Annotated in this window: 54 protein-coding genes, 10 tRNA genes and 1 pseudogene (1 of these 65 running past the window's edge); 9 read left to right on the top strand and 56 right to left on the bottom strand. The window is 46.9% G+C overall.

All coding sequences use genetic code 11. The features are described 5' to 3' along the window. Window positions 1–578 (bottom strand): annotated as a pseudogene (locus tag AN618_RS03415) (heavy metal translocating P-type ATPase) (its annotated part extends 1,285 nt beyond the left edge of the window); the annotation flags it as partial. A 244-nt stretch (window positions 579–822) separates the two neighbouring features. On the opposite strand from AN618_RS03415, the gene AN618_RS03410 reads away from it, so the two are divergent. The 3 genes from AN618_RS03410 (at window position 823) to AN618_RS03400 (ending at window position 3,784) form a co-directional block, all read left to right on the top strand. Continuing rightward, entirely contained in the window at window positions 823–1,758 is a 936-nt protein-coding gene (locus AN618_RS03410) for a prenyltransferase (protein WP_066352106.1), read from the top strand. Between the two features lie 112 nt (window positions 1,759–1,870). Then, window positions 1,871–2,692: an FMN-binding protein gene (locus tag AN618_RS03405; protein ID WP_066352101.1), complete on the top strand. Its 822-nt coding sequence runs from the start codon at window positions 1,871–1,873 to the stop codon at window positions 2,690–2,692. A 96-nt stretch (window positions 2,693–2,788) separates the two neighbouring features. Next, on the top strand, window positions 2,789–3,784 hold the full coding sequence (locus tag AN618_RS03400) for a polyprenyl synthetase family protein (protein ID WP_245628374.1): 996 nt from the start codon (window positions 2,789–2,791) through the stop codon (window positions 3,782–3,784). On the opposite strand, the gene AN618_RS03395 is transcribed toward AN618_RS03400, so the two are convergent. The 8 genes from AN618_RS03395 to AN618_RS03360 form a co-directional block, all read right to left on the bottom strand. Continuing rightward, window positions 3,752–5,506 (bottom strand): FAD-dependent oxidoreductase, encoded by a 1,755-nt coding sequence (locus AN618_RS03395; RefSeq protein ID WP_066352096.1) that lies wholly within the window; start codon window positions 5,504–5,506, stop codon window positions 3,752–3,754. The genes AN618_RS03400 and AN618_RS03395 overlap by 33 nt on opposite strands. 156 nt (window positions 5,507–5,662) lie before the next feature. Next, window positions 5,663–6,403 (bottom strand): ABC transporter permease, encoded by a 741-nt coding sequence (locus AN618_RS03390; protein WP_066352094.1) that lies wholly within the window; start codon window positions 6,401–6,403, stop codon window positions 5,663–5,665. Then, window positions 6,400–7,152, bottom strand: coding sequence for an ABC transporter ATP-binding protein (locus AN618_RS03385; protein ID WP_066352091.1), 753 nt, complete (start codon window positions 7,150–7,152; stop codon window positions 6,400–6,402). The genes AN618_RS03390 and AN618_RS03385 overlap by 4 nt, the downstream gene beginning before the upstream one ends. Before the next feature lie 19 nt (window positions 7,153–7,171). Further along, a complete protein-coding gene (locus tag AN618_RS03380) occupies window positions 7,172–8,095 on the bottom strand; it encodes an ABC transporter substrate-binding protein (RefSeq protein WP_245628372.1) in 924 nt (307 codons plus the stop codon). A 61-nt stretch (window positions 8,096–8,156) separates the two neighbouring features. Continuing rightward, window positions 8,157–8,744: a UbiX family flavin prenyltransferase gene (locus AN618_RS03375; protein WP_066352087.1), complete on the bottom strand. Its 588-nt coding sequence runs from the start codon at window positions 8,742–8,744 to the stop codon at window positions 8,157–8,159. A gap of 9 nt (window positions 8,745–8,753) precedes the next feature. Further along, entirely contained in the window at window positions 8,754–9,647 is an 894-nt protein-coding gene (locus tag AN618_RS03370; protein ID WP_066352081.1) for a UbiA-like polyprenyltransferase, read from the bottom strand. Beyond that, window positions 9,637–11,070: a menaquinone biosynthesis decarboxylase gene (locus AN618_RS03365; RefSeq protein ID WP_066352073.1), complete on the bottom strand. Its 1,434-nt coding sequence runs from the start codon at window positions 11,068–11,070 to the stop codon at window positions 9,637–9,639. The genes AN618_RS03370 and AN618_RS03365 overlap by 11 nt, the downstream gene beginning before the upstream one ends. A gap of 387 nt (window positions 11,071–11,457) precedes the next feature. Continuing rightward, the gene (locus AN618_RS03360) at window positions 11,458–12,891 is read right to left on the bottom strand and encodes an RtcB family protein (RefSeq protein WP_083515024.1); all 1,434 of its coding nucleotides are present in this window, start codon (window positions 12,889–12,891) and stop codon (window positions 11,458–11,460) included. Between the two features lie 198 nt (window positions 12,892–13,089). Between AN618_RS03360 and splB the strand changes: the two genes are divergently transcribed. After that, complete coding sequence (gene splB, locus AN618_RS03355) at window positions 13,090–14,115, top strand: spore photoproduct lyase (protein ID WP_066352071.1); 1,026 nt, start codon at window positions 13,090–13,092, stop codon at window positions 14,113–14,115. Here splB and AN618_RS03350 read toward each other — a convergent pair. The 12 genes from AN618_RS03350 to AN618_RS03295 form a co-directional block, all read right to left on the bottom strand. After that, complete coding sequence (locus AN618_RS03350; RefSeq protein WP_222926282.1) at window positions 14,093–14,389, bottom strand: CPF_0552 family protein; 297 nt, start codon at window positions 14,387–14,389, stop codon at window positions 14,093–14,095. The two genes, splB and AN618_RS03350, sit on opposite strands and share 23 nt — an antisense overlap. 62 nt (window positions 14,390–14,451) lie before the next feature. Beyond that, window positions 14,452–15,255 (bottom strand): carbon-nitrogen family hydrolase, encoded by an 804-nt coding sequence (locus AN618_RS03345; protein ID WP_066352066.1) that lies wholly within the window; start codon window positions 15,253–15,255, stop codon window positions 14,452–14,454. Window positions 15,256–15,268: 13 nt separating this feature from the next. Then, window positions 15,269–15,691 (bottom strand): DUF3842 family protein, encoded by a 423-nt coding sequence (locus AN618_RS03340; RefSeq protein ID WP_066352063.1) that lies wholly within the window; start codon window positions 15,689–15,691, stop codon window positions 15,269–15,271. After that, entirely contained in the window at window positions 15,688–15,888 is a 201-nt protein-coding gene (locus tag AN618_RS03335) for a CooT family nickel-binding protein (RefSeq protein WP_066352060.1), read from the bottom strand. Before AN618_RS03335 ends, AN618_RS03340 begins: the two co-directional genes overlap by 4 nt. Window positions 15,889–15,900: 12 nt before the next feature. Then, on the bottom strand, window positions 15,901–16,137 hold the full coding sequence (locus AN618_RS03330) for a DUF8180 domain-containing protein (RefSeq protein ID WP_066352056.1): 237 nt from the start codon (window positions 16,135–16,137) through the stop codon (window positions 15,901–15,903). Window positions 16,138–16,201: 64 nt separating this feature from the next. Next, window positions 16,202–16,477, bottom strand: a complete 276-nt coding sequence (locus AN618_RS03325; RefSeq protein ID WP_066352053.1) for a PDGLE domain-containing protein — start codon at window positions 16,475–16,477, stop codon at window positions 16,202–16,204. Continuing rightward, complete coding sequence (locus AN618_RS03320; RefSeq protein WP_066352050.1) at window positions 16,474–17,130, bottom strand: energy-coupling factor ABC transporter permease; 657 nt, start codon at window positions 17,128–17,130, stop codon at window positions 16,474–16,476. Before AN618_RS03320 ends, AN618_RS03325 begins: the two co-directional genes overlap by 4 nt. A 164-nt stretch (window positions 17,131–17,294) precedes the next feature. Next, on the bottom strand, window positions 17,295–18,131 hold the full coding sequence (locus AN618_RS03315; RefSeq protein WP_066352047.1) for an ATP-binding cassette domain-containing protein: 837 nt from the start codon (window positions 18,129–18,131) through the stop codon (window positions 17,295–17,297). Then, entirely contained in the window at window positions 18,116–18,877 is a 762-nt protein-coding gene (cbiQ, locus tag AN618_RS03310; protein ID WP_187694870.1) for a cobalt ECF transporter T component CbiQ, read from the bottom strand. Before cbiQ ends, AN618_RS03315 begins: the two co-directional genes overlap by 16 nt. Before the next feature lie 146 nt (window positions 18,878–19,023). Next, the gene (locus tag AN618_RS03305) at window positions 19,024–19,596 is read right to left on the bottom strand and encodes a uroporphyrinogen decarboxylase family protein (protein ID WP_281176800.1); all 573 of its coding nucleotides are present in this window, start codon (window positions 19,594–19,596) and stop codon (window positions 19,024–19,026) included. 82 nt (window positions 19,597–19,678) lie between these two features. Further along, window positions 19,679–20,299, bottom strand: a complete 621-nt coding sequence (locus tag AN618_RS03300) for a superoxide dismutase (protein ID WP_083515021.1) — start codon at window positions 20,297–20,299, stop codon at window positions 19,679–19,681. A gap of 152 nt (window positions 20,300–20,451) precedes the next feature. Further along, window positions 20,452–21,930 carry a peptidoglycan-binding domain-containing protein gene (locus tag AN618_RS03295; RefSeq protein WP_066352041.1) on the bottom strand — a complete coding sequence of 493 codons (1,479 nt, stop codon included), beginning with the start codon at window positions 21,928–21,930 and terminating at the stop codon, window positions 20,452–20,454. 320 nt (window positions 21,931–22,250) lie between these two features. On the opposite strand from AN618_RS03295, the gene AN618_RS03290 reads away from it, so the two are divergent. Continuing rightward, the gene (locus AN618_RS03290; protein WP_066352036.1) at window positions 22,251–23,009 is read left to right on the top strand and encodes an ATP-binding protein; all 759 of its coding nucleotides are present in this window, start codon (window positions 22,251–22,253) and stop codon (window positions 23,007–23,009) included. Between the two features lie 117 nt (window positions 23,010–23,126). After that, window positions 23,127–23,669 carry a hypothetical protein gene (locus AN618_RS03285; RefSeq protein ID WP_066352034.1) on the top strand — a complete coding sequence of 181 codons (543 nt, stop codon included), beginning with the start codon at window positions 23,127–23,129 and terminating at the stop codon, window positions 23,667–23,669. Window positions 23,670–23,697: 28 nt separating this feature from the next. On the opposite strand, the gene ligA is transcribed toward AN618_RS03285, so the two are convergent. The 22 genes from ligA to AN618_RS03175 form a co-directional block, all read right to left on the bottom strand. Further along, a complete protein-coding gene (gene ligA / locus AN618_RS03280) occupies window positions 23,698–25,716 on the bottom strand; it encodes an NAD-dependent DNA ligase LigA (RefSeq protein WP_083515020.1) in 2,019 nt (672 codons plus the stop codon). 40 nt (window positions 25,717–25,756) lie between these two features. Next, entirely contained in the window at window positions 25,757–27,943 is a 2,187-nt protein-coding gene (gene pcrA / locus AN618_RS03275) for a DNA helicase PcrA (protein WP_066352028.1), read from the bottom strand. Between the two features lie 36 nt (window positions 27,944–27,979). Further along, window positions 27,980–28,288, bottom strand: a complete 309-nt coding sequence (locus AN618_RS03270) for a YerC/YecD family TrpR-related protein (RefSeq protein WP_073254424.1) — start codon at window positions 28,286–28,288, stop codon at window positions 27,980–27,982. Between the two features lie 22 nt (window positions 28,289–28,310). Next, entirely contained in the window at window positions 28,311–29,705 is a 1,395-nt protein-coding gene (gene pepV, locus AN618_RS03265; RefSeq protein ID WP_066352024.1) for a dipeptidase PepV, read from the bottom strand. A 44-nt stretch (window positions 29,706–29,749) separates the two neighbouring features. Beyond that, entirely contained in the window at window positions 29,750–30,244 is a 495-nt protein-coding gene (locus tag AN618_RS03260; protein WP_073254889.1) for a phosphatase PAP2 family protein, read from the bottom strand. Window positions 30,245–30,317: 73 nt separating this feature from the next. Next, a complete protein-coding gene (locus AN618_RS03255) occupies window positions 30,318–30,731 on the bottom strand; it encodes an adenine nucleotide alpha hydrolase family protein (protein ID WP_066352021.1) in 414 nt (137 codons plus the stop codon). An 83-nt stretch (window positions 30,732–30,814) separates the two neighbouring features. Then, complete coding sequence (lon, locus tag AN618_RS03250; RefSeq protein ID WP_066352184.1) at window positions 30,815–33,202, bottom strand: endopeptidase La; 2,388 nt, start codon at window positions 33,200–33,202, stop codon at window positions 30,815–30,817. A gap of 70 nt (window positions 33,203–33,272) precedes the next feature. Then, the gene (gene lonB, locus AN618_RS03245; protein WP_066352020.1) at window positions 33,273–34,940 is read right to left on the bottom strand and encodes an ATP-dependent protease LonB; all 1,668 of its coding nucleotides are present in this window, start codon (window positions 34,938–34,940) and stop codon (window positions 33,273–33,275) included. A 106-nt stretch (window positions 34,941–35,046) separates the two neighbouring features. Then, window positions 35,047–36,312, bottom strand: a complete 1,266-nt coding sequence (clpX, locus tag AN618_RS03240; RefSeq protein WP_066352018.1) for an ATP-dependent Clp protease ATP-binding subunit ClpX — start codon at window positions 36,310–36,312, stop codon at window positions 35,047–35,049. A gap of 4 nt (window positions 36,313–36,316) precedes the next feature. Beyond that, window positions 36,317–36,919 carry an ATP-dependent Clp endopeptidase proteolytic subunit ClpP gene (gene clpP, locus AN618_RS03235; protein ID WP_066352017.1) on the bottom strand — a complete coding sequence of 201 codons (603 nt, stop codon included), beginning with the start codon at window positions 36,917–36,919 and terminating at the stop codon, window positions 36,317–36,319. Between the two features lie 17 nt (window positions 36,920–36,936). Next, the gene (gene tig / locus AN618_RS03230) at window positions 36,937–38,277 is read right to left on the bottom strand and encodes a trigger factor (protein WP_066352015.1); all 1,341 of its coding nucleotides are present in this window, start codon (window positions 38,275–38,277) and stop codon (window positions 36,937–36,939) included. Between the two features lie 115 nt (window positions 38,278–38,392). Then, a tRNA-Leu gene (locus AN618_RS03225) sits at window positions 38,393–38,476 on the bottom strand. Window position 38,477: 1 nt separating this feature from the next. Next, a tRNA-Lys gene (locus AN618_RS03220) sits at window positions 38,478–38,553 on the bottom strand. Window positions 38,554–38,558: 5 nt separating this feature from the next. Continuing rightward, window positions 38,559–38,632 (bottom strand) — tRNA-Gln (locus tag AN618_RS03215). A gap of 14 nt (window positions 38,633–38,646) precedes the next feature. Next, window positions 38,647–38,723 (bottom strand) — tRNA-His (locus tag AN618_RS03210). A gap of 8 nt (window positions 38,724–38,731) precedes the next feature. Beyond that, a tRNA-Arg gene (locus tag AN618_RS03205) sits at window positions 38,732–38,808 on the bottom strand. A gap of 3 nt (window positions 38,809–38,811) precedes the next feature. Then, window positions 38,812–38,887 (bottom strand) — tRNA-Gly (locus AN618_RS03200). Window positions 38,888–38,892: 5 nt separating this feature from the next. Continuing rightward, window positions 38,893–38,969: transfer RNA gene (locus AN618_RS03195), tRNA-Pro, on the bottom strand. A gap of 101 nt (window positions 38,970–39,070) precedes the next feature. Further along, entirely contained in the window at window positions 39,071–39,970 is a 900-nt protein-coding gene (gene thrB, locus AN618_RS03190) for a homoserine kinase (protein ID WP_245628370.1), read from the bottom strand. Beyond that, on the bottom strand, window positions 39,967–41,028 hold the full coding sequence (thrC, locus tag AN618_RS03185) for a threonine synthase (protein WP_066352006.1): 1,062 nt from the start codon (window positions 41,026–41,028) through the stop codon (window positions 39,967–39,969). Before thrC ends, thrB begins: the two co-directional genes overlap by 4 nt. Next, complete coding sequence (locus AN618_RS03180; protein ID WP_066352182.1) at window positions 41,003–42,298, bottom strand: homoserine dehydrogenase; 1,296 nt, start codon at window positions 42,296–42,298, stop codon at window positions 41,003–41,005. The genes thrC and AN618_RS03180 overlap by 26 nt, the downstream gene beginning before the upstream one ends. Before the next feature lie 33 nt (window positions 42,299–42,331). Then, window positions 42,332–42,775 carry an ACT domain-containing protein gene (locus AN618_RS03175; protein WP_066352004.1) on the bottom strand — a complete coding sequence of 148 codons (444 nt, stop codon included), beginning with the start codon at window positions 42,773–42,775 and terminating at the stop codon, window positions 42,332–42,334. Between the two features lie 409 nt (window positions 42,776–43,184). Here AN618_RS03175 and AN618_RS03170 point away from each other — a divergent pair, with 409 nt between their 5' ends. Further along, complete coding sequence (locus AN618_RS03170) at window positions 43,185–44,333, top strand: pyridoxal-phosphate-dependent aminotransferase family protein (protein WP_066352001.1); 1,149 nt, start codon at window positions 43,185–43,187, stop codon at window positions 44,331–44,333. Window positions 44,334–44,336: 3 nt separating this feature from the next. Further along, a complete protein-coding gene (serA, locus tag AN618_RS03165; RefSeq protein WP_066351999.1) occupies window positions 44,337–45,908 on the top strand; it encodes a phosphoglycerate dehydrogenase in 1,572 nt (523 codons plus the stop codon). Window positions 45,909–45,942: 34 nt separating this feature from the next. On the opposite strand, the gene AN618_RS03160 is transcribed toward serA, so the two are convergent. The 10 genes from AN618_RS03160 to AN618_RS03115 form a co-directional block, all read right to left on the bottom strand. Next, complete coding sequence (locus AN618_RS03160; RefSeq protein WP_066351997.1) at window positions 45,943–46,905, bottom strand: D-2-hydroxyacid dehydrogenase; 963 nt, start codon at window positions 46,903–46,905, stop codon at window positions 45,943–45,945. 23 nt (window positions 46,906–46,928) lie between these two features. Next, on the bottom strand, window positions 46,929–47,402 hold the full coding sequence (locus AN618_RS03155; protein ID WP_066351995.1) for a metallophosphoesterase: 474 nt from the start codon (window positions 47,400–47,402) through the stop codon (window positions 46,929–46,931). After that, the gene (locus tag AN618_RS03150; RefSeq protein ID WP_066351993.1) at window positions 47,383–48,021 is read right to left on the bottom strand and encodes an XTP/dITP diphosphatase; all 639 of its coding nucleotides are present in this window, start codon (window positions 48,019–48,021) and stop codon (window positions 47,383–47,385) included. The genes AN618_RS03155 and AN618_RS03150 overlap by 20 nt, the downstream gene beginning before the upstream one ends. Then, window positions 48,021–48,755: a ribonuclease PH gene (rph, locus tag AN618_RS03145; protein ID WP_066351991.1), complete on the bottom strand. Its 735-nt coding sequence runs from the start codon at window positions 48,753–48,755 to the stop codon at window positions 48,021–48,023. The genes AN618_RS03150 and rph overlap by 1 nt, the downstream gene beginning before the upstream one ends. 20 nt (window positions 48,756–48,775) lie before the next feature. After that, entirely contained in the window at window positions 48,776–49,771 is a 996-nt protein-coding gene (locus tag AN618_RS03140) for a GerMN domain-containing protein (protein ID WP_066351988.1), read from the bottom strand. Window positions 49,772–49,839: 68 nt separating this feature from the next. After that, on the bottom strand, window positions 49,840–50,349 hold the full coding sequence (locus AN618_RS03135; RefSeq protein WP_066351987.1) for a DUF2179 domain-containing protein: 510 nt from the start codon (window positions 50,347–50,349) through the stop codon (window positions 49,840–49,842). Between the two features lie 65 nt (window positions 50,350–50,414). After that, a complete protein-coding gene (locus AN618_RS03130; RefSeq protein ID WP_066351986.1) occupies window positions 50,415–52,040 on the bottom strand; it encodes an N-acetylmuramoyl-L-alanine amidase family protein in 1,626 nt (541 codons plus the stop codon). 250 nt (window positions 52,041–52,290) lie between these two features. After that, window positions 52,291–53,409, bottom strand: a complete 1,119-nt coding sequence (locus AN618_RS13295; RefSeq protein WP_083515018.1) for an RNA-guided endonuclease InsQ/TnpB family protein — start codon at window positions 53,407–53,409, stop codon at window positions 52,291–52,293. A gap of 125 nt (window positions 53,410–53,534) precedes the next feature. Beyond that, window positions 53,535–54,266, bottom strand: a complete 732-nt coding sequence (locus tag AN618_RS03120; protein ID WP_245628369.1) for a redox-sensing transcriptional repressor Rex — start codon at window positions 54,264–54,266, stop codon at window positions 53,535–53,537. A gap of 64 nt (window positions 54,267–54,330) precedes the next feature. Continuing rightward, window positions 54,331–55,989: a Na+/H+ antiporter NhaC family protein gene (locus AN618_RS03115; RefSeq protein WP_187694868.1), complete on the bottom strand. Its 1,659-nt coding sequence runs from the start codon at window positions 55,987–55,989 to the stop codon at window positions 54,331–54,333. A gap of 401 nt (window positions 55,990–56,390) precedes the next feature. On the opposite strand from AN618_RS03115, the gene AN618_RS03110 reads away from it, so the two are divergent. After that, complete coding sequence (locus tag AN618_RS03110; RefSeq protein WP_066351979.1) at window positions 56,391–56,789, top strand: hypothetical protein; 399 nt, start codon at window positions 56,391–56,393, stop codon at window positions 56,787–56,789. A 425-nt stretch (window positions 56,790–57,214) separates the two neighbouring features. Here the strand turns inward: AN618_RS03110 and AN618_RS03105 are convergent. From AN618_RS03105 to AN618_RS03095, 3 genes are all read right to left on the bottom strand, one after another. After that, window positions 57,215–57,290, bottom strand: a tRNA-Ala gene (locus AN618_RS03105). Window positions 57,291–57,316: 26 nt separating this feature from the next. Then, window positions 57,317–57,392, bottom strand: a tRNA-Val gene (locus AN618_RS03100). A gap of 8 nt (window positions 57,393–57,400) precedes the next feature. After that, a tRNA-Ala gene (locus AN618_RS03095) sits at window positions 57,401–57,476 on the bottom strand. Window positions 57,477–57,671: the final 195 nt, after the last annotated feature.

Raw genomic sequence — 57,671 nt, 5'->3', positions numbered from 1 at the left:
ACCTCCAGCGAACCGTGAATGTTAATGGTCCCTGCATAGACTTCATCCCCTGGTCCTTTTTCTACCGGTATGGATTCTCCGGTAATAGTCGATTCGTTTATGGCCGATTCACCCTTTATTATCACTCCATCCATTGCTACCTTCTCGCCGGGACGGACTACGATTATGTCGCCTGTATTAATCTCATCTACGGGGACTTCGACCTCACCCCAGGGCTTTTTTACCCTTGCAATTTTAGGCGCCATGTCAATGAGCTTTTGCAAAGACCTTCTTGCACTTTCCATCGTCCAGGATTCAAGCATTTCAGATATGGAATAAAGAAGCGACACCACAGCCCCCTCTTCCAGCTCGCCGATTGCCACTGCCCCAATCACCGCCACGCTCATCAGCACGTTCATATTAAAGTCCAGGCGTTTTATTGAATGATAAGCTTTTTTAAAGTTGCCGAAACCTCCAACTATCATTGCAAATATGAAGCATGGAATGTATATAAAGGTTAATCCCTTGGTTTTTGCCAAAAAAGCCAGAAGCAGGAATCCTGCGGAAAATAATGCCCTCAGCAATTCGTCCTCGAATCTAGCGGCACAATCCGGACAGGTTATACCCTCTACCCTGCATTCTTTGATCTGCTGCGCCATCACGGTAGCCCCCTACAATAATTATATAATTGTTCAATTGATGAATATTTTAATGACCAAACTTTATTATATTATATTCCATCCGTCAACGGGTTTCAACAGGTGATGTTAAGTCGTTGACAATATATCGCCTCTCGTTTAATATAAAACTCGAAAAAAAGTTTTTTTGGGAGAGGAGGTCTCTATGCTAAAAAAAGACTGGCCTCGATTCTGGAAGGGATTTTGGCAGCTCGCGGACCCTAAAATTTGGATTGCTTCAACGGTCCCGATGGCCGTAGGTGCTGCTTTAGCTTACGGCATCGAAGGAAAATTTAGCCTTTACTGGTTGTTCTGGAGCATGATCGGGGTATACCTGATAGAAATAGGAAAAAACGCCATAAACGAATTTGTGGATTATGAATCCGGAGTGGACCGATACGTCGCACCCGACAAGAGAACCCCGTTCAGCGGAGGCAAGAAAGTAATAGTGGACGGAATACTTTCCGTTTCGGAAGTCAAAGCCATTGCTGTATGGACCATGGCGCTTGCGGGACTTATAGGAGTTTATATCGTTTTATATAGGGAACCCTCCGTCTTATGGATAGGAGCGGCAGGCTTTATACTTTCCATAATCTACAGCTTACCACCTTTTAAGCTGTGCTACAGGGGATTCGGTGAAATTACCGTAGGTCTCACCTTCGGGCCCCTCGTGCTTTGCGGAACCTATTTGGTGCAGGCTCACCGCATTTCCTTTGAAGCGGTCCTGGCTTCCTTGATTCTCGGATTTTTAATAGCTAACGTGCTTTTAATCAACGAGTTTCCTGACTACGAAGCAGATCTCCGGGGCAACAAACGAAACTGGGTGGTAAGGCTCGGCAAAAAAAGAGCCACCCTGCTTTATTTTACGCTTTTCGCCGCGGCCTTTGCCACATGTCCGGTTCTAGCTTATATTTCCGGCAATCCCGTGTTTTTGCTTCCTTTGTGTGCCTACCCCATAGCGAAAAACGCCGTTAAAATTGCAAAAATATACTACAACGATATTCCCAACCTAATACAGGCTAATGCTAAAACCGTGCAAGTTTATCAGCTTACGGGCTTGACTCTGATTATAGGAGCAATTTTCAGCAAGTTTTTGCAGTAAAATTTCTCAACATTCCTTTAGAAGGATTTTCGAGTTTTGTGTATAATATATATTAAGTGGTCCAAAAATTAAATAAATAATCAATTAAACATTTTTATCAGGGGGGAAGTATATGAAGAAATTGTTAGCCCTAACGCTGGTCCTCTTCCTGGTAGTTGCCCTTGTAGCCGGTTGCAGCTCCCAGAAGAAGCAGGAGGGCCAACCAAACCAGCAGCAGGAACAGCAGGGCGGCCAGCAAGAACAGCAGCAGGCAACTTTTAAGGACGGCACCTACTACGCTGAGGAAAAGGATTTTAATGAGCAGGGTTGGAAAGGTCTTGTGACCGTGATTGTGAAAGATGGAAAAATAACAAATGTATTTTACGATGAAATCAACAAGGAAGGAAAGCTGAAGAGCTTTGACCCAGAATATGGGCCGAAAATGAAGGAAAAGTCCGGCACGACTCCCGTTGAAGCTTATGCCAAACTAGAACAATCTCTAATTGAAAAACAGAATCCCGAGGCTGTGGATGTAGTAACCGGCGCCACCCATACTTCTGAAGCTTTCAAAGCTCTCGTGGCCGAAGCTCTCAAAGGTACTTCAGTTGAAGCCAAAGGCGGACTTAAAGACGGTCTTTACAAAGCAGCGGAAGCCAACTTTGACGATCACGGCTGGAAGGCCATGGCCGCCGTTATCGTAAAGGACGGCAAGATTCAATCGGCTTTCTTTGACGAAATCAACAAAGAAGACGGACATTACAAATCCGTAGACCAGGAATATGCAAAGAATATGGAAGCAAAATCTGGCCAAACTCCTGCTAAAGCGGTAGAAGCCCTTACTAAATCCCTCATTGAAAAACAGGATGCCGCGCAGGTGGACACAGTAAGCGGCGCCACCGGAACTTCGACCAAATTTAAGAACCTTATGACCGAAGCCCTTTCTCTGGCAAAATAAAGCTGGAAAAGGTATTAATAAGGGCATACTTCTGTATGCCCTTTCTTTTATAATTGCCATTATTTCTTTTTTGTGTTATTTTTGTTGTGACTATTTTTGTTAGAAAGAGTGATAGTACCCATGGCATTATACGAATTTTATAATCAGATATCAAGCGAAATGGCATTATTAGAGGAAGAACTCCTCACCTCTGTGAAAACAAAGGAATCCTTCCTATGGGATGCTTTGGAAAACACCATCAAAGCCGGAGGAAAAAGAATAAGGCCGGCCCTGGTTTACCTTTCCGCACGGTTTGGCGATTACGACTACCACAAAATCACACCCCTCGCCGTGGCGGTAGAACTGGTACATACGGCCACGCTCATTCACGACGACATCGTGGATGACTCGCCATTGAGGCGCGGAGTTCCCACAGTGCAGGCTTCAATAGGAAAAGATGCGGCCGTCTATGCGGGGGATTTCGTGCTCGCAAAGGCTTTAAAAATTCTGGTCGACCACGGCGACCTCGAAATTCTAAAATCCGTGTCAGGGATGCTTTATAAGGTGTGCGAAGGTGAGGCGCGCCAGAAAAAAGAAGCCTTCAATATAAACATAAGTTTTATAGACTATGCTAGAAGGATAAGAAAAAAAACCGCCCTTCTTTTTGCCATGAGCTGCGAGCTGGGAGCAAGAGGAGCAAAAGCTTCACCCGCAATTATATCGGCCCTGAAAAAGTACGGTATGATGCTAGGAATGGCGTTTCAAGTAATGGACGACATCCTGGACTTAACGGCAGATGAAAATAAGAGCGGCAAACCCCTTGGAAACGATATAAAAGAAGGGATAATTACTCTACCCCTTTTGTACGCTCTTAACAACGGTTCTACAGCCCGCGAATTGCGAAAACTTTTCTCTGACCCCGCTCGATGGGATTTAAATACTATCCAACAAATCATCGAAATAGTCAAAGAATCGGGAGGAATAGAATACGCCCGGCGTATAGCCGAGCGTTATGTCGCAAAATCTAAAGAACATCTATCAGTTCTGTCTGACATCCCTGCCAAGAGTTCGTTGCTCATACTAGCTGACTACGTCGTGAATAGAACCCGGTAGTGCAGGTTTCCGGCCGCCTCCCCTGATTATTCTTTTTACCACTCTGGATATCCAGGGGATTACCCACCTGTCGAGACCGAACGAGTGACCCGCACCGGAGAAGCATACCGCCAGGGACACCATGAAGAACCACATGTCGCCAGAACCGGAAATCATGAAATTGAGCAGCATAAAGAGCGACCCGAGCGAAGCCAGCATGGTAAAGAGTCCGAGAACGAGACAAGTACCAATCGCAATTTCGCTCAACGTTATTACCGTCTGGAAGAATAGAGCGTGTGGGAAAATGAATTTTTCTACAAAACTCGCGTACCATTCCGGTGTATTGGGTCCTATCGGACTTGTCGAAGCTCCCGCCACCAATTTGTCGCCCGCTGCAAGCCATCCGGAGTGTACCTTTTCAAGGCCGGACATTAGCCAGCGGTATCCTAAATAAATCCTTAAAATAGCAAGCCAAAAAGCACTGGTGCTAACCCCAAGATTCTGAACAATGAAGGATTTCCCGCGGTTCTTGTTGAAAAACTGGTGGCCGATGTATTCCCTTACGAAAGTCCATCCACCGACACCGAACAGGTAATGCATGTCGGCCATGTGTTTTATGAACGTGGCAATCCATCCATCAAGCTTACGCCCCATCACTTCTGCCACGCAGTACCTTTCTCCTATGGACACCATATTTCCGTGCAGGTTGAGTTTCAGGGGTTTTTTGGAACCGCCGGTAATTTCAGCAGCAATATTGTGGGCCGCACACTCACCCGACTGCATGGCCGATTCCACAAGGGCAGGCATTACGAAATTTTTCTCATTCACATAAAAGCTCACGTCACCTATAGCGTAAATGCCCTTTTCGCTGGTTTCCAGGTATTCATTTACCTTTATCCTTCCGCGGCCTCCGGTCTCAAGGCCCAGTTTTTCCGCGAGGGCATTACCCCTCACTCCACCTGTCCAGATAAGGGTACGGGTCTTTATCTTTTCTCCGCTCTTCAACGTAAATCCGTCCGGTTCGACATTAACTATGGGCGAATTCAATAATATCTTAACTTTGTTCCTCTCCAGATAATCGGTAGCTTTCTTTATCAGCTCATCCGAAAGGTTCGGCAATATTTTCGGCAAGGCCTCAACTACCATCAGAGTAACTTCGTCGCGGCTTATTCCGTATTCCCTGCAGAGGTCTTCAACCCATTCCACCAACTCGCCGATCATCTCTATGCCGGTAAATCCGCCGCCGCCTACCACGAAGGTCAGGTACTCGCGCCTCTTTTCCCCATCCAATTCGTACCTAGCCTTATCGAACATCTCCTCTACTCTATGCCTAATCTTCAATGCATCTTCGAAAGACCATAATGTGAATGCGTGTTCTTTCATTCCGGGGATACCAAAATATTCGGGCTGGCTACCGCAGGCGAGAATCAGGTAGTCAAAGGGATATTCGGCTTTTTTGCCCTTCAATACCCTTGCCTTCACGTCCACATCTTCAATTTCGTCAATTACCAATCTCACTCCGGTCTCCTCAAGAGCCTTCTCAAGCGAATAAAGTACTCCTTCCGGCTTTACTCTATTGCCCGCTACCAGGTGTAGCTCTGTAAGATACACTTGAAAGGGAGACTTGTTTATTAAGTAAATCTCTACATCGTCCCGCCTGGCCAAAAGCTTATTTAGTTTTTGCGCAGCCGTAATTCCCCCATATCCACCTCCCAGTATAACTATCCGCTTTTTCTCTGCCATCCGGTTTCCCTCCCAAATTAAAATTATAATTTCTTATAATGATTCAATTGTAAAAGTATTGCACATCAATATAATACAATTTTTTCAATATACTTTGCAAGAGAAAAGGATTACTTGCGCGATAAAAAATTTAAACTATACTTAATATATTTATATTCACCTCTTCCAGCGGCAAAATATCATATCAAAGGCGTCAACAGCTAAAAATATGAGCAGCCCTATTCCGCCGAGGACCAGAATTCCCGAATACATATCGACATAATTAACCCTCATCCACGCATCCATAATAAAGTAGCCTATGCCGTATGTTGTCCCGAAGTTCTCCGTAAAAAATAAGACCGAAACAGCGGTTCCGGCACTCAACCTAATGGCAGTCAGCAACTCCGGCATAGCGGCGGGCAGTATAATCTCTCTGAAAACGGTCACATCGCTGGCTCCCAAAGATTTCAGGGAATAAAATGTTTCTTTGGGTATGTTCTTTACCGTATCGCGCGCAGTGATAATGATTTGAAAAACAGTTATAATAATTATCATGGTTATTTTTGACACTTCACCCAGGCCGAATAAAATCATCACTATAGGCAGTAATGCGATTTTAGGTATGGGATACGTAAAATAGATTACCGGTGAAAAAAATCTGTCGATAGAATCATAAAAACCCATTAAAAGCCCCAAAATAGAACCTATTAACACCGAAATAACAAGGCCTGCGACAATCCTGTAAACGCTTAAGGCAGCGTGAATTGCAATCTTTGAAAAGAATACTTCTTTCAAATTGCAAAAGACGGCTGTGGGCGGTGGGAGAATGGGATTTTTCAAGGCAGCCGATCCGATTTGCCATAATATAAAAAACAAGAAAAATATAAAGACATAGCGGACGGAGTTTCTCATCATCATTTTTGTATACCCTTTATTAATTCTTTTAATTTTAATTTCATGCTGAAGTAAAGATCGCTGTCCTTAACTTCTCGTATACCAAAGAAAGGGTTATCCATAATCGTAACAATTCGACCGGGAGGACCTGTCATGACGGCTATTTTCTTCCCAACATACATCGCTTCTTCGGTACTGTGAGTCACAAAAACCGTTGAAACAGAATCGCTTTTCCATACGTCTAAAAAAAGATCCTGCATTTCTTCTCTAGTTATTGCATCAAGGGCGGAAAAGGGTTCGTCCATCAGCAGAATATCCGGCTTCATAATGAATACTCTTGCTATCGCCACTCTTTGTCTCTGGCCGCCGCTCAACTCACCCGGGTACCTTTTAAGAAGGCCGGAAAGGCCCACTCGGGTCAGTACGTATTCGGCATATTCTTTATCTTTTTTGTTTATCACCTTTTTCTTTACTTTCAACCCCAGCAGTGCATTTTCAAATACTCTTTTCCAGGGCAAAAGTCCATAATCCTGAAGGACAAGACCTATTCGATGCTTTCTTGGATCTACAGGGGCATTATCTATTAAAACTTCGCCCTCAAACTCATTTATAATTCCGGCCAGCACGTAAAGAAGCGTGGTTTTACCGCATCCCGAGGGGCCTATCACAGCAATTATCCCGCCCTTTTCCACATCCATATTTACGCCAGCAAGAGCTCTGAATTTCCTTCGAGAAGAGTTATAGAAGACTTCGAGATTTCTCACTCGAATCATATATAACGCCCGCTTTGCTTTACTCAAGGAATCTCCCGTCTACCAGTTCATCAAAAGAATACGCCTTCTTTACAAGGCCTTTTTTCACTAGCCAGTCCATCACCCCGTCAAAATCTTCTTTCGACGGAAGCTTTGCCTTCGTATATTCCGGGAGACTTATAATGTCCTTAACATCTTCGGGGAATCCGGCTTTTTCAATTATAATATCAATATAAGATGACTTTTCATTTTGATTGAGAAATTCCACGGCCTTGTTATACGCCTTATAGAAGGCCTTAATTTCATCCCCTTTTTGTTCTATAGCTTCCTGCGAAAACAACAGTACCCCCGGATTTATCCCCAATCTGTCAGTGCTCTCTATAACCTTCGCCCCGTTTTTTACAGCCACGGAGGCCAGCGGATCTGGAAGCGTTGCAGCATCAACCTTTCCGTTTTGGAGCATCTCCAACCTCGTTGGGATTTGAGGTACTACCACCTTGTTTACCTCGTTTGGATCTACGCCGTATTTTTCCAATATCTTATCAGTAGCATATTCTATAATGGTGTTTTTTGATATGGCAATGCCCTTGCCTTTCATCTTTTCAACTGCATCGATATTTTTTCCCTTTCCCGCAAGGAGTTTATAAGTTCCGTTGGTGAGAGAGGTTATTTTTACTTTGAACCCCCCGTCGTTGGCAAAAGCCGCTGCGAGAATGTCCGAGACCGCTCCGTCTATTTTGCCGCTTTGAAGGGCACTATCTCTCTCCATAGCGCTCTTAAAATGCTCGAGGCGCACCTCAACTCCCTGTTCATCGAAATATCCCTTTGCCTCAGCTATAATCAGAGGTATGGAATCAACATCGGGAAGAACACCGATTACGAGGGGACTTCCCTTTTCTTTTTGAGGTGCTTCGGGAGCTGTTTTTGTCGAATTATTTTTTGAGCAAGCACTGAGCGAAAACATAAGGCAAATTAATGTGAAGACAACCACTAACCCTTTAATTTTTTTGATAAACATGGCTCAATTACACTCCTTTCCATCTTTCATATAGTTGATTTGGGAGGTTCAAGGCATCTAATACCCTCCCTACTATGAAATTGACCATATCATCAATAGTTTTTGGATTATGATAAAAGGCGGGCATAGCCGGCACTATATGAACACCCATTCTGCTTAGTTTCAGCATGTTTTCGAGGTGTATCGAGTTCAAGGGCGTTTCCCTCGGAACTATGACTATCTTTCTTTTTTCCTTCAAAAATACATCGGCAGCCCTTTGCAGCAAATTATGTGACATCCCGCCGGCTATAAACGCCAGGGTTGACATTGAACACGGTATTATTACCATCCCATCGGCTTGAAAAGACCCACTGGCTATCGGCGCGAAAAGGTCATGTATGTCGTATTTTTTAATAACTCCGCCTAATCTTTCGTATTTGCCAAAATGCGAAACCAAACCCTCCATATCGAAGCCCAATTCATGTTTTAAAACCTTGCCCCCGTTTTCGGTAATTAAAAGGTGGACCTCGTTTTTCGCTTTCAAAAGTTCTTCTATTAATCTCACGCCGTATATGCTGCCGCTTGCGCCCGTTATGCCGACCACGTACCTTGCCATCCGATCACCTCAGAAAATGAAAATGTCTATGAAAGAAAATATAAAAAAGATCACGCTGACTATCTGATTTATATCATAGGAAGCTATGGTTACATGCTTTAGGTTCGTAGGGGAAACCAGCTTATGTTCGGCGTATAGAAAACATGAGATAATAATAAGACCGACAAGATAAAGGTAACCCATATCCATCAAAAAATAGAGGTAAAACAAAAGACCCATAGAGATCACATGAAAAGCAGAAGATATTTTAAGTGCATTTTTTATGCCGAATTTTGCCGGAATTGAATGAAGGCCGTGACTGGTATCAAACTCCACATCCTGGCATCCGTATATTATGTCGAAGCCCGCAACCCAAAACATCACTGCAGCACCGAGAACCAAGGCCGGCCATTGTATTTTTCCAGTTACCGCGATCCAAGCTCCTACCGGAGCTCCACCGCAGGCAAGCCCCAATATCACGTGGCACAGCCAGGTAAATCGCTTGGTGTACGAATATATCACGAATAAAAATATTGCAACAGGCAGCAATTTCACGCAAAGCGGGTTCAGATTGAACGCGGCTAATACCAATATTGCAAAACAAAATATCACAATCAAAAAGGCTTCGTATTCCTTTACAATTCCCCTGGGTATATGCCTTCCGGCAGTCCTCGGATTTTTGGCATCTATATCCTTGTCCACCAGGCGGTTAAGGGCGTTGGCGCCGTTTCTTGCTCCAAAAAGGGCCACCATAATCCAGAAAAAAACTCTAGCCGGGGGCAGTCCGCCAGCAGCCCAGAACATAGCAATGAGCGAAAATGGCAGGGAAAATAACGTATGAGAAAACATTACCAATTCACCGTAAGTCTTTAGCCGGCCCCACAAAGTGCTAACAAGCGAAACCGCATGGCCTTTAGAACCCATATTCTTTCCACCTTCTGTCAACCAGCTCCTTTATCTTCGGGTCCATGGTAATCTCGTCAGGCCATTCCCTTTCGTGCCCCTCTTCCTTCCATTTTTTAGTTGCATCAATCCCCATCTTGCTTCCGTAGTGCTTCATCGGCGAAGCGTGGTCCAAAGCGTCCAGGGGCCCGTCGACTATTACCACATCCCTTTTCGGGTCAACATTGTTGAATACCTTCCACGCCACAGTCGAAAGGTCTTTCGGGTCCACGTTCTCGTCCACCACAACTATAATTTTTGTATACATCATCTGCCCGATTCCCCAAAGAGCGTGCATCACCTTTTTTGCATGGCCGGGGAATCTCTTTTTTATCGAAACTATTACGCAGTTATGAAACACACCTTCCAGCGGAAAATTTATATCCACTATTTCTGGGCACAGTATTTTTAAAAAAGGCAAAAAAATTCTCTCCGTGGCCTTCCCTAAAAAACAGTCCTCCATTGGAGGTTTCCCTACGACAGTGGCCGGATATATGGGATTTTTTTTGCGGGTCATGCACGTAATGTGAAAGACGGGATAATAGTCCTTAAGCGAGTAGTATCCCGTGTGGTCGCCAAAGGGACCTTCTTCCCTTAATTCATCGATATCCACATATCCTTCCAGCACAAATTCCGCATTGGCGGGTACATAAATATCGCAGGTTTTGCACTTTACCAGTTCAAGAGGCGCCTTTCGCAAAAATCCCGCAAATACCATCTCATCAATTTCTTTTGGAAGGGGAGCGGTAGATGCATATATCGTGGCCGGGTCGCATCCAAGAGCCACAGCAACGGGCATCTTTTGCCCTCGCCTTTTATATTTTTCGTATATCTCCCTGCCGTCCTTATGGAGGTGCCAGTGCATCCCCGTAGTCTTCTCGTCAAAAACCTGAAGCCTGTACATGCCCATATTCTGAACACCCGTCTCCGGGTCTCTCGTAATCACCAATGGAAGTGTTATAAATCTTCCTCCATCCCCGGGCCAGCATTTCAATATTGGAAGCCTGTACAGGTTTGGTTCCTCCATGACTTCCTGACAGGCACCTTGTTTTACCTTTTTCGGGAAAATTTTTGCAAGTTTTGCAAGTCTTGTGGCCGACCTTATTTTATTAAATAACCCCACATAGTTTGAAACATCTATCAGCTCTTCTATTTCTCTAGCAATATCATCAAGACTCTCAACTTCCAGTGCCAGCTTCATCCTCTCGTAAGTACCGAAGGTATTTATTAACAGGGGAAACTCCGAACCTTTTACATTTTCAAAAAGGAGCGCGGGGCCTCCTGATTTTACCACTCTATCCACAATTTCGGTTATCTCTAGTTCGCTGTCCACTTGTGCCTTTATCCTCTTTAGCTGCCCTTTTTGCTCTAGCACATTGACGAAGTCCTGTAAGTCTTTGTACATCTCTCGACACTCCACTATTGAAAATCCTTATGGTGAAATTACTAAAATTTATAAAAATCTCCCTTTGCAATTATAGCACACATGGTATTTTCTTAACAAGGGTATTTAATTTGTCTGTTTGTGTCAATAGTTTGTAGGTAAATTATTTAAGATGACCTCACCACTTCAACTTAAGTCTAAATGGAGAAAAAAGTTGAGGTGGTAGCCTGTGCTGACGGCATGAAAGACCTGGTCCCGGCATATGAAAGTTACACCAAAATTGACGGTAAAACAGCGGCCTACATTTGTAAAAGCAGAAACTGCAAAAGTCCAGTAAGCACTCTGGAAGAACTAAAAAAATCCTCCGCACGGTGTAATAAAAAGCCGCAAAAATACTTATGCGGCTTTCTACGACTCCTCGCCCTCTCCCTTTAAAACACCCATCGGCTTTAATTTTACCACGGGCTTTGTAAGTCCCGCATCGACCAATGTAAATACCACTTCGTCGATGTCCTTATAGGCCAGCGGGGCTTCATCGAGCAGGGCTTTCAGATTGCTGGACGCTATTACCACGTTTTTGGTCTGCTCGAGAAGCTCTTCTTTTGTAAATTCGCTCTTTGCCCTCCTTCTAGACATGACCCTTCCCGCTCCGTGGTTTACCGAACAAAACGTGCGGTGTATCTCCGGAAGGCCGACGAGTACGTATGAGGCGGTACCCATACTGCCAGGGATTATCGCGGGATGTCCCGTCTCGCGATAGCAAAGGGGATTATCACCGTGTCCAGCTGGAAGCGCCCGGGTAGCACCCTTTCGGTGGACCAAAAGCCACCTTTTGCCGTGCTTTTCTTTTTTCGCAATATTGTGGGCCACATCGTACAAAAGGTCCAGGCCCAGTTCCGATTCCGGTTTTTTCAGTACTTCAACAAATGCCTCCCTCACGAAGTGGGTTATGAGCTGGCGGTTGCAGAAGGCGTAGTTTGCAGCGCATGCCATTGCCTTCAGGTAGTTCTGCCCGTCCTCCGAAAAAATCGGCGCGCACGAAAGCCCCTTCACCGGTGCCCTGGTTCCGTTTTTCTCCGAATGTTCCCACATGATCCTCGAGTAATCGGTGCAAATCTGGTGTCCAAGCCCTCGGCTTCCTGTGTGAATGAGAACGTACACCATATTTTTGAAAAGCCCGAACCGCGATGCTAGCTCCTCGTCAAATACCTTAGATACCCTTCCGATTTCTATGAAGTGATTCCCGCCACCGATGGTTGCAAGCTGGTCCGCCCTTTCCCGGGCCGCTTTAGGTACGGCTTTGGCGTCACCCCCCTGAATGCACCCTCTGTCTTCTATCCTTTCAAGGTCTTCCTTCCTTCCGTATCCCGCCATAACAAAATACTCCACACCCAGCGTTGCTATCGCCTCTAAATCCGGTCTCCGCAAAGACTTTACCGCGCTGGATTTCCCCACCCCGGAAGGCACCCTGGACGATATAAGGTCCAGAATCTTTGACATTTTTTCCTTATTTACCTCTCCGGCGTCGATTTTGGTAGTAAGAAGCCTTACACCGCAATTTATGTCCATCCCGACGGCCCCCGCCGAAACCACGCCCTTTTCGTAATCGGTGGCCATTACGCCTCCAATAGGAAGCCCAAAACCGGTGTGAATGTCCGGCATCCCTATAACCGGACTTACCACTCCGGGAAGTAGCGACGCATTGAAAAGCTGGTTTATGGCCTCATCTTCCGCAAAATCCTGAAACAGCCTGGGGCTGAGGTATACGTTGATTTCCACCTTCGTTTCGCTGTTCGTAAAGGAATAGCAATTCGTCGATACGAGTCTTAACTTTTCCTTCATCGACCTTCACGCTCCACTCTACGATATGAACCATCTTTTACAACAGGGGACTTCTCCATCCATCTCCAAAGAGTTGTCCTCTCGGCTCAAGTTTTCATCTCACATCATAAGTTTATCATTTCAAGACCTTCTAGTTCAACGGGCATACATTAATTAAAGCTCTTTTTAGGGAAAAATAAAATAAAGAGGTGATAAGATATGGAAATCTTTATCCCCAAAAGGGCCTACTTTGAACGTGATGCTTTAAATTATCCGATAGGCAGGAATATCTACTATAAACTCCAGGAAATGGGGGTGGATGTGGACTTCACGACTTCCCACAACAGAGTTTTGGGCATCCCCGGTAAGACGCCCCAGGAAGCTTACATGGAGGCTAAAAGGACCCTGGTAGTAGGCGTTCGAAAGACCCTGGACTTTGAAAGCTGCAAGCCCTCTGCCCATTACCAGTTACCTCTCGTGACGAGCTGCATAGGTGAATGCGAATACTGTTACCTCAGCACCACTCTTGGTAAAAAGCCTTACATAAGGGTCTACGTGAACCTGGACGAAATCCTTGAACGGGCGAAAAAATATATAGAAGAAAGGTCGCCTGAGGTCACCATCTTCGAAGGGTCTGCCACCTCGGACCCCTTGCCCGTAGAACCTTACACCGGCGCCCTTAAAAAAACCATCGAGTTTTTCGCCAAACAGGAAAAGGGCCTTTTTCGGTTCGTGACAAAGTTTACCAACATCGATTCGCTGCTTGATGCGAAACACGGCGGCAGAACCACCTTCCGCTTCAGCATCAATTCCGAGCGCGTAATAAAAAAATTCGAACACAAAACCCCGCCTTTGGAAGAAAGAATAGGAGCGGCTAAAAAGGTAGCCCTTGCTGGCTACCCCCTTGGCTTCATCATCGGCCCAATATTTTACTACCCTGGTTGGAAATACGATTATGGCGAAATGCTTGAAAAATTAAGTCTGGGACTTTCGGAAAGCGCAAAAAAAGCTATAGAATTCGAACTTATAACCCACCGGTTCACGGCGAGGGCAAAAAAGAACATCCTTGCCGTTTTTCCAAAAACCAAGGTTCCCCTCGATGAAGAAGAAAGGGTTTTCAAATTCGGCCAGTTCGGCTACGGAAAATACGTATACCCTCCTGATAAGATGAGGGAACTCAAGGAATTCTTTGAATTAAAAATCCGGGAATGCTTCCCGGACGCTAAACTTCTATACTTCGTATGAACTGTTCGACTTCATCGCTGAATGAAAGGATGATTTTTTTCGCCTTTACACCTTCTAAGGAATTAAGCTCCCTTTCTAGTCTCCCTGTTTCTTCATCGGAGCCGCAGAGCTGGAGGATAATGAGGCCTTCATCGGAAGAATGGTTTTCATCGGTGTCGTGAATCCCGAGCCTCACTTTTATGTTGTCACCGTATTTCGTCAGCACCTCCTGGACTTTGGGCGCGGAAGCTTTTCTATCCCGCTGTAAAATGGCCATTATGGTTTTGGAATTCACCAAAAATCCTCCCTTCATCCCCCAGCCCTTCCCCGGCATTTATATATTTTGCTCATTTGCCATTAATATACATCGGGCCTTCGATCTTCAAAAACGGGTATGCGTTTCCTCACCTGTTCCACCGCCGACAGGTCTATTACAGCCTCGAAAACGCCCTCCCTTTCGTCGGCTTCCAGCAGCACTTCACCCCAGGGGTCAACGACGATGGAGCACCCGGGAAATTCTGCTTTGCCTTCCCTCCCTACCCGGTTTGCTCCCACCACGAAAAACTGATTTTCTATGGCCCTCACAATGTTCAAAAGTCTCCAGTGCATCTCCCTGGGCTTGGGCCACTGGGCCGGCACAAAAAGGATTTGGGCCCCGAGCAGGGCTATTTTCCTTATAAATTCGGGAAATCTTATATCGTAACAAATGGCAATTCCGCAATTTATGCCGTCCAGTTCAAAGGTGACGGCTTTTTCTCCCGGCGAAAAGTATTTTTCTTCATCCATCAGCCTGAACCTGTGAACCTTGTCGTAACGCGCGACCACCTCTCCGTTTCTATTTATTGCATAGGCGGTATTGTAAACCTTTGGAATCCCATTAGATTCACCACTTCTTATGTCGGCTATCGACCCAGCTACTATGTTAACGCTGTTTTCCTTTGCGACTTTTTTTAGCCATTCTATGGTGGGGCTGCCGTTCCTGTCGGCTATATCCGAAAGCCTTTCCAGAGCATAACTGGTATTCCACATTTCCGGAAGCAAAACAATGTCAGGTTTTACCTTTACCTTCAAAGCTTCTTTAAGCATTCTTTCGGCTTTCTTTCGGTTTTTCTCCGGCTCGCCAAAAGCAACATCCATCTGCAATATGCTCACCTTTAGCATGGTCCTATCCCCTTTATTTTTCCGTCTCCAAAAGGACTTTGATTTTTTCTATGGCATCCTTTATGGCAAGGAAAAGCGGCTTTTTTTCTACGCCAAGAACTGTTATATCCTCATTATCTACAATGGGGATGAGAATCTTTTTAGCCCTGCACGATGCTATGGCTTCGGCGATTTTGGGTGTTATCTCGCCCATCATGCAGTTCGGGATAACTATGCCCAGGGAGCCGACAATCACATCGACTTTATTTACATTATAGAGGATGGCGTTTTCACCGGTGGCACCCTTGTTTGCTTTTTCTTTCATCATGTTTGAAGTGGCTGCTGAATTGGTCCCTAAGGCGTATATTTTTACTTCAGGGGGTAAATCCTGCCTTAATAGGGCTATAATCTGGCTGCCTATACCCCCTCCCATCCCATCCACAACCGCTATTATCATTTTTCATCTTTCCTGCTTTCCAAAATAATCTTATGTTCCAGGAGTTTTATTTCCTTTATTTTCGCATCCAGAATCTTTTGCTCCCCCAGGAGATTGTACATGAAGATTTTGTCACCCTGGGGTTCCATAAAAATCACGTTATCCATTATCTCCCTTTCTTCGCCTCGTTCGTAAAGGTAGACCTTCGATTCACACATAACGTTCACTCCTTATATATGTCTTTTAGCTTCTAGTAGAAAGTCACTGGCCGCCTTTAATGCATCGGCGGCTTTTTCAATCATTCTGGAAGCTTCAATTTTTCCGAGTCTTCTCGATTTTTCAACCCAGCTGCGGAAATTTTCCTCATGGGACCGGTTGTGCTCGATCCAGTGTGCGAGTAAAACCCGCAAGGTATCTATTTCTTTTTTGATTTCACCATTTTCGGTGGTGTTATAGCCGTCCATCATGTTAAAGCCCTCCCAAAATCCCTCAGTATTATTTTACAATACGACCTGCTTTTTTCAAATATAACTATTTGGAGATTAACTTCGTCCAACCCCAGGCAAAAGCCAGCGTAATTAAAGTTCCGGTCACGCCGGCCAGCGCCGTAGATACCCTTTCGTCATTTATGGTTGCAACGGTGTAATCGGGCATCGGCGAAAATCGGAGCACCGGAGATTCGCCTTTTTTTAAAAAACCCAGATCTTCCGCTACCCTCTCGAGGCCGTCCGGATGAGGGGAAGCAAAAGGCGATAAAAAAGCCGCAATAACTAGGGCCAGCAAAAGCACCATCGCCCACCGTTTCAATTTGTTTCACCTCCAGCCTCAGAATTTGCGCAGGCTCCAGATTTCCCATCTAAAAATCTTCTTACATAGCCCACCGCTGCACAGGTTATAATACCTTCACCAATACCTATGACGGCATGAACCAGCATCATGGGAGCGATGACCGCATTCAAGGGCACGGTGCCCGATAGTGCAAGCTCAACACTAGTCAAAAACGCCCCGACAAGAACGGAGATCCAGGCGGAAAGAAACACGGCTGCTATCTCGCTTCCTGAAAATTTCAATTTTTTAACGGCGCTGTAAACGCAGCTGGCAACAAAAGTGGCTGCCACGGCCATATTTAGAATGTTAGCGCCCAGCGCAGTAATGCCCCCGTCCTGGAAAAAAAGGCACTGAACTATAAGCACCGCGCTAAGGATTAGACTGGCACTGTAAGGTCCGAACAAAATGGCAGCCAGCGCCGCCCCCAGCAGATGGCCCGAGGTGCCGGCCATTACCGGGAAATTGACCATTTGAGCGGCAAAAATGAAGGCTGCCATTACACCCAGGGAAGGAACATCTCTTTCGCCCAGTTCCTCTTTTACTTTTGTCATGCTGTACTTAAGTGCAGCTAAACTTGCGGCTGATGTGGCAACTGCGGTTTTGGCATCGAGAAAACCATCGGGAATGTGCATAATTGGTTCCCCCTTATGTATTCGTAATTAAAAAAGCCATGAAGAAGCCTTGTGGATTCATCCACTTGAGGCCTTCATGGCTGTTTCCGTACCTTCATGATACTTTCCTAAAATCTTTTCAATTTTTCCTCTGACATTATTATAAAAAATTTGTTATATTTTTGTCAATCCCTTTGCGGCATATTTTTAAGAAGCTTATTCACCAGCTCTGCTGCTTCATCTATTGTTTTCGGAGCTTTTTCAACCTTTAATCCGTGAATCCTGTTAAAAAACCTGACTACCTTGGGAAATTCCAGTCCGGCCCCTTTTATTATTTCTCCCCTGCAAAGAACTTCAGTCCCCCCTTGAGCCAGAACCCTCCCTTCTCTCATCACCACGATTTCATCGGCCCATTCATAGGCAAAATCTACATCATGGGTGGCGATAATAACCGTTCTCCCTTCCTGGTTTTCCTTTTCCAGGATATCAAAAAGATTTTCCTTGCTCTTCGGGTCGAGGAAAGCGTGAGGCTCATCCAGCACCAAAATCTCGGGCTTCACTGCAAGCACTCCCGCTATGGCCACCCTCTTTCTCTGGCCGTAACTCAAATGAAAGGGCATTTTATCGGCGAATTCCTCCATACCCACGGCCCTCAGAGCCTCCTTTACCCTGATTTCAATTTCTTCCCGCGGAAGGCCGAAATTTGCCGGGCCGAAGGCCACATCATCCCATACCGTCGGGGAAAAAACCTGATCGTCGGGGTCCTGGAACACAAGGCCTACCATTTTTCTTACCAGTTTCTCGTTTTTCCGGTTGACCTCCACTCCCAAAATTTTTACACTGCCCTGCTGAGGGAGATATATGCCGTTCAAATGAAAAAGAAGCGTGGATTTTCCCGCACCATTGTGTCCCAAGATGGCCGTCTTTGAGCCTTTTTTTACTTTCATCGTGACGCCTCTGAGTGCTACGGTTCCGTCTTTATGCCGGAAAGCAAGGTTATGAATTTCTACCGCATAATCCATGAAAATGCCCCCATTTCGGCGACTTTGAAAAAAAGCGGCACTCCGGCCACCAGCGCTCCAAAAGCGAAATCCTTTTTCCCCGGTCTTGCTGGAGCTGAAAGTAACCTTATATCCCCGCCGTAACCTCTAGATAGCATTGCTTGATATACCCTTTCGCTTCTTTCGTAAGATCTAAGAAACAACACAGCGACCGTCTGCCCTATCACCTTCATGGTGGGGGTATGCCAGAAGTTCCTGCCCTTCGAATATCCCCTTGCCTTTCTCGCTTTCTTCATCCTTGAAAGTTCATCGGTTAATATATTCGCATACCTAATTGTAAAACCGATGAGGTTCACCAGTACATCGGGAACGTGCAAAACCTTTAAGGAAAAGACCAGCTCCCTGAAGCTCATGCTGTAAATCACGGAACTCAATACAACTATAGCGCAAAGCGCCCTTAAAAAAAGGACGGCACCACTTACGCTCGCGTATAGCTGCCCTGCATAAAAATTGGCAAAAGCGGCCGCAGCGCTCATGGAGCCTGCAAACAAAACGGGAACGAAAATGCGCCGCACCGAGTTTAAAATAGGAAATCCGGTAAGGCAAAGAAGGATAATATAAAATCCTAAACAGGCGGCGAGATATTCCCAGGTGCGGATAGTAGCCACAACGGCAACGTAGATAATTGCCGATACTAGCTTTACACGGCTGTCCAGCCGACAAAAAAGATAGCTTCTTTTCTCTTCTAGATAAAATGCGCTGTTCAAATCAAACACCTCTAACAGAAAAAAAGGCAAATCTGCACCCACATGCCTGTAAAATGATTATATATTAAAAGTGCCGTAAAGCGCAATCCGAAGATTATGTATTAAAAAATCGGCACCGACCATTACAGTCGGTGCCGATTTTTTAATTAACCGTATTCTTCTACAGCTTCAATTACGGCTTTCAAATTTTCCACCGGCGTATCGGCTGGTACCGAGCCTACTCCGGCGGCCAGTATGAAGCCTCCTCCCGGCTTCACCTGCTCCAGTAAATTTCTGATATATTCCTTTATCTTTTCCGGCGTTCCGCCGACCAGCAGTCCGACCGGTATACCTCCCATGACACACGTATGGCCCTTCAGCAATTGTTTCGCTTTAACCACGTCGGTCTTTTCAAAATACGCAACTCCCCATCCTTTAGGCAGTTCCAAAATGGTTTCCAGGTGAGCGTCGTGGCGCCCTTCGAAGAAGACCCAGGATTTTATGCCTTCTTCTAATAGCCTGAGTATGATGGCTTTCAGCGTCGGCCAGTAAAACTCTTTGTAAAGCTTTGGCGACAGGTACTCGTTTAGGTGCAGTGGGAACATAGCGTATTTGGCTCCCATGGCCTTAAAAGATAATGAGTAGTTTATCAGGAGTTCTACCAGCGCTTCGGCGGCTTTTTTGACCTTTTCCGGGTATCTTCGGATATCCAATATTAAATTGTCCACCCCTCTTAATATGTATATACAAGTTTTTTTTCACTATTAGTATATTACTATTGCAAAAATGTCAAGCTATTCGTACATATCAATTTTTTTAATTTTATATTGCAATTCTTTTTTTTATTCTATCCCATCTTTTTTCTGCCACAGCCCAGTCCACATTTTGCATGAAAGCCCTTATATAATCGGCTTTTCTCGTGCCGTAATCAATAAAATATGCATGTTCGTATACGTCCAAAACTAAAATTGCTCCGGTGTTCTGAATAACGCCGTGGTCATGGGCATCCAGCAGGTAATTGAAAAGCCTTCCACCCCTTCTGTCGTAAACCAAAACTGCCCAGCCTCGGGCGGAGATGCCTGTAGCCGTAAAATCTTCCAGCCATGCTTTGTAAGAGCCGAAATCCTTTTCTATCTGCCTCATGAGGTCTCCTTTGGGCACGCCGCCAGGCCCTCCTAAGTTTTCGAAATAAAGTTCGTGAAGTATGACCCCGTCCATGGCGTAGGTTTCTGCCTTTTTCAGGCCGCGAAAATCGCTGTACGTGGCGTTCGCCTCCTGGCGGTTGGCCGAAAGAAGAAAACCGCGGATTTCATTGACCTTGTTTACGTAGCCTTTGTAGAGTACCTCGTAATGTTCGCGAATCTGACGCTCGGAAAATCCGGGCATCAAGAGGAGCCTGGGATTCATAGGTATAGGCTTAATTTTATTTTCTGCGCTTTTCATACAGTCTCACCCCCGGAGAGTTCTTTCCCCCTTTCATAATATTCACTTTAAGTTTCTCTGCCCCCAACAAACTAGTTAAAATATTAAAGGTGGTTGAAAAGCCGTTTTTGGCCTTTCAACCACCCTCTTTCAAAAATCGACTATTTCAAGCTTTACTTTGCCACTTTTGCTGCTTCGACTATAGCCTTCACGTAGCCGTATGTATCTTCGAGCGTCGCTCCGGTTACCGCATCCACCTTCTCCCTCATCTGTTCCTTCGTAGAGCTCGCCAGCATGGACTCGAGTTCAGCTATGGTCTTGCCCTTCACAAATTTGACTATTCCACCAAAGTTCTCGTTTACAGTCTTGGTCGCACCACCCTTGGTCTTCATGTTGTTGCTGTAGTATTCCGCATTGGTAAGCTTCGACGCCAATACATACCCTTCCTTCACATAAGTCCCAAATTCCTGGTCCATATTGGGTACTCCTTTTGCTACGTCCTTAGACATGAACTGATAGTCGTCTATGTATGCAGCCACTATCTTGTCACCCAAAACTACTGCCGTTGCAAGGGTGAAACACTTGGTTCCGTGAGCCGCATAGTCAACTTTGCCTATCTTTAGATTTCCGAGGTCTTTCGCATCCACCATTACGGCGTCGGCATCAGGCGTCGCCTTCGCAATTTTTGCTGCTTCGACTATAGCCTTCACGTAGCCGTATGTATCTTCGAGCGTCGCTCCGGTTACTGCATCCACCTTCTCCCTCATCTGTTCCTTCGTAGAGCTCGCCAGCATGGACTCGAGTTCAGCTATGGTCTTGCCCTTCACAAATTTGACTATTCCACCAAAGTTCTCGTTTACAGTCTTGGTCGCACCACCCTTGGTCTTCATGTTGTTGCTGTAGTATTCCGCATTGGTAAGCTTCGACGCCAATACATACCCTTCCTTCACATAAGTCCCAAATTCCTGGTCCATATTGGGTACTCCTTTTGCTACGTCCTTAGACATGAACTGATAGTCGTCTATGTATGCAGCCACTATCTTGTCGCCGGCTACAGCTGCGATGGCGACGGTAAAGCATTTTGTTCCATGCGCTGCATAGTCAACCTTTCCTATTTTTACCGCAACTTTCTGAGTCTGAGGCGGAGTTGCCGGTGTAGCTTTAGTTACCTGTGTAGCTGGCGTTGCCGGTTTTGCAGCCGTCTTCGGTGCTAACTTCGCCAGAGTCTTTGGCCCTACTATACCGTCCACTTTAAGACCATTTTTCTTCTGGAAGTCCTTTACCGCAGCCAATGTCTTGGGTCCGAATATACCGTCCACCTTGAGCTTATAACCATGCTGGTTGAGCAGCGTCTGCAGCAGCTTTACGTCCTGTCCGCGGGAGCCGTAAGCCAAAAGTCGTTTTATGCCGCTTACGCTGGTTACCGCGGTGGAAGCTGCCGGCTTCTTCACCGTAGCCTGCACAGGAGCGGGTTTGGTGGTCTTCGCAGGCGTCGCCGGTGTTTTATTTTGTGTTGAACTGTTGTTCGATGAATCGGTAGCTGCTGAAACTGCGTCCACCTTGAAGAATTTTGCAACCTGAATTGGTGCAACAATAGAGACGATAAATGCGGTGAGGACCAAAAGGGCTACAGCAAATAATTTTTTGTTCATACAAGACCCCCTTTTTTAAAATAATTTCTTTGATGCAACCCTTTATTAACTAAGGGTTGCATTTGGAAATAAATTGTTCAAGTAATCACTTTTACCATTATTATAATATACACAAGTATAAATTTCAATAAATTTTTCAAACTTAAGTTACAATATTTATACGTATCATCTAAAAACCAGTCGATTATCTCCCGGAAAAGGAATTTTGTCGGAGAAAGGGTCTGCAAAACATGCGGCTCTATGTGAGGTAAATCACATCTTTACACTTCAAAACCTGTTATGATTGAATTAGATTCAAGCAAGACAGGGAGGTTTCGAACATGGCAATAAGGAAAATAGTCCATATCGATGAAGAAAAGTGCAACGGCTGCGGGCTTTGCGTTCCGGCCTGCGCCGAAGGTGCCATACAGATTATAGACGGAAAGGCAAGGCTCGTCTCGGATAAGTACTGCGACGGGCTAGGTGCCTGCCTCGGCGAGTGCCCGAGGGGTGCGATTACTATCATCGAAAGAGAAGCCGAAGAGTTTGACGAAGAGGCGGTAAAGGAACACCTGGCCCGCAGCAAATCCGAACCCTCGGTGCATACCCACCATCACGGATTTTCATGCCCTGGAAGCCGGGTGATAGACTTAAAACACGAATCGGAGACCGGAGAAAACGCAAAAGCCCCGACAAAAGCTTTTTCCGATGGAGAAGTTTTTTTGAGCATCAGGTCCCAGCTTTCGAACTGGCCGGTCCAGCTCATGCTGGTGCCCGTGGAAGCTCCTTACTTTGAGGGGACCGACCTTTTGGTGACCGCAGACTGCGTGCCCTTCGCATACCCCAACTATCACCTGGAACTTTTAAAGGGCAAAAGTGTGGTCATAGGCTGCCCCAAACTCGATGATGGCAATTATTACGTAAAAAAGCTTGCGGAAATTTTCAAGCGCAACGACATAAAGAGCGTAACCGTGGCCCACATGGAAGTGCCCTGCTGCTACGGCTTGGTGAAAATTGTTGAAGAAGCGTTAAATCTTTCTGGGAAGGATATACCGCTGAACGTGGTGGAGATAGGAATTAAGGGAGATAGAAAGAATTAAACCCATCTATTGGATGATTTAAAGCCTTTATCCATAAAAAAAGAGCCATCCTTGGATAATGGATGGCTCTTTACACAACGAACTTAATTTTTTAACATCAAAAAAGGAGGAAGATCCATGTCCTTCTGGAAATGTCCTGGCCAGGATAAAAGTTTCTGGAGACCTGAAGATATATTTGAGTCTCCCTGCCCCCACTGCGGCCACAGTATAGAGTTCTGGAAAAATGATGTGACCCGGCGCTGCCCTAATTGCAAAAAACAGATAGCCAATCCCAGATTCGACCCCGGTTGTGCTACCTGGTGCTCCCATGCAGAAAAATGTCTTGGCGAAATGGCAAAGGTAATCAAAAGCCAGCCACAAATAATCCAGAGCCGCCTGCAAGCAGCGCTGTGCAAAAAACTAAAGCCCGAGGACCGGGATTTGTTGAGCCGGTCCCTGAAAGCAGCCAAAAAGGCAGTAGAAATGGCCCTGGCTGAAAAAAAGGAACCCCTCATCCCCTTGGCGGTAAGCCTTATCGGTCCGGCCGCGCGGGCGAAGGGCTGGTCCCGGGAGGAGGTGCTGGACCTGCTGGAGGAGGCGGGTATCGACGACGAAAGCACTGCTTTTAGAATTTATCAAGCGATCGAAGCCGGCGATGGCGCCGGTAATGACCATCGCTAATTTTTCGGTAAAACAGGGGTCTCAACTGTCATACTTCCCCTTTTTCTAGAAGTTTCTCGAACTCGGCCTCATTCAGGATTTTTATTCCCAACTTCAGAGCTTTTTCGTATTTGGACCCCGGGTCCTTTCCTACTACCACGTAGTCAGTCTTTTTGCTCACGCTGCCGGTGACTTTGCCGCCGAGTTTTTCTATAAGTTCGGTAGCTTGTTGCCTTGTATATTTCTCCAGGGCCCCGGTAAGGACGAAGGTAAGTCCTTCTAAAGGCTTTGGCCCCTCTTCCTTCTTTTTTGCTTCCATGTTAACCCCGGCGGCTTTCAAGCGGGAAATGAGAGCTTTTGTCTGCTCCTGTCTGAAAAACGCCAGGATACTTTCTGCTATCTTGTCGCCTATTTCGGGAACTTTTATCAGGTCCTCGTAGGTAGCCTTTTCAAGCTCCTCCATCGAACCGAAGGCATCGGCCAGAAGCGACGCCGTCCTGGAACCCACGAAGGGGATTCCAAGAGCGTATATCACCCGGTCAAGAGGCCTCTTTTTGCTTTCCTCGATGGCGGAAAGCAGATTGGCAGCAGATTTTTCTCCCATGCGCTCTAAGGTGACGAGGTCCTCCCGCTTCAGGTAGTAAAGGTCGGCAGCATCCTTAATAAGCCCCTGCGATATCAGGAGTGAAACTATGGCCGGGCCGAGCCCCCTTATGTCCATGGCGTCCCGCGAGGCAAAGTGCTCGATGCTCCTCCTTATCTGGGCCGGACAACCGGTGCTGTTGGTGCAGCGGTACGCCGCTTCTCCCGGAAGCCTGACCGCCTCGGAACCGCACTCGGGACAGCGGCGGGGCATTTCGAAATCCCGCTCTTTTCCCGTGCGCTTTTCTTTTACAACTCCCACCACTTCGGGGATCACATCGCCGGCCTTGTGGACTATCACCGTATCGCCTATCTTTATGTCCTTTTCCCTAATGTAGTCCTCATTGTGCAAAGTGGCTTTGCTTACCGTAGACCCGGCTATCCTTACCGGCTCCAAAACCGCGGTGGGGGTCAGCACTCCCGTCCTACCAACCCTTACGATTATGTCCTTAATCACAGTCGTCTTCTGTTCTGCAGGAAACTTATATGCTATCGCCCAGCGGGGGCTTTTGGCGGTCGAACCTAAGAGCCTTTGCTGCTCGAGGGAATTAACTTTAATGACCATCCCGTCAATCTCGTAGGGCAGTTCGTGGCGCTTTTCGTTCCAGCTGAGGCAGTAGTCCACGACGTCGTCGAATTTATCGAAAAGCACTATGTGAGGATTTACCCGCAGGCCTATTCTTTTGAAGAACTGGAGCGCTTCATAGTGGGTCTCGAATTCTATCCCTTCCGCATAACCCAAGCCATATATGAAAACGGCAAGGGGCCTTTTGGCCGTAACTTTGGGGTCAAGCTGTCTCAAAGAACCCGCCGCCGCGTTCCTGGGGTTTGCGAAGAGCGGAAGCCCCTGTTCTTCCCTCTCTTCGTTCAATTTCCTGAAGTCCTCCTTCGGCAGGTACACCTCGCCTCTTACTTCAAGAATAGCCGGGCTTTTATCGGGTGGAAAATCAAGCTTAAGCGGTACGCTCTTTATAGTCTTTACGTTTTGGGTTACATCCTCCCCTACTTCGCCGTCACCCCTGGTGGCGGCGGTTTTGTAAATGCCGTTTTCGTAAGTTATCGAAACCGCAAGTCCGTCTATCTTAAGTTCCACCACGTACTCCACGTCATTTCCTACAACTTCCGTAACCCTCCTGTGGAAGTCCCTCAGTTCCCCTTCATCGAAAGCGTTGGAAAGGCTCATCATGGGGACGCGGTGAACCACCTGAGTAAAATAGGGAAGAGGCTCTCCCCCAACCCGCTGGGTGGGAGAGTCGGGCGTTACCAGTTCGGGAAACTTTCTTTCGAGCTCTTCTAGTTCCCTCATCAATTTGTCATACTCCGCGTCGGAAATTACCGGGTTGTCGTATACGTAGTACTGCTTGTTGTGATAGTTTATGAGCTCCCTCAATTCCTTTATCCTTTTTTCGGCTTCGGACTTTTTCATACACTCCATCCTCTCAAATGGAATTTCATTTTTTCTCTTTTTATATCTTCACAAGAGGAGCGTACTTTAATATGAGGCGTTTTGTCCCTTCCGATGCAAAATTTACCGCTATTTCCGCATCTTCTCCCTTACCGTAGACGGCGGTTACCACACCTTCACCCCATTTGGAGTGCTTCACCCTGTCGCCGGGGTTTAATTTTAACTCCTTTCGCTTCTCCGTTTCTGATGATTGTTTTATCGCGGACTTGAAGTGCACCACCGGCTTTGTTTTTTTTACTTCTCCGACATCTTCCTCTAATGTATCATCTTCAGGACCGATTTCCTTTAAAAGCCTTGCCGGTATCTCGTCGATAAATCTTGACGCCGAATAAAATGAGGTGTTGCCGTAGAGGTTTCGCCTCCACGCTCTTGTCAGGTAAAGCCTTTTTTTGGCTCTGGTTATCCCCACATAGCAAAGTCTTCGCTCTTCCTCCAGCTCATATTCATCGAACATCGACCTGGAATGCGGGAATATACCCTCATCCATGCCGCTTAAGAAAACCACCGGAAACTCGAGGCCTTTCGCACTGTGCAACGTCATCAAAACCACCGCATCTTTGTTATCGTCAAGCTCGTCCACATCGGAGAGCAGGGCAATTTCGGCGAGGAAGTCCTGGAGGCTTGCTCCTGGAAATTTCCTCTCAAATTCTTCGGCCACACCTACCATTTCTTTCAGGTTTTCTATCCTGCTCTGGGCCTCCGGTGAATTCTCGGCTTCAAGTTCTTCGATGTATCCCGTTTTTTCAAGAATATAAGCTATCAATTCCGGAATCGAAAGCGAATTTTGTTTTTCTATAAAATCATTAATTAGGCTCGCAAAATTCTTAAGTTTTGCAGATACTCTCGATGAAAAATTGTAAACCTCCTCTTTTATTATGTCATATACGGACCTTTCATTTTCCTCCGCCACTCTTTTCAGTTCGTAGACAGTAGCCTCGCCTATGCCCCTTCGAGGCACGTTTATAATCCTCAAAAGGCTCACATCATCTGAAGGATTTGCCACAACCCTCAGGTATGCCATTATGTCCTTTATTTCTTTCCGCTGGTAAAATTTCAGGCCTCCCACTATCCTGTAGGGGAGTCCCATCTTCACCATCATTTCTTCCAGCACGCGGGACTGGGCATTGGTTCGGTAGAGCACCGCAAAATCTTTAAAGTTGAATTTCTGGGCGTTGACCAGCTTTTCTATTTCCCGGGCAATGAAGAACGCTTCTTCATGCTCGTTTTCCAGCGTAACGAGATAAATTTTTTCACCTTTGCCGTTTTTGGTCCAGAGATTCTTCTTTTTCCTGCCCAGGTTGTGGCTTATCACGCTGTTTGCCGCATCGAGGATGTTTTGGGTCGAGCGGTAATTTTGCTCGAGCCTTATGACGGTAGCATCCGGAAAATCCTCTTCGAAGTCCAGGATATTCCGGATATCCGCACCTCTGAAGCTGTATATGCTCTGGTCGTCGTCCCCCACAACGCACAGGTTCCTGTGCTTTTCGGCCAGCATCTTTACGAGAACGTACTGCGCTCTATTTGTGTCCTGGTATTCATCTACCAGTATGTGCTTGAACTTCGTCTGGTAATGGTAAAGAACCTCGGGACATTCTCTGAAAAGCTCGACCGTCTTCATTATGAGGTCGTCGAAGTCCAGGGCATTCAGCTCCTTCAGTTTTTTCTGATAAAGTTCGTATATCCTCGCCAAAGTCTTTTCCCTTATGTCCTTTGCCCTGTCGTAGCACTCTTCCGGCGTAAGCAGCCCGTCCTTGGCCCTTCCTATAAAATTCAAAACTGCCTGAGGCGAGTATTTTTTGTCGTCAAGCCCCAGAGCTTTGACGGAATCCTTTGCCACAACCTGTTGGTCCTGGGTGTCGAATATTACGAAGTTCCTGCTGTAGCCCAATTTCTCAATGTCGGATCTCAGGATCCGGACGCAAGCCGAATGGAAGGTGCTGACCAGCATCCCCTTCGCCCAGGGGATAAGTCTTTCGATCCTTTCTTTCATTTCCTCGGCGGCTTTATTGGTAAAGGTTATGGCCATTATACTGCTCGGGTCTACGCCCATGTATTCAATCAGGTAGGCGATTCTGTACGTCAGCACCCGGGTCTTGCCGCTTCCCGCCCCCGCCAGGACAAGAAGAGGCCCCCCGGGGTGTGTTACGGCTTTCCTTTGCTCTTCGTTTAGTTCGGATAAAAAATCCATTTTTACCTCCTACAGAAAAGTAGCGTGGGTTCCACGCTACTTTTTTTTCTCATCAAGCTCCTTTAATCTTTCCAAAATCATTTTGTAGCCATCGGCGCCGTAGTTCAAAAAACGCTTGACCCTGCTTATGGTGGCAGTGCTGGCTCCGGTTTTTTCGGCAATATCGCTATATGTAAATCCGGCTTCCAGCATCTCGGCCACCTGAAGCCGCTGCGCCATGGCCTTTACCTCCGCAATGGTGCAAATATCCTCGAAAAAGCGATAGCATTCTTCCTTCGTCCTCAAAAGCGCTATTGCCTCAAAGAGCCTATCAATGGCCGGGTCGGCCAACCTCTGGAGTTGCATTTTATCACTCCACATTAAATATTCAGCTTACGAGTTCTAAAAGCACATTGGTATAAATCCTCAAGTTTTTCAAAAGGTCTTCAATCTCGATGTACTCGTCCTTTTCGTGGGCAACTTCCGGTTTCCCCGGAAAACCAGGTCCGAAAGCCACCGCGTTTTTGAACATCCTCGCATACGTTCCGCCGCCTATGGAAAAACAGTAGGCCTTTTCTCCCGTAACCTTTTCGTAAGCCGCCTTTAAGCTCCTAACTATAGCGCTATCCTCAGGGACGTAATGGGGCGGATTGTCGGATATCTTTTCAACTCGAACTCCCTCGATGAGACTTTCCCTTATTTTCGAAATCACCTCTTCCCCTTTATACTTTATGGGATACCTGATGTTTACAACGACCTCGCCGGATTTTTCATCCATTCGGATTACTCCCACATTAAAGGTAAGCGGCCCCGATATCTCATCGGAAAAATCGACTCCCAATCCCCTGCCCGTAGTATCAAGGCCTATTTTTTCGTTCAGGAAAAGAATAAATTGCCGCTGTCCTTCATCATCGATGTCGAGTTCCGAAAGAAAAGTTATGAGCTGCATTACCGCATTTTTCCCCTTGTGGGGTATGCTTCCGTGGGCGGAAACGCCATGAGATTTAATAGCAAATGTACCATCGACCTTTGAAAGCTCCAAATCGTACCCGGTTCTTTCTTTGAATTCTCTGAACCTTTCTTCTATGTATACGGCATCACCTTTCAAAACTGCCTCAGCATAATCCGGCACCATGTTGGGTCTGTGGCCGCCTTTCAAGGAAACGAGCGTTACTCCTCCTTCTTTCGCTTTCTTGTTATTTTCAAAATCGCTCGTCAAAGAAAATGTAAGGATGCCCTTTTCGCCGTTTATAATCGGATATTCCGCATCGGGCGAAAAAGCCATGGTGGGCTCTTCGTCGTGTTCCAAGTAGTATTTTATGCATCTCATTCCGCTTTCCTCGTTGGTGCCGAATATCACTCTAACCCGCCGGTTGAATTTCACTCCGGCATCCTTCAAAGTTTTTAAAGCGTACAGAGCCGTCATGGCAGGCCCTTTATTGTCAGCCGCACCCCTGCCGTAGATTTTTCCATCGTGGATTTCCCCGCCGTAGGGAGGATAGGTCCAGCCCGATCCTTCCGGCACCACATCCAGGTGAACCAGTATCCCCACCATTTCGTCTCCTTCGCCCCACTCGGCCCATCCCACGTAGTTGTCCAGGTTTTTAGTCCTGAAGCCGAAACTCCTGGCAAGGTTTAAAGCATAATCAAGGGCCTGTGCCACTCCTTCTCCGAAAGGCTTCCCTTCAAGCGGCGGTTCTTCAACGCTCCGTATCCTGATTATTTCACAAACCGACTTTATCAGGGGTTCCACATTAAGTTCTATGGCCTTTTCAATATCCATTATAAAACCCCTCCCTTTTTTTAACGAGCGATAAAAAATTTCCTTCAGCTTACGATAAGTTTTTTGATGGCATGCGTCAATAACGCAAAAGTAGTACCCAGAAAAGCACCGCTGAGCACATCGGAGGGGTAGTGCATTCCGGTGTATATCCTGGAAAATCCCACCAATGTGGCCAGCGAATATATGGCATACCTATAGGCAGGAAAATAAAGGGAAAATACCACGGCCAGGCAAAAGCCTGCAACTGTGTGCCCGGAGGGAAAGGAATGGTCCTTCAGCAGCTTTCTCCAGAATGTGTTCACGTTGGGCAAAACCATATACGGTCTTTTCCTGTAAATGCTCTTTTTAAAAATTTGCACTATTCCCTGGCTCCCCGTGAGGGCGAAAAAGGCTTCGCTTGCGGCAATCCTGGCTTCCTCTTTGCCAAAAATATAAAGAAAGGCACACAAAAGCACTGAAAATGTGGCACCGCCGAGATGGGTTATGCGTGGCATTATCGCATCCAAAGGCCTGCACTTTATCCTTTGATTCAGGTACATAAAAAGATTTTTATCCTTTTGATGCAATCCCTCAATAATTTTAACTAGGAAACTTCTCAAAAAAGGCGACCCCCTACTCCACTATTTCCACCACTATGCCGTTCTTCTCAACGGCTTTTATCAAGGGATTTATTACTTCGCCGTTTTTTTGCACATCAAAAGCCGATTGCAGGGATTTGCCGACGATTATGTGGGTTATCTGATTATTCCTCGCATAATCGGCCAAGGTCTGGTATACTTTTTTCCCTGCCAAAATCGAAACCGTTCCTCCCAGATTTTTTGCCATTTCGAAAAGCTCCAGCAATATTTTGTGCTGCTTTAAATCCTTGTTCAGATCCTCCGATTTATTTACGTATACTACGCAAAATTCCCCTCCTAGCTCTCTCGCCCTTGCCGCCCCCCTCTTTATCAGCCTTTCGCAGCTCTTCTGTGGAGTCACGCACACCATTATCCTGTGCTCCACCGAGGGGTCAAAAATAATACCCATGGGTAAACCCCTTTCGTTCTGTGTTATCATCTCCATCTTTATTATACTATGAATATAAAACTTTCAGCAACAAATACAATGTCTTACTGAGAAATAAAAAGGCCGTCTGCTTTTTCCGCACTTTCTCGCATCGGGGGGATGCCATCGCCCATGGGTTTTATCGCTCTCTTTATAACCTCGTCCATAGTCTTCACAAAGACAAAGCAAAGGTCTTCCTTTACGTTTTGAGGCACTTCTTCTAGGTCCTTTATATTTTCCTCGGGAAGTATTACGGTCTTGATACCCGCGCGGTGGGCTGCCAGTACCTTTTCTTTTATTCCCCCGACCGGCAAAACCCTCCCCCTCAGCGTTATTTCTCCCGTCATGGCCACCGTCCTGTCCACAGGACGTCCGGAAAGGGCGGAAATTAAGGCACAAGCCATGGTTATTCCCGCAGAAGGACCATCTTTCGGTATGGCTCCTTCGGGCACATGAATGTGAACGTCGTACTTTTCATGGAAATCCTCATCTATCCCCAACTCAGCCGCCTTGGACCTGACGTAGGTGTATCCCGCGTGGGCCGATTCCTGCATGATATCTCCGAGCTTGCCGGTAAGTATCAGCTTTCCCTTTCCCTTCATGACCGTGGCTTCGACGCTCAGTATGTCGCCCCCCATTTCCGTCCAGGCAAGGCCGGTCGCCACCCCTACCTGGTCGGTTTCCTCGATAACTCCATAGCGGAACCTGGGCGTCCCCAGAAACTTTTCGACCATCGCGACGTCCACATCCACCGACCTTTTTTCTCCTTCCACCACTGACCTGGCCACTTTACGGCAAATACCGGCTATTTCCCGCTCTAAATTTCTCACGCCGGCTTCTCGCGTATAGTTGCGGATGATGTGTATCACGGCTTCATCGGAAAACACCAGATTCTCGGCACTTAGACCGTGTTCTTCGATCTGCCGGGGGATTAAATGGAACTTCGCTATTTGAAGTTTCTCGTACTCTGTATATCCCGGAATCGATATGACTTCCATGCGGTCGAGCAGGGGTCTCGGAATGTTAAACAGAGTATTGGCGGTCGCTATAAACAAAACTTTCGAAAGGTCGAAAGGAAGTTCTATGTAGTGGTCGGAAAAGCTGTGATTTTGCTCGGGGTCAAGCACTTCCAGCAAAGCGGCGGTCGGGTCTCCCCTAAAGTCCGAGCTCATCTTATCGACTTCATCGAGCAGGAACACGGGGTTTTTGGTTCCCGCCTGTCTCATCCCTTGAATTATCCTGCCCGGAAGCGCCCCCACATAAGTTCTCCTGTGTCCGCGGATTTCTGCTTCATCCCTGACTCCACCGAGCGACACCCTTACGAATTTCCTTCCCATGGCCCTCGCGATGGATTTGGCGAGGGACGTCTTGCCCACCCCCGGAGGGCCCACAAGGCAAAGTATGGGCGATTTCATGGCTCCCGCGAGCTTTCTTACCGCAAGAAATTCCAGAATTCGCTCCTTCACCTTTTCAAGCCCGTAGTGGCCCTCGTTCAAAACTTTTTGCGCCGATTTGACATCCAAGACATCCTCTGTAAAGTTGTTCCAGGGAAGGGCGACAATCCAGTCCAGATAATTTCTTATGACCGCCACTTCCGCCGACACCGGGGGAGTCCTCTCAAATCTTTCCACTTCCTTCAATACCTTTTGCTCAAGGTCATCCGGAAGATTTAAGGCCTTTATCTTTTTTCGATACTCGTTGGCTTCCTGCGTCTTTTCGTCCTGCTCCCCTAGTTCCTGCTGTATGGCTTTTATCTGTTCTCTGAGGTAAAATTCTTTCTGAGATTTTTCCAGCTGTTTTTTCACCCGGTTATTTATCTTTTTTTCTAGCTCAAGGATTTCTATCTCCCTTGTGAGAATCTCGAATAGGATTCTGAGCCTCTCTTTTACATCTAATGTTTCTAATATCTTTTGCTTGTCTTCGATTTTCAGATTGAGGTGAGATGCTACGGCATCGGCAAAACGGCCGGGGCTTTTTAGATTACCTATAGAAATCAAGGCCTCCGGACTCACCTTATGGTTTAATTCGGCGTAATTTTCAAAAAGGTTCATCGTGCTTCGCATGAGAGCTTCTTCTTCCGGGCTAATTTCCATATCATCTTCCAATATTTCGGTAACCCTGACTTTGAAAAAGGGTTCGGTCTTTATATATTCTTCTATCCGGGCCCGGTTGAGTCCTTCCACCATCACCCTTATGGTATCTCCCGGCATTTTCAAAAGCTGCTTTATCTTGGCCACCGTCCCTGTCGCATATATGTCTTCCGGCACAGGGAAATCCACTCTCGCATCTTTCTGGGCGACAAGGAGAATTTTTTCGTCGGCCACCATAGCTTCTTCCAGGGCTTCGATGGACTTGTCCCTGCCAACGTCGAAATGAAGTATCATTTTCGGGAAAACCAGAAGGCCTCTAAGGGGCAGAAGCGGCAAGATTCGTATGTTCTTTTCCCTTTTCACAAAATTTCCCCCTGCATTTTTCACATAATTGGATTATATTCCTCCTAACTTTTTATTCGATAAAATCTTTTTAATTCCTTCCGAACGCAAAGGCCATTTTTTTGTCATTCTTCGGCTCTTCTTCCGAATTCACCAGGGCATATTCTATCACTTCTTCTATCCTGTCCACGGCTAAAATCCTCACATCCCAAGTTTTAAAAAGGTCCTGCCAATTTTCCCTGGGTATTATTACAGTCGTCGCACCAGCCCTCTTTGCAGCTTCTATTTTCGCCACGATTCCACCTACCGGCTTTACATAACCCCGGATGGACAGCTCTCCTGTCATAGCCACCAAATTATTCACTGGAATATTGGTTATGGCTGAGTATATGGCCGTGGCTACCGTAATTCCGGCCGACGGCCCGTCTATGGGAGTACCTCCCGGAAAGTTGATGTGTATGTCGAAATCTTCCGGCCTCAATCCGAGATACTTTTTAAGTACAGTCAGACAGTTATCCACGGCTCCTCTTGCGGTAGCCTTTCGCCTCAGCTTGTGCGTTTCTCCTCCCATTTCCTCTTCTTCCATAATTCCCGTTACAGTGAGCTTGCCCTTCCCTTTCTCCACGGGTATTGCTATGGCTTCTATTTCCATCAGAGTACCCATGTTGGGACCGTAAACAGCAAGGCCGTTAGCACATCCTACCTGTGGACAGGAGTGCACCCTCTTTTCCGGACGCGGCGAATACTGGCCGCTGTTTACCACCCACTCCACATCCTTGGCCTCTATCTTTTTTCTTTTTTCTATCTGCGCGAGCCCCGCTGCCATTTGCAGTATGTTGACCGCTTCCCGTCCGTTTGTGGCGTATTTTTTTATCGTCTCTACAGCCCTTTCTTCGATATCGAAGGAAATTTTGGAGGCCGCATTTCTTGCAATCTTCCCGATATCTTCCGGACTGAGGGGCTTAAAAAAAATCTCCACGCAGCGGGAACGAATGGCCGGGGGGATTTCCTGAGGCGTTCTGGTAGTAGCACCTATCAGCCTGAAATCCGCCGGCAACCCCTTTTGAAAAATCTCGTGAATATAAAGGGGTATGTTGGGGTCTTCGCTGTTGTAATAAGCACTCTCCAAAAAAACCTTTCTATCTTCCAATACCTTTAAAAGTTTATTCATCTGCACCGGATGCAATTCCCCTATTTCATCTATAAAAAGCACCCCGCCGTGAGCTTTGGTCACCGCTCCGGGCTTGGGTTGTGGTATCCCGGCTATGCCTAGAGGACCGGCCCCCTGGTATATGGGGTCGTGCACCGAGCCGATGAGAGGGTCGGCTATCCCCCTTTCATCGAACCTCGCTATGGTAGCGTCAACTTCTACAAATTTGGCATCGGGCCCAAAAGGGGAGCCCGGCGTCCTTTTGGCTTCTTCCAGAACCAAACGGGCCGCGGCGGTTTTCCCTATGCCCGGAGGGCCGTAAATTATTACGTGCTGGGGATTAGGTCCGCACAGGGCCGCTCGCAGGGCCTTAAGTCCCTCCTCCTGACCGATTATATCCTCGAACTTAGTGGGGCGCGTCTTCTCCGTCAGCGGTTCCGTAAGGGATATCTCCCTCATTTTCCTCAATTTTTCCAATTCCTTTTTCGACTCCCGGTCCACCACCATCCTGCTTCCCTGCTGGTTTTTCATCAGATTTATAAAGTAAAGCCCTACAACGATGGCCAAGGCTATCTGGATCAAGCTCAAAATATTTACCGTCACGTTCAAAATGTCCCCCCTTTCCAGCTTCGGCTTTTTTTATTATTACCGCAAGCCTTCAATTTATCCTGGAAAGGGAAGTAAAAAAGTGCAGCAAAACGCTGCACTTTTTACCTCAAGCCGTCACTTCCTTTTTCTTCGTCTTTTTCCTGTCGGAAGTTACAATAATCGGTTCTTCACGCTTCAACACCACGTCTTTGGTTATTACGCACTTCGTGATGTCGTTTCTCGAAGGTATCTCGTACATTACGTCCATCATCACTTCTTCCAGTATCGCCCTTAAGCCCCTGGCTCCGGTCTTTCGCCGCAAAGCTTCCTGGGCGATGACCTGCAAGGCCTCATCGGTAAATTCAAGCTGCACGTTGTCCATTTCAAACAATTTCTGATATTGTTTTACAAGTGCATTTTTCGGCTCTTTCAAGATCCTTATGAGTGCCTGTTCATCAAGGGCATCCAACGTTACTATTATAGGAACCCTTCCCACAAACTCCGGTATCATTCCGAATTTCAGAAGGTCTTCCGGCATTATTTGCTTCAGGAGTTCACCTACGTTTTTTTCTTCCTTGCTTCGTATCTCGGCGCCAAAGCCTATTGATTTTTTACCTATCCGGTTGGCTATAATTTTTTCTATTCCCTCGAAGGCGCCGCCGCAGATGAACAGGATGTTGGTTGTATCTATCTGGATAAATTCCTGGTGCGGGTGCTTGCGTCCCCCCTGAGGCGGCACGCTGGCTATGGTGCCTTCTAGGATTTTCAAAAGCGCCTGCTGCACTCCTTCTCCGGATACGTCTCTGGTTATCGATGGATTTTCGGACTTCCTTGCAATCTTGTCTATTTCGTCGATATACACTATGCCCTTTTCAGCCTTTTCCACATCGTAATCGGCAGCCTGAATCAATTTCAAGAGTATATTCTCCACGTCTTCACCGACGTAACCGGCCTCAGTCAGGGAGGTGGCATCAGCGATAGCAAAGGGCACATTCAAAATTTTTGCAAGGGTCTGGGCCAGCAAGGTCTTGCCGCTACCTGTCGGCCCCAGCATTATTATGTTGCTCTTTTGGAGTTCCACATCATCGGATTTCACATTGGAATTGATGCGCTTATAGTGGTTGTACACCGCAACCGAAAGTATCTTTTTGGCCTGCTCCTGACCGATGACGTACTGGTCCAAAATTTCCTTTATTTCCCGGGGTTTCGGTATATCGGTAAAATCCATCTCGGCCTCTTCGCTGAATTCTTCCTCTATTATCTCGTTGCAAAGCTCAATGCACTCGTCGCATATATAAACGCCGGGGCCTGCAACCAGCTTTCTCACCTGGTCTTGGGTTTTGCCGCAGAAGGAGCATTTCAGCTGGCCTTTTTCGTCGTTGAATTTAAACATGATATCACCTCTTTTCTTCGGCTTTCACCCGTTTGTATATCACCTCATCGATGAGCCCGTATTCTTTCGCTTCCAAGGCCGACATGAAAAAGTCCCTTTCCGTGTCCCGCTCGATTTTGTCCAACGGCTGTTTGGTGTGCTTTACCAGGATATCGTTTAGTACCTCCCGCAACCTCAATATTTCCTTAGCCTGGGTCTCGATATCCAGGGCCTTGCCCTGAACGCCTCCCCACGGCTGGTGTATCATTATCCTGGAATTCGGGAGAGCATAGCGCTTGCCTTCAGCCCCTCCCGCAAGGAGCACCGCACCCATGCTGGCTGCCATGCCGATACAAATGGTGGCCACATCCGGCTTGATGTACTGCATGGTGTCGTATATGGCAAGGCCTGCCGTCACGGAACCGCCCGGAGAGTTGATGTAAAGGTAGATGTCCTTGTCCGGGTCTTCCGATTCCAAAAACAATAGCTGAGCTATTACAAGGCTTGCCACCGTATCGTCAATGGGAGTTCCTATGAATACTATCCTGTCTTTGAGCAGCCTTGAATATATATCGTAAGCCCTCTCCCCACGATTTGTCTGCTCGATCACTATAGGTACGAGATTCATCAATTAGCCCCTCCTTATCAAGCTTGTTCTTCTTCACCCTCGCCTTCGCCTTGGGAAAAGTTCTCCACGACTTTTTCGTTGACCTTCGCCTGGGATATCAAAAAGTCGAATATTTTCCTCGTGAGTATGTGGTCTTTTATGTGCTCTAAGTCTTCTTCCTTCAGATTCTTTTTATATTCCGCCAAAGACTTATGAGCTGCTTCGGCGTACTTGGCCAGCTCTTCGTCCACCTCTTCTTCGGTGACTTCTATATTTTCTGCTTTGGCCAAAGCCTCCAGGACCAGCGACGTCTTTACGTTGTTGTAGGCCCTTTCCTGGAACCTCCCTTTGAACTCTTCAGGCGAAAGCTTGGAAATCTCCAGATACTGTTTTAAATCCAATCCTCTTAACCTGAGCTGGAAGGCAAAATCCATAATTAACCTCTCTATCTCTCTATCTACCATTACCTGCGGAATATCGACCTCTGCCTGTTCCACCACTTTTTTGAGAATAGCTCCTCTCAGAGAGCTTTCGGAAAGCGATTTTGCCCTTTCTTCCAATCTATTCTTAATATCCTGCTTTAATTCCTCCAAGGTTTCAAATTCACTTACGTCCTTCGCAAACTCATCATCCAGCTGCGGAAGTTCTTTTTCCTTCACTTCTTTCAGCGAAACTTTAAAGAGCACTTCCTTTCCCGCCAGGTCCTTGTTGGGATGTTCAGCAGGATATGTAACCGCAACCTCTTTGGTCTCACCAGGCTTCATTCCGATTATCTTCTCTTCCAAATCCTCCACCAGGATCTTCGAACCTAGCTCCAGGGGGTAATTTTGGACCTTCGCATCCTTTAAAGGTTCCCCGTTTGCGAAACCCTCGAGGTCAACCACCACCACATCGCCCTTTTGTGCAGGCCGTTCTACGGATACGAGTCTCGCATTTTTCTCCTGTAAATCTTTGAGTTCTTTTTCCACATCCTCCTCGGTAACATTGTACACCATTTTTTCCACTTCTAAACCCTTGTACTGTCCCAACTTTACTTCGGGTTTTACCGTCACTTTGGCGGTAGCGACGATGCCGATATCCTTTCCTATTTTGTCTATGTCAAAATGCGGGTGATCCACCGGCTCTAAACTGTTTTCCTCTACTACTTTCTTATAAGCTTCGGAAAGCACGATTTCCGCCGCATCTTCATAGAAAACTTCCGGACCGTAATACCTCTCTATAAGGCTCCTGGGAGCCTTGCCCCGCCTGAAACCGGGGATGTTGAACCTCTTTACATTTTTCCGGTAGGACTGCTCTATGGCCTTTTCAAATTCTCCAGCTTCAACTTCGATTTTCAAAGTCGCCACATTATTTTCTATTTTTTCCACATTAACTTTCATTATGCTCCTCCTCACAAACACGCTAAACCTTTTTTGCCATTTTATTATAGCATAAAAAAATAAATAATAAAACAATACCCCGGCATGAATACCGAGGCTTTTTTTCGAAAGATTTTGGTGCGGGCGAGAGGATTTGAACCTCCACGGGAAACCCAACGGATCCTAAGTCCGTCGCGTCTGCCAGTTCCGCCACGCCCGCATGGTGAGCCATGGAGGACTCGAACCTCCGACACCCTGATTAAAAGTCAGGTGCTCTACCGCCTGAGCTAATGGCCCACATCTGGCTGGGGCGGTAGGATTCGAACCTACGATGCAGGATCCAAAGTCCCGTGCCTTACCTCTTGGCTACGCCCCAGCGAAAAAAATAATTGGGGTGGATAGTGGGATTCGAACCCACGACCTCCAGAGCCACAATCTGGCGTTCTAACCATCTGAACTATATCCACCACGCGTATGGTGCGCCCGAGAGGATTCGAACCTCTGGCCCACGGATTAGAAGTCCGTTGCTCTGTCCTGCTGAGCTACGGGCGCAAGTGGAGCGGGAAACGGGACTCGAACCCGCGGCACCCAGCTTGGAAGGCTGGTGCTCTACCACCTGAGCTATTCCCGCCCGCCTGGTCGAGGCAGAGGGACTCGAACCCCCGACCCCATGGTCCCAAACCATGTGCGCTACCAAACTGCGCCATGCCTCGCTAGGGCCTTAGGACATTGTATAGTATACATTAATTTAAACGTCGAGTCAAGATTATTTTAACACAATTCCCGACTCTTTTTCAAACCATAAGGGCTGTAATCAAACGATGCTCGTTCCTTCATTGCAAGTATCCAAAATTATATAGCGCGCTTTTACGCCTTTTTTTTCGAAAACTCCCACCATAAATTCGCCCACTTCCTTCGCTTTTCCCTCCTGCACGAGTCCCACCACCGAAGGCCCCGCGCCGCTCAGAAAGCAACCAAGCATACCCATTGCCAGTGCTTCTTCCAGTATTTCCTCCATTCCCGGCACGAGAGACTTTCGATAGGGTTGGTGCAGAACATCCTGAGTCGCCACTTGAAGCAACGAAAAATCTCCCTCGCATATACCCGCCACAAGAAGCGCCGTCCGCCCGATGTTGAACACCGCATCCTTAAGGCTGACCTTTTGGGGAATCACTTCTCTTGCTCTTTCAGTCTTAAGTTCAAATTCCGGAATTGCAACAACAATTTTCAGGGAAGGCGGCATGGATAACTTTTTGTAAACAACCCTGTCATTTACCTTTACCGATATGGCAAGGCCGCCTACAATGGCCGCAACTACATTATCCGGATGCCCTTCCATTTCGGTGGCAAAATTTATTATTTCTTCCTTGTTGAACGGGCTCCCCAAAAGCAAGTTCGCAGCAATCATTCCACCGGCAATACATGCGGCGCTGCTTCCCAATCCCCTCGCAAGCGGTATTTCATTTTTTAATCTTATATAAAGTTTTTTTTCGATGTTCGCTTTTTTTAAAATGGTGCTGGCCGCTCTGTACACCAGGTTATCTTCACCCAAGGATATTTTCCCCTGGCCCTCACCCGACACTTCTATTTTGGGGAAGTCAGAAAATTCCATCTCGATGAAGTTATACAAATTCACCGCCGTCCCAATACAGTCAAAACCGGGACCGAAATTGGCTATGCTTGCGGGAACTTTAACCCTGACCAAGCCCTTCACTCCCCACCGTATATTTCTCTTTCCAAAGCGTGTATTTTGGGAGGAATGACAGCAGGAGAAATGCCTGTCTTTATCGCAGTATCCGGGTCTTTCAAGCCGTGTCCGGTCAAAACGCATACAACTCTGGAATTTTCCTCAAAATACCCCATCTTAAAATGCTTTATGACTCCGGCCAATGACGCCGCCGAAGCCGGCTCCGCAAAAACACCTTCCTTTTTTGCCAGAAGGTGATAGGCATTGAGTATTTCTTCGTCGGTTACCTTATCTATGAGCCCCCCGGATTCGGTTATAGCAGCTTCTGCTGTCTTCCAGCTCGCCGGATTTCCTATTCTTATGGCGGTTGCTATGGTCTTCGGATTTTCTATCACCCTTCCCTCCACTATCGGCGCAGCCCCCGCCGCCTGAAATCCTAGCATCTTCGGCAGCTTTGATATCTTCCCAAGGGAATGATATTCTCTAAAACCTTTCCAGTATGCCGTGATGTTCCCTGCATTTCCGACGGGAATCGCAAGGTAGTCGGGGGCAGCGGAAAATTCGTCGCATATTTCGAAAGCCGCCGTTTTCTGACCTTCTATGCGGTTGGGGTTTATGGAATTGACCAGGGTCACCGGATGCTTCTCGGAAAATTCCCTCACCATTTTCAGAGCATCGTCAAAATTCCCTTCCACGGCCACCACCTTGGCCCCGTAAGCTATGGCTTGCGCAAGCTTTCCCAGGGCAATGGCGTTTTGCGGTATCAGCACCACGCATTTTAAGCCGGCCCGTGCCGCGTACGCCGCGGCGGAAGCGGAGGTATTTCCGGTGGATGCACAGATAACCGCATTAGCACCTTTTTCCAGAGCAGCAGAAACCGCCACCGTCATGCCCCTGTCTTTAAAAGAACCCGTCGGGTTTACGCCTTCGTATTTCAGGTACAATTCGAAGTTAAGTCCAAGATGATTCTCCAGATTGTACGCCCTGACCAGCGGCGTATTGCCTTCTTTCAAAGTTACGATGCATTCCTTCTTTTTCACCGGCAATAAATCGAAATATCTATTGATGATTCCCATGTACGCCATCCGAAGCCGCCTCCTCCACTCTTACGACATTGGCCACGTTTTCAACATCCTGCAAATCCTTTATCTCATCTAAGGCCTTTTGAAGGTTCCTGAAAGGAACCTGATGGGTCACCATGACTATTTCGGCCACATCACCTTTTACATCTTTTTGTATGACCATGTGAAGGCTTATATCATTCCTGCCGAAGGCTCCGCTAATCTTCGAAAGCACCCCGGGCTTGTCCTTTGCCTTCAAGCGGATGTAAAACCGGCTCGTCGACGAACCCACATCGATAACCTTCAATTCATCGTAGCACGTGCAGTAAATTCTTCTCCTACCTTCGCGGGCTGCATCCATTATATCGGCCACCACCGCACTGGCTGTCGGCATCTTCCCAGCCCCCTGGCCGAAAAACATGACTTTCCCCACCGCATCTCCTTCGACCAGAATGGCGTTGTATACGTCCCTAACGGCGCTCAGGGGATGGTTCTGCTTTAACATCACCGGCGCTACTATGGCCTCAATTTCGCGTTCTCCCACCTTCCGCGCCGATGCCACCAGCTTTATTATATATCCCAATTCGCCGGCGTATTTTATGTCTTCGAGCTCTATCCGCTCTATGCCCTCCACGTAAACTTTGTCGGGGGTTATCCGCGTATTGAACGCTATCGAAGAAATTATCGCAAGCTTTCTTGCCGCATCGAAGCCCTTGATGTCGTCGGAGGGGTCGCTTTCCGCGTATCCCAGCCTCTGTGCTTCCCGCAGAGCCTCCTCGAAATTCCTTTCCTTTTCCTGCATTTGAGTCAAAATGTAATTTGTGGTGCCGTTCAGTATCCCCGAAATCTTCAGTATGCGGTTGGCAGCCAAACACTGCTTCATCGGCCTTATTATCGGAATTCCTCCACCTACACTTGCCTCGAAGAGAAGGCTTACTCCTGATTTTTCGGCAAGCTCGAAAAGTTCCTTCCCGTGTTTCGAGATAACCTCCTTGTTCGCCGTGACCACGTGCTTTTTATTCTGCAACGCCTTTTTGATATAGCTTTTAGCCGGTTCTTCCCCACCCATCAGTTCAACAACTACGTCTATCTCCGCATCCTCCAATATATCATCGGCACTCAAAGTCAACTTGCCTTCCGCATAGGGAGTTCTTTTCTTGGAAAGGTCCCTCACCAGTATTTTTTTTACGTTTACCTCTTCTCCCAATCTCTGCGCTATCACGTGACGGTTATTCTCCAGAAGCTCCACCACACCTGTACCAACCGTGCCAAGTCCCATAATCCCGATATTAATCACTGTTTTCCCTCCCCCTTTGCCTGGTTTTTGTCATTCCTGAGCCAATACTTCTATTTTTGCCACTCCAGGTTTTTTTTCGACAATTTCAAGCACTTCTTCCACGTTTCTCGTCATCTGGCTCGTATCAAAAGAAATTGTGACGTTGGCAAGGCCCTGCAGCGGTATATTTTGATTTATCGTAAGTATGTTTCCATGAGCCTTCGCAATCTCATCCAGAATTGAAGATAAAACTCCCGGTTTATGCTCCAAAATCAGGGCTATTGTAATTATCTTGCCCATACTGGCTTCGTAAAAAGGAAACACGTAATCCTTGTATTTGTAAAAGGCGCTTCGGCTCATACCGACCATTTTGGTGGCCTCGTTTATCGTCTTTGCCGCACCGTTTTTCAAAAGCTCTTTGGCTTTCACCGTCTTTTTCAATATCTCCGGCAAAATCTCTTCCTTGACTATGTAAAATCCCTTGCCTCCTGTCAAATTACTACCCCCTTAGTGTCTTTGTAAAAAATACATTTATCCGTAGATAGGAGACATTATACCGCAAAATCGCCAAAAAAACAACCCCTGGTAAGCGGATAATTTTAAATTTTGAGTGTTGACATCTGCGTGAAATTGTTTTAAAATGTGAAAAAAATTATTTGGAATGTGAAAAGCCATGAAGGGGAAAATTAAAGGGAACTCCTTTTAAGAGAGCCGGTGGATGGTGCAAACCGGCAGGAGCCCTTTATTTCCGCCCCAGAGCTGCCGGCGACGAGCCGAGCCGGGCAATGCCCGTTACCAAAATGAGCCTTTCCCTGTTTTTTATTCTGGGTTAGGGTGGCACCGCGGTAAAAACCGCCCCTTCACGGGGCGGTTTTTTGCATATAAAAAAAGGAGGTCGTTTTCAATGAAAAAGCATCATTTACGAATTCCCGGTCCAACCGAGGTTCCCGAACGGGTGCTCAGGGCGATGCAGGCCCCAATGATCAACCACAGGGGCGAGGAATTTACCTCGTTGTTCAAAAAAGTCTCCGAAGATATAAAAAAGGTTTTTCAAACCAAAAACGACGTGCTGATATTCCCTTCCGCCGGAACGGGGATGATGGAGGCGGCCATAGCAAACCTCTTTTCCCCCGGAGATCTAATAGTTTCTTTCAGCTGCGGTGTCTTCGGCGACAGATTTGCAGATATAGCCGAAGCTTTCGGGGCAAAAGTGGAAAGAATCAAGGTTGAATGGGGAAAGCCCATAACCTGCGACATCGTAAGGGAAAGGATTTTGCAGGATACAAAAAAAGAAATCAAAGGGGTGCTTTTTACCCATAACGAAACCTCGACAGGCGTCCTCAACGACATAAAAGGCCTGAGAGAAGCTATGGGAGACCACCCTGCCCTCGTGATAGTTGATGCCATCAGTTCTCTGGGAGCCGTGGAACTTAATACCGACGAATGGCAAATAGATGTGGTGGTCGCAGGCTCGCAGAAAGCTTTGATGATCCCCCCCGGTCTGGGGCTCGTGTCGGTGAGCGAGAGAGCCTGGAAAGCCGCCGAAGAATCTAAGATGCCAAAATATTACTGGGACTTCAAAAAGGCCAAAAAGAGCCTGGAAAAGGGCGAAACGCCATATACACCGGCAGTATCGCAGATATTCGCCCTTGACGAATCCTTAAAACTGATTTTCGAAGAGGGGCTCGAAAACATCATAAAGAGGCACAAATTGCTGGCAAAGGCTTTGAGGGAAGGCCTCAAAAGTCTGGGATTCAGGCTTTTTGCGGAAGATTCCTGGGCATCGCCGACGGTCACCGCTGTCGATGTGTCGGACTTTCAAGGCAAAATCAACTTCTCGAAGGCCTTGAAAAATAGATTTAATATCACGGTGGCCGGAGGGCAGGAAAAGCTGAAAGGGAAAATCATAAGAATTGGTCACGTCGGGTACGTTGATGAACTGGATATTTTAAACGTGCTTTGCGCCATTGAAATGACACTGGGAGATGAAGAACTGTTCGGCAAGGGAGTAAAAGCCGCCGAAAAAGTTTTTAATGAAGGACTGGAGGTATAGCGTATGAGGGTGCTGGTTTCGGATAAAATAGCAAAGGAAGGCATTGACATTCTGAAGTCCGAACTTAAAGTGGACGTCAGGACGGATTTGACGCCGGACCAATTAAGGGAAATTATAAAAGATTACGATGCCCTGGTGGTGAGGAGTCAGACAAAAGTAACGAAAGACCTAATCGAGTGCAGCAATTTGAAGGTCATAGGAAGAGCCGGAGTCGGCGTGGATAACATAGATGTGGAAGCGGCGACGCTGAAAGGGATACTCGTGGTGAATGCCCCCGAAGGAAATACCATTGCCGCCTGCGAGCATACCTTTGCCCTGATGTTCGCCGTGGCTCGCAAAATTCCTCAGGCCGTAAGCAGCCTGAAGTCAGGAAGATGGGAAAGGAACAAATTCACGGGAGTACAGCTTTCTGGTAAGACCCTCGGCGTCATAGGCCTTGGGCGGATAGGAAAGGAAGTGGCAAAAAGGGCTTCATCCCTCGGCATGAACGTGGTAGGGTACGACCCGTACATCGCCAGGGAAAACGTGGAAAATCTCAACATTAAACTCACCGATTTGGATGAGGTCCTGCGCACTTCGGACTTCATCACCTTCCACGTTCCCCTCACCAAAGCCACCCGCCGCATGATCGGAGAAGAACAATTCAAGATTATGAAAGACGGGGTGTATATAATAAACTGCGCAAGGGGAGGCATCATAGACGAAAAGGCCCTTTACGACGCCCTCGTTTCGGGCAAGGTGGCAGGCTGCGCGTTAGATGTATTTGAAAAGGAACCACCGGAAGACAACCCGCTTTTAAGTCTGGATAACGTAATTGCGACTCCTCACCTGGGCGCTTCCACCGCAGAGGCCCAAATCGTCGTGGCAGAAGAAGTAGCTAAAGACATCATAAGGGCTTTGAAGGGCGAAATCGTAAAAAACCCCGTAAATATGGTGTCCGTAAGGCCAGAAGAATACAGCTTTATTTTGCCCTATATAAGGCTTGCGGAAAAAATGGGGTGTTTATACACTCAGCTTAAAAACGGCAGGATACAGGAAGTGGAGATGATTTACGGAGGCAGACTCGCAAATATGGACGTTAAGCTCGTCACGACAGCAGGCATAAAAGGGCTTTTGTCCAACATTTTGCAGGTACCCGCCAATCTGATAAACGCACCGATAATAGCAAGGGACAGGGGAATAAAGATAACAGAAAAGAAAATAAAAGAAGACGAGGATGCCCCCGGTACGGTAACCATGAGGGTTACGACCGATAAAGAAGTGGGGACCATTTCGGGCTGCGTTTTCGAAAAGGATAGCCCCAGAATAACAGGGATAGACGATTACAAAATAGACCTCATCCCCGAAGGATACGTCCTCATCACCAACCACAAGGACAAACCGGGAATAGTCGGAAAGGTCGGAACCATCCTCGGAAAAAACGACATAAATATCGCATCAATGCAGTTGGGGAGGAAGTCTTACCGGGGCGACGCATTAATGGCCCTCAGCGTGGATGAAGAAATACCGGAAAGCGTGCTGAAGGAGATCAAGGCCATCGAGGATCTCAAAGATGCGGTATTCGTGAAATTATGATATATGTCGTTCAAAAAAAGATCTAGTCAAATTTTCAGTATCCCCGCTCCGGGTCGACGATATTTATCAATGGCTCACCCTGCAGGTACCTTCGCAGGTTTTCGTTCACCACCTTCATGGCCCTTTCCATGTAACGGTCGGAACTGCCTGCTATGTGCGGGGTTATTATAACATTTGGCATTTCCCACAGGGGACTTTCCGGAGGCAGGGGCTCCTTTTCAAATACATCCAGGGCCGCCCCTGCTATCCATCCTTCTTTCAGCGCCTTTATGAGGGCCTCTTCGTCAACCACGGCGCCTCGGGCTATGTTTATGAAGTAAGCAGTGGATTTCATCGCCTTAAAGTGTTCTTCCCTGAACAGGTGACGGGTTTCGGCGGTAAGGGGTACGGCGCACACCACGAAGTCGGATTTCGAAAGAAGCTCGACGAGGGAGCCGATGCCGTACATTTCGTCATACATTTGCGAAGAGTTCCCCTGAATTCTGCCGCTTCTGTTAAGGCCTAGAACCCTCATGCCGAAGGCTTTGCCCAATCTTGCTATCTCGCTTCCGATATTCCCCGCCCCCACAATTCCCAGAGTCTTTTCGAAAAGCTCCGCGGTCCTTACATTTTTGTCCCAGACCTTCTTTTTTTGCTGTTCGTAAAACCGAGTAAGCCCTCGTGCAAACATGAGCATGTAGCCGAACACTAGCTCCGCAATCGGCACTTTATGAATTCCGCTGGTAGTCGTTACAATTATGCCCTTTTCCCTTACCAGGTCAAAAGCAAGCCCATCAACCCCCGCACTCAAGGCCTGTATCCATCTGAGATGCTCTGCTGCTTCAATAAAACGCCTTTCGATATTGAAACCCCAGTCCACGTATATATCCGCATCCTTTATCTCTTTTAATTTATCTTCCGGGTTTTCGCTTATCACTACATTCCAATCGGGGGCAATTTCCTTTGTTTTTTGGAGATGTTTTTCGGAAACTTTATGCCCAAACAGGATTTTTTTCATGACCCTCAAAACACCCCCTGGTTTCAAAGCTCATTTATTGAGCTTTTTATTTCACCTTCATTTATTTCGAGAATGCCGAAAGTAGGCCTTTTCCCGCATCGGGGAAAGGCGAGGCTGCCCGGATTGAAAATAAGAATACCGTTGGCCCAGACGTTTTCGGGACAGTGGGTGTGACCGAAGACCACTATATCGGCGGAAAGTTCCTTAACCCTGGTCAAGAGCTTATCGTACCCGTACTTCACGCGGTACGCATGGCCGTGGGTGAGGAGTATCTTCTTTCCTTCCAGCTTTATAAGCCGCTCACCCGGGTAGTCCGAAAAGGTATCGCAGTTTCCCGAAACTCCGTAAACCCTGTATCTATACGTTTCCCTTATGTAATCGGCGTCGGGTGACACGTCGCCCGCATGAAACACCAGATCTACAGGACCTGCAATTTCCATAGCGTTATCTATAAAGTGCAAAAAACCGTGCGTATCGCTAAATACCGCTATCCTCAATCGCTGCCCCTCCGCTTCCAAAAACACTTTTTACAAATTGCAGCAGGTGTTTTTTCATTTTTTGCATAGCCCTGGCCCGGTGGCTCACGGCGTTTTTCTCCTCTAGCGTGGCCTCAGCTAAGGTTTTCCCAAGCTCCGGTACAAAAAAAACAGGATCGTATCCGAATCCCATGGTGCCTTTTGGCTCAAAGGTGATAAACCCTTCTAAATAACCGTGTTCGATAAAAATCCGCCCATCAGGCAGGGCGAAACACAAGCAGCAGACGAATCGCGCTTTCCTTTTTTCGGCCGGAACGCCATCGAGCTCCTTCAGGAGCTTTTCGATATTTTCGCGGTCGCCGGCGCCAGGCCCTGCAAACCTCGCGGTGTGCACACCCGGCCTCCCTCCTAAGGCCTCGACTTCCAGCCCCGAATCGTCGCTGAGGGCTGCGGTTCCGGTCAGCTGCACAACCTTTTTCGCTTTAATTAGGGCGTTTTCGTCGAAGGTCTTTCCGTTTTCTTCCACCTCTATATCCGGAAAATCGCAAAGCGAAAGGATGTCAACAGGAATATCGGAAAGCATTACTTTGAATTCCTTCAATTTGCCCCGGTTTTTGGTAGCGACAACTATACTTCGCATTATTTTTCTACCTCACCCAAAATATCTTTCAGAACCTCTTTTTGGACGGCAATGAGGTCGAATACGCCCTTCTGCGCCAGGTCAAGAAGTTCGTCGAGGTCCTGGCGGGTAAAGGGAAAGGCCTCGCCAGTCCCCTGAATTTCGACTATCTGTCCCCTGTCGGTCATCACCACGTTCATATCCACCTGGGCTCTGCTATCTTCATCGAAATTCAAGTCCAGCAACTTCTGCCCTTCGACTATCCCCACGCTCACTGCCGCCACAAAACTGTTGACCGGTATAACCTCCAAAACACCTTTATCTTTCAAATGCTTGAAAGCATCCACGAGGGCTACGAAAGCCCCGGTTATAGCTGCCGTTCGCGTCCCTCCGTCGGCCTGTATCACGTCGCAGTCCAGCCAAACCGTCCTTTCCCCCATGGACGCGAGGTCCACGACCGACCTTAACGCCCTTCCTATCAATCTTTGTATTTCCATGGTCCTGCCGCTCGGGCGCAACGTTTCCCTTACATTGCGCAGTTCCGTAGCCCTGGGCAGCATCGAATATTCGGCGGTAATCCATCCCTGGCCCTTGCCTCTCAGAAAGGGAGGGACTTTTTCATCTACGGTTGCGGTGCATATTACCTTGGTGTCGCCCGCTTCGATGAGAACCGAACCTTCGGCATACTTGTTGAAATGTCGGGTTATTCTAACACGTCTTATCTCGTTGTATTCCCTGCCGTCAACCCTTGCCAAAAATACCATCCTCTCCGATCTTAGATATTGGCGGGGTTTATATAAGCTGGTTTTAATATGGGAACATCCAGCATAGTTCCCTCGGGTAAGACCCCGCTTTCACCCTCCACCTGCAGGGTGACCTTCTCTACCCCGGGAAATTCGGAAAGAGTCAAGACTATCGTATTTACCAGGGCTTGTTCGATTTCAACACCGCCGCCGTAACCCTCTATTTCCCTGGAAAAATTGGCTATCACTTCATTGCCGTTTTGACTTACATTTAGCACTTTTGTATCGGCTGGTATAACGGAACTCAAACCCATTCCTTCCTTCGGGCCTTTGATTAATTCTTCCAAAGCAACCTTCATTAAATCGTCGCTCTTTTCAACCATACGGGTAACCGGCACGTAATAGGCAAATGCGCCGTCGCTGCTGGTTGCCCTAAAGTACAGAGTTACGGGAACCTTATTGCTTCCGGTTTTTTTATCTTCAAGGTTTATCATTTCGCGCTTTAATTCATCCTCCAAAACGGTACCGTTCGGACACTTTTTCAAAGGTTTGCCTTCCACCATCAAATGCACCCGTTGAACAGTTGGAAATTCGGTAAGGGTGTAAACCACAGCTTTTACGGCGTTTTCCTCCTGTGACCTGTCGTTCAGATTCAAAAATTCCCTGCTGAAATCGACCTTTGCAAGTCCATCCCTTATAGTCATCCCCAAAACCCTTGTCCCTGCCGGCAAAGGAGGTTTCAGCCCCCGTGCCTCCAGCTCCTTTCCTTTTTCCGGTGTATATACCAGATTTTCCAAAGCGGCCCTGCCTATTCCTTCTACCCACGGTATGTCCTTCGTCACCGGAACCAGCAGATTTTGCTCATTTACAAAATAAAATATCGTCTTTCGCATATTAGCCTGCGTTTCCCGGGCAGAATCAGAGGCTTCGGGCAAAGATCCGTTTCTGTCTCCCAAAAAGCCACAGGCCACCGAAAAAACAAGAATAAAAAGAGCCCCTGCAAATCCTGCTATAATCCTCTTAGGCATAAAACAACCCCCTTTTTAGAATCTAATTAATAAATATTTTAAAAAAGGGGCGTTTTATGCCTTCAGGGTCACTTGGCCTGTTTAAAGTATCCCCCTTTAACTGACTTAGTATCCATTATGGTGATAAATGCCGACTCGTCTTCGTTTTCTATATAACTTATCAAATCCGGTACGTTCTTTCTCGCCAGGGAAATTACGAGCACGTGGCGCGTGCCCTCTTTGCCAGAACCGTTGAGCACGGTTACTCCGTAACCCAGACTTCTCACCTTTCCCGATAGCTCCGGATTTTTGGTTATCACCTGCACCGTAGTAAGCCCCAAGGCCAATTTTTCCTCAAGCAAGCTCCCCACGTAGTTCCCCGTAGCGAAGCCCAATGCGTATACAATCAGATTTACCGGATTATCCAGTCTGCTTACAACCTGATTGAGCGCTGTTATGTATATTATGACTTCGAAAAAGCCTATGGCTGCAGCCTGTAACCGGTTGCCCCTGACAACCATTAAAGTTCGTATGGTAGCCAAAGAGACATCACAAACCCGAGCGAAAAAAATGAAAAAGTAACCAAGAATTGCGTCCAACCCACAACCTCCCAGATATGATTCAAGTGTATCATATCAAACCCGGGTTTTTATGTCAATAAGGCTCAGTTAGCCGAAAAATACATCAATATGCCCTTATATATCCCTTCTGCGGCCTTTTGCCTGAACTCAGCAGTCTTGAGCAGCGCGAGGTCTCTTTCATTGCTCATAAAGGCCACCTCTACAAGAGCCGAAGGCATTTTCGTCTCCCTCGTGACCACCAGGTTTGGCCTCGCCGATATGCCCAGATCCGGGAGGCCTAGAGTTTCAACCACCGCTTTGTGGAGTATTTGTGCAAACGCTTTTTTCTCAGGAGACGGATAATATAACGTCATGGTTCCCGAAGTCGAAGTATTGGTACTGGAATTGTTGTGTATGCTCACGAAAAGGTGGGCTCCCACCTGGTTGGCTATGTCAGCCCTGGTGTAAAGGCTTACGTAGATGTCGCTTTCCCTCGTCATCAAAACCCTCGCTCCGCTTTCTTCAAGGAGTTCTTTAAGTCGAACAGCTATATCGAAGTTCAGATCCTTTTCATAAATCCTCGAATATACTGCTCCAGGATCGCTGCCTCCGTGACCCGGGTCTATCACTATTATTTTATTCTTCAATGAACCACCTTCATCACCGCGGGATGGGATCTCACGGGAAGAGAATACTACCGAAATTTCATCGCCGTTTTGGGAAACCCTGTAATTTACATCTCCTTTAAGGTCGAAAACCACTCTTGCCACATAGGGGTTTACCGTAAACTGACTCGTACGCAGACCTTTTATATAGTCGTTATCGAAAACCACGGGCGGCGATGCGGAAAGCCTGGCATTGGAAATATCCACTACCAGCCTGTAATCGCCTTTTTCAGGAGAACCTAAAGTAAAGTAGTTGTACGTCGCAGGATAAGCCGTCTTCAACCGTGCAATTAAAGCCCCATCCTCCTCATCCACTTCTATGGAAGACAAAATATTAGTCATAGCCACGGCTATCGAATTTTGTTCCGGTCTAAATATGTAGAAAGAAACCCCCTCGCCCATTTCCAGTACAAATCGGGTAAGTCCTGAGCCATTATTAAGTTCACTTGCTATCACCCTTTTTAATACGCCATTGCCGACATCAAGCACGTTTTGGGACGTTTTGAGCTTAGCCTTTATGTCAACTACAACCTTTTCACCATCATACCCTGCTACCGAATATTCCAAAGGAGCGTTTCCCTTTATCAAAACGGCGGGTACATTATTTACCGTGGTGTAAGAAAAATCCACTATCTGGGAGATCTGTTTTATCACGTCCACCCTTCGCAATTTATCGTTCCAAGAAACTTCCGCCATCAGGGCTTCGCCTACAAACCTGAGTGGGACCATGGTCCTGTTATTTATTATCATCGCCGGAACGTCCAAAATTACCGTCTGCTGATCTACCAGAGCCCTCGTATCGTTTATTTTAAGCACTATCTGCCTTCCATCCGAATAAACTTTCACTGTTTTATTTTCATCGTTCCACGATACCGATGCACCAAGATGCTCGGATATAACTCTTAGGGGTACCAGCGTCCTATCTTTGTAAATGACCGGAGATACGTCAGAAGTCACTTTTTGGTGGTTGATGTAAATTTCTACAGGCGGTGCAGGTTGTGCGGCACAAATAGCGCTTTCAAGAATAAGCACCAGTAAAACTGCAAAGGTGACCTTCCTAATCATGCCAAAACTTCCCTCCATCTAGTGTAACATATCGAGCAACTTTTTCCTGATATAACATTCTTCGACTTTTTCGCTTTGAATCCTCCTGTAGAATGAAATCGTAACAGAAATGTGACATCCTCCCCCTAATGAATTAGAGGGCATCCCAGCGTGGGATGGCGGCACACGCCGCAGGTTAGCCAGCACTCACCGGTCTTGCCAGTTCATCGCCTTGGCCTTAAGGGGTGTCACGCTCCCCTTTCTCCCAGGGTCATGCCCCAAGAGCATCGAGCCCTCTCGCGGCTATGTTTATTGCCCCCACCCTGTCCGCATCAGATTGATAGCCACATTTTATGCATTTAAACCAGCCTTGGGCCTTACGATTATACCGGGAAGCATTCCCGCACTTCGGACAGGTCTTGGAGGTCTCCTTGGGGTCGACGTAGATTACAGGAACCCCAGCAAGGGCTGCCTTGTATTCGATAAACGAAGCCAGTTCTCTGAAATTCCACCCGGACATCATCCGGTTGAACTTCTTTGACCCTTTGGTTCGCTCGCGGATACCAAGGAGGTTTTCCAGTGCAATCGCCTTGCCTTCTTTCTTCGCTATTTCAACTATGCGCTTTGAGATGCAGTGGTTGATATACCGCATCCACCTTGTTTCGCGGCCGGCTTCTTTCTTGACTCGGGAAAGCCTGCCTGCCTTCTGAAGTGCAGCCCTCCTTGCTGCCCACCTTTCCTTGCGCCACCTGACATGGCGGCCATCAAAAAAGATGTTGTTGGACAGCACGGCAAGCTTTACTATGCCGAAGTCGACCCCGATTACGCCGCACGGCTCGTTTAAATGTGTCTCGTATATTAATGATATAGCAGCATACCACTCTCCGTCTTTACCAAGCCATATCTCCATGGACCCTTGTCGACAGGAACCTCCTGCCAGGTCCTGGAGCCTTTTTGTATGGTATTCGGAAGTGGCAATGGGCACTGCTATCTGGCTCCTGCCGGAGGAGACGGGGAACTTAATGACCCATGTGCCTGACGGCAGCTGATGTATTGAATAGCAGTCCTGCCGCACCATTACCGGAACTATCCGGTCAAATTTGGGCAGGCTGGATTTCTTGCCATTTTTTGTGCGGGAAAGGTATGAGCGATAAGCTGAGAGTGCTTTGAGCATGGCGCACTGGAGTGTACCGCGGTTGAGGTCGAATAGTTCACAGGCTTTGTGGTAGGTTTCGCGGTTTAACTTTGCCCTGCTGGTAGTTTTCAAAGTTTCAGCCTGCTTTAGGAACCAGCTGCAGGCTTTTCGATATGTTTCCAGCATGAGAGCCATTTTCTCCAGTTTGCCTTTGTTTGGGGATAGGAGTTTTACCTTTAGTGTTACTGTCTGCATATAGTATCTCCTCCGGTTCGCTTAAATTTTAGCATAACCGGAGAAAGATAGCAAGCTGCCATTCATCCCCCGATTAAAATCGGGGGCATTCTGGCGGATTTTTGTAAAGAAAAAATCCCTGCTGTCTATTCAGCAGGGATTTTTACAAAGCCCGTCTTTTTTTCATTCTTTCGGGCCAAGCGCTCCATCAATTTGCTTTCATTCATTCTGTAACTTAACGTCAAAAGACTATCAAGTAAATGCACGTTCTCAACTATTATGTTGGGCCCCGCATCGACTTCGACAGGGGCGAAGTTCCATATTCCTTTTACCAAAGTTTTACTCAGGATGTCCGCTACCTCCTGAGCTCTCTCACGAGGCACTGCAATTACCGCTATGTCGACTTCGTTTTCGTTCACGTAATATATGAGATCATTCATGTCGTATACGGGAACGTCCCGCACCTTTGAACCTACAAGATGCGGATCAACGTCGAACATGGCCAATATTTTAAATCCGTGCCTTTCGAAATCGCGGTAACCAGCCAGCGCCTGTCCCAATTTCCCCGCCCCAACTATTACCATTTTGTGTTCAGTATTAAGCCCGAGAATCTTTGCTATCTCGTTGTAAAGCTGTTCCACGTTGTAACCGTAACCTTGCTGCCCGAATTCCCCAAAATTGTTTAAATCCTGCCTCACCTGCGAAGCAGTAAATCCCAAAATGCGCCCTAACTCCTGCGAAGAAACCCTTTCCACGTTTTTTTGTAGAAGCTCTCCCAAGCATTTGTGATATTTGGGGAGCCTTCTTATTACAGCCAGGGACACCCTTTTAACCTCACCGGAACCCATAATATCCTCCCGATTTATCCTTAGTGACATCCTCCGGTTCGCTTAGATTTTAGCATAACCGGGGAAAAATAGCAAGCCGCCATTCATCCCCCGATCACACTTCTTGCTTTTGCTCCTCGGTAAAAGAGGTACTGCCCCAAACCCTATGGAGTATAAAAACCGTTACGAAAAACAGGGCGATGGTAAAAAGCCACACGGCTATCGGATGATCGAAAAATCCAGTAATCAAAAAGCCTACGGCCGATGCGGCCGCCGCGGTTAAAGCATAAGGCAACTGCGTATTTACATGCTCTATGTGCGGACAGGCCCCGCCGGTCGAAGACATAATGGTAGTATCCGAAATCGGAGAACAATGGTCTCCGAACACACCTCCCGAAAGTACCGCTGCAATGCTCGGTAGTATATCGATCTTCATGGTTACTGCTAACGGTATTGCAATCGGAATCATTATGGCCCAAGTCCCCCATGAAGTGCCGGTGGAAAAAGCTATAAAAGCGGTCAATACAAAGAGTGTAAACGGTACTGCCCAAGCAGGGAAGGTATCGGACATAATACTCGAAACGTATAATCCCGTACCCAATTCTTTGCATATGCTACCTATTGTCCAGGCCAGGGATAAGACAAAAAGCGCCACCATCATCGATTTAGCACCCTGTATTACGGCTTCCATCGAATCCTTGATTCGGACTACTCCTCTCAGCGAATAAAAACACGCGGTCAAAATCAGAGTAATTGTGGCTCCCCAGACTAGTGCCGTTGCCGAATCGGAATTCATAACAGCTTCGAAAAATCCGGCTTTGCCATCGAAAAATCCGCCGGTATAGGCCATGCATATCAGCATTATAACGATTAGCCCTATAAGCGGAACCACCATGTCTATAGCAGAACCCTTTTCCGATTTCTCCATGCTCTCGAACTCATCTCCCGGGGGAGTTTTTGTAATACTTTCATCCCAGAGGCCTTTACCGGCAAGCGCCCTATATTCCGCCCGCGCCATCGGCCCATATTCCAGATTTGTAAAAGAGGTGAGGAGAACCATAAGGACTATGAGCCAGGGATAAAAATCGTAGGGGATCATCTGAACGTAAACGGTATACGGATTTAAGTTTAAATTGTATTGTTCGAAAAGCGGTATCATCAAAGAGGCTACATAGGCCACCCATGTGGAAATGGGCACCAGAGTGCAAACCGGCGCCGCCGTCGAATCAATTATAAACGAAAGTTTCGCCCTGGAAACCCGGAACCTGTCGGTTACCGGCCTCAAGGCAGTGCCTACGGTCATGCAGTTGAAATAATCATCCATAAATATTAAGACTCCCAAAAGCCATGTTATAAAAAGCGATAGACTCCTCGACTTAATGTTTTTTTCCGCCCAACGGCCGAAAGCCTGGGGGCCGTTAGCCCTCGAAATCATGCCTATGATAGACCCCAGGAGTGCGGTAAACATCAATACCCTGAAATTCCATGAGGGATCGCCCGCCGTGGTTATCAACGTCTCCATAGCCTTTTCGAAAGCTTTAATCAAATTGCCTCCGGTTAGAATCATGGCACCTACCATGATTCCAACAACCAGGGAACTTAGAACTTCTTTGGTAATAATCGAAAGGCTTATGGCCAAAAGAGGAGGTAAAATAGACCAAAAACCGTAATGTTCGGGCGCCTTTTTTTCTTCCCCATTTCCCATAACAGGGATGGCAGCGGAAAGTACGAGCAAAGTCACAACACAAAAGAGTATTATTTTTTTAATCCTCATCCCCATCCTCCTTGCTTTTATGTTTTGTCATGAAAAATGCTCATTTTTCGGCATTTGCCTAATATTGAGCAGTTTATTTTATTTTAACAATACGGCAGAATAATTTCAAGATGTACGATAAAATCGCAAAAAAATAAAAAAACGCCGGATAACCGGCGTCGCGTACAAAATAGTGGTGGAGCTAAGCCGTTTACATTCTTTTGTAACCGATCATGGTACGGGCAAATCTGCACCGACATTACCATACATTCTCCCACCAAATACATCATAGTTCTACGACTAGCACCTTTCATAATTAAGTTTTAGCTTAATTGTTTAGCTTAAATATGGAACCTTTTCTATGCGAACTCATATTATATTATCAAAGATAAAAAATCAAAGATTAAAAAGGAGTGATCCCCATGTCTCAAGAGGTTAATACTGATACACTTTTTGACAAGATCAAAGAGGATTCCCCTGGGAAAAAGGACCCGGTATTGGAAGAACTGGAGTCCGTCATTAACGAGTTACAACGCGACGAGGACAAAAAAGACGAGGATAAAAAAGACAAGGACAAAAAAGAACATAAAAAAATTGGTATTGAGTTCGAGTGCGGCGATTGTTGCAAAAAAGTCATAAATGGGTCCAAATTGTTTTTCATTCCGGGTTTTGCCGTCCTGCTTCCGGCCCACGGCGATTGCCTTTTCATGAAGGTATTCAGTGGTGGCAAGCTCGTTGATAAACAGATCATGAGGGCAATCATAATTCCTGTAGACCGTATTTGTGCTATTGAAATTAACCCCGTGCAAGTAGACCCCTAACCTAAAAACCCCGGGATAGCAATCTTCTTCCTTCAAAGCTCAAGCCGCCCAGTTTGGGCGGCTTGCTGCACATAAAAGCCCTAAGACACACCTGCACTTGCGCGGTAAGTTTTCTTTTAGTAGCCCCTCCTGAAAAATTAAATCGAAATTATTTTGTATATATTCGATAAGGTTGGCCCGATCCGCAATTTCTACTTCAACCTCGTTAATTCTTTGAGTATAATTTCATAGCCTTTTACGGTTTTTGGCGATAAGTTTTTAAATTTTTTGTCGTCGAGAAAATCCTGTATGGCAAATTTTAATAGAATAAATAAAAAGCCACCCGCCTTTGGCTTTTAGCAAAGACAAGTGGCTCGCTATTTTGGCTCGGTTTTTTTGAGCGACTACTTTATCGTGATTTCCTTAAAACCCTTTGTACAAAATAATGGTGGAGCTAAGGGGATTCGAACCCCTGACCTCTTGAATGCCATTCAAGCGCTCTCCCAACTGAGCTATAGCCCCACAAAGAGAAGGAATATATTAATTTTTGGTGGGCACGGCAGGGATCGAACCTGCGACCTCTTGAATGTGAGTCAAGCGCTCATACCACTGAGCTACGCGCCCGCGTATATTGGTGGAGACGATGGGACTTGAACCCACGGCCTCTACAATGCGAATGTAGCGCTCTCCCAGCTGAGCTACGTCCCCACTATTCTCAGCTGAGCTTTGTGTGCCGGTTTTTTGCCGAACGCAAGATTTATTATAACCCAAAGCTCGAAAAAATGCAAGCCCTTAAATTGAATTTATGTGGTTATTTTATGATAATGTCACCTTGTAGACTATCGTGATAAAATGTCACTATGAGGAATGAGGTGCGTTATCTAATGTCACAAGAACAACTAA

Origin of the sequence: Fervidicola ferrireducens (assembly GCF_001562425.1) — a bacterium.
Lineage (GTDB): Bacteria > Bacillota > Thermosediminibacteria > Thermosediminibacterales > Thermosediminibacteraceae > Fervidicola > Fervidicola ferrireducens.
The sequence above is the reverse complement of the archived record's forward strand: the minus strand, read 5'-3'. Positions and strand labels throughout refer to the sequence as shown.

What these genes read in the sequence shown, in the direction of transcription:
- AN618_RS03170 (WP_066352001.1), top strand. Translation starts at nt 43,185, where the DNA reads ATGAAAAAGCATCATTTACGAATTCCCGGTCCAACCGAGGTTCCCGAA.
- AN618_RS03345 (WP_066352066.1), bottom strand. Translation starts at nt 15,255, where the DNA reads ATGCTAAAGGTGAGCATATTGCAGATGGATGTTGCTTTTGGCGAGCCG.
- AN618_RS03150 (WP_066351993.1), bottom strand. Translation starts at nt 48,021, where the DNA reads ATGCGAAGTATAGTTGTCGCTACCAAAAACCGGGGCAAATTGAAGGAA.
- AN618_RS13295 (WP_083515018.1), bottom strand. Translation starts at nt 53,409, where the DNA reads ATGCAGACAGTAACACTAAAGGTAAAACTCCTATCCCCAAACAAAGGC.
- AN618_RS03120 (WP_245628369.1), bottom strand. Translation starts at nt 54,266, where the DNA reads ATGTCACTAAGGATAAATCGGGAGGATATTATGGGTTCCGGTGAGGTT.
- AN618_RS03395 (WP_066352096.1), bottom strand. Translation starts at nt 5,506, where the DNA reads ATGGCAGAGAAAAAGCGGATAGTTATACTGGGAGGTGGATATGGGGGA.
- AN618_RS03405 (WP_066352101.1), top strand. Translation starts at nt 1,871, where the DNA reads ATGAAGAAATTGTTAGCCCTAACGCTGGTCCTCTTCCTGGTAGTTGCC.
- AN618_RS03360 (WP_083515024.1), bottom strand. Translation starts at nt 12,891, where the DNA reads ATGAAGGAAAAGTTAAGACTCGTATCGACGAATTGCTATTCCTTTACG.
- pcrA (WP_066352028.1), bottom strand. Translation starts at nt 27,943, where the DNA reads ATGGATTTTTTATCCGAACTAAACGAAGAGCAAAGGAAAGCCGTAACA.
- tig (WP_066352015.1), bottom strand. Translation starts at nt 38,277, where the DNA reads ATGAAAGTTAATGTGGAAAAAATAGAAAATAATGTGGCGACTTTGAAA.
- AN618_RS03385 (WP_066352091.1), bottom strand. Translation starts at nt 7,152, where the DNA reads ATGATTCGAGTGAGAAATCTCGAAGTCTTCTATAACTCTTCTCGAAGG.
- ligA (WP_083515020.1), bottom strand. Translation starts at nt 25,716, where the DNA reads ATGAAAAAGTCCGAAGCCGAAAAAAGGATAAAGGAATTGAGGGAGCTC.
- AN618_RS03320 (WP_066352050.1), bottom strand. Translation starts at nt 17,130, where the DNA reads ATGCACATTCCCGATGGTTTTCTCGATGCCAAAACCGCAGTTGCCACA.
- AN618_RS03330 (WP_066352056.1), bottom strand. Translation starts at nt 16,137, where the DNA reads ATGATGGACGGCTATAACACCACCGAAAATGGTGAAATCAAAAAAGAA.
- pepV (WP_066352024.1), bottom strand. Translation starts at nt 29,705, where the DNA reads ATGGATATTGAAAAGGCCATAGAACTTAATGTGGAACCCCTGATAAAG.
- AN618_RS03410 (WP_066352106.1), top strand. Translation starts at nt 823, where the DNA reads ATGCTAAAAAAAGACTGGCCTCGATTCTGGAAGGGATTTTGGCAGCTC.
- AN618_RS03260 (WP_073254889.1), bottom strand. Translation starts at nt 30,244, where the DNA reads ATGTACCTGAATCAAAGGATAAAGTGCAGGCCTTTGGATGCGATAATG.
- AN618_RS03390 (WP_066352094.1), bottom strand. Translation starts at nt 6,403, where the DNA reads ATGATGATGAGAAACTCCGTCCGCTATGTCTTTATATTTTTCTTGTTT.
- AN618_RS03340 (WP_066352063.1), bottom strand. Translation starts at nt 15,691, where the DNA reads ATGATAATAGCGGTTGTGGATGGGATGGGAGGGGGTATAGGCAGCCAG.
- clpX (WP_066352018.1), bottom strand. Translation starts at nt 36,312, where the DNA reads ATGTTTAAATTCAACGACGAAAAAGGCCAGCTGAAATGCTCCTTCTGC.
- AN618_RS03255 (WP_066352021.1), bottom strand. Translation starts at nt 30,731, where the DNA reads ATGGGTATTATTTTTGACCCCTCGGTGGAGCACAGGATAATGGTGTGC.
- AN618_RS03110 (WP_066351979.1), top strand. Translation starts at nt 56,391, where the DNA reads ATGTCTCAAGAGGTTAATACTGATACACTTTTTGACAAGATCAAAGAG.
- AN618_RS03380 (WP_245628372.1), bottom strand. Translation starts at nt 8,095, where the DNA reads ATGTTTTCGCTCAGTGCTTGCTCAAAAAATAATTCGACAAAAACAGCT.
- AN618_RS03375 (WP_066352087.1), bottom strand. Translation starts at nt 8,744, where the DNA reads ATGGCAAGGTACGTGGTCGGCATAACGGGCGCAAGCGGCAGCATATAC.
- AN618_RS03315 (WP_066352047.1), bottom strand. Translation starts at nt 18,131, where the DNA reads ATGGATTATGCGGTAGAAATTCATAACCTTGCTTTCCGGCATAAAGAC.
- splB (WP_066352071.1), top strand. Translation starts at nt 13,090, where the DNA reads ATGGAAATCTTTATCCCCAAAAGGGCCTACTTTGAACGTGATGCTTTA.
- AN618_RS03140 (WP_066351988.1), bottom strand. Translation starts at nt 49,771, where the DNA reads ATGCCTAAGAGGATTATAGCAGGATTTGCAGGGGCTCTTTTTATTCTT.
- thrC (WP_066352006.1), bottom strand. Translation starts at nt 41,028, where the DNA reads ATGGCGTACATGGGAATCATCAATAGATATTTCGATTTATTGCCGGTG.
- AN618_RS03285 (WP_066352034.1), top strand. Translation starts at nt 23,127, where the DNA reads ATGTCCTTCTGGAAATGTCCTGGCCAGGATAAAAGTTTCTGGAGACCT.
- AN618_RS03300 (WP_083515021.1), bottom strand. Translation starts at nt 20,299, where the DNA reads ATGAAAAGCGCAGAAAATAAAATTAAGCCTATACCTATGAATCCCAGG.
- AN618_RS03335 (WP_066352060.1), bottom strand. Translation starts at nt 15,888, where the DNA reads ATGTGTGAATCGAAGGTCTACCTTTACGAACGAGGCGAAGAAAGGGAG.
- AN618_RS03270 (WP_073254424.1), bottom strand. Translation starts at nt 28,288, where the DNA reads ATGCAACTCCAGAGGTTGGCCGACCCGGCCATTGATAGGCTCTTTGAG.
- AN618_RS03115 (WP_187694868.1), bottom strand. Translation starts at nt 55,989, where the DNA reads ATGAGGATTAAAAAAATAATACTCTTTTGTGTTGTGACTTTGCTCGTA.
- AN618_RS03295 (WP_066352041.1), bottom strand. Translation starts at nt 21,930, where the DNA reads ATGAACAAAAAATTATTTGCTGTAGCCCTTTTGGTCCTCACCGCATTT.
- AN618_RS03130 (WP_066351986.1), bottom strand. Translation starts at nt 52,040, where the DNA reads ATGATTAGGAAGGTCACCTTTGCAGTTTTACTGGTGCTTATTCTTGAA.
- AN618_RS03365 (WP_066352073.1), bottom strand. Translation starts at nt 11,070, where the DNA reads ATGTACAAAGACTTACAGGACTTCGTCAATGTGCTAGAGCAAAAAGGG.
- serA (WP_066351999.1), top strand. Translation starts at nt 44,337, where the DNA reads ATGAGGGTGCTGGTTTCGGATAAAATAGCAAAGGAAGGCATTGACATT.
- clpP (WP_066352017.1), bottom strand. Translation starts at nt 36,919, where the DNA reads ATGAATCTCGTACCTATAGTGATCGAGCAGACAAATCGTGGGGAGAGG.
- AN618_RS03370 (WP_066352081.1), bottom strand. Translation starts at nt 9,647, where the DNA reads ATGGGTTCTAAAGGCCATGCGGTTTCGCTTGTTAGCACTTTGTGGGGC.
- AN618_RS03290 (WP_066352036.1), top strand. Translation starts at nt 22,251, where the DNA reads ATGGCAATAAGGAAAATAGTCCATATCGATGAAGAAAAGTGCAACGGC.
- AN618_RS03160 (WP_066351997.1), bottom strand. Translation starts at nt 46,905, where the DNA reads ATGAAAAAAATCCTGTTTGGGCATAAAGTTTCCGAAAAACATCTCCAA.